49 protein-coding genes and 1 pseudogene (2 of these 50 only partly in view) are annotated in these 57,671 nt (G+C 71.6%); 30 read left to right on the top strand and 20 right to left on the bottom strand.

Annotation, left to right across the window (positions count from 1 at the left end; translation table 11 throughout):
- The 3 genes from ACN9M0_RS28030 to ACN9M0_RS28020 form a co-directional block, all read right to left on the bottom strand.
- Positions 1-734, bottom strand: the 5' portion of a protein-coding gene (locus tag ACN9M0_RS28030) for a hypothetical protein (protein ID WP_426404392.1). It extends 1 nt beyond the left edge of the window; 734 of the gene's 735 nt are visible here — the first part of the coding sequence; its start codon is at positions 732-734; its stop codon straddles the left edge of the window (only 2 of its three bases are visible, at positions 1-2).
- A 3-nt stretch (positions 735-737) separates the two neighbouring features.
- On the bottom strand, positions 738-1,310 hold the full coding sequence (locus tag ACN9M0_RS28025; protein WP_366041449.1) for an RNA polymerase sigma factor: 573 nt from the start codon (positions 1,308-1,310) through the stop codon (positions 738-740).
- A gap of 110 nt (positions 1,311-1,420) precedes the next feature.
- Positions 1,421-1,861: a hypothetical protein gene (locus ACN9M0_RS28020; RefSeq protein WP_399698945.1), complete on the bottom strand. Its 441-nt coding sequence runs from the start codon at positions 1,859-1,861 to the stop codon at positions 1,421-1,423.
- 219 nt (positions 1,862-2,080) lie between these two features.
- On the opposite strand from ACN9M0_RS28020, the gene ACN9M0_RS28015 reads away from it, so the two are divergent.
- From ACN9M0_RS28015 to ACN9M0_RS27910, 22 genes are all read left to right on the top strand, one after another.
- Positions 2,081-3,568: an NAD(P)/FAD-dependent oxidoreductase gene (locus ACN9M0_RS28015; RefSeq protein ID WP_426404391.1), complete on the top strand. Its 1,488-nt coding sequence runs from the start codon at positions 2,081-2,083 to the stop codon at positions 3,566-3,568.
- A gap of 449 nt (positions 3,569-4,017) precedes the next feature.
- Entirely contained in the window at positions 4,018-5,496 is a 1,479-nt protein-coding gene (locus tag ACN9M0_RS28010) for a sugar transferase (protein ID WP_366041453.1), read from the top strand.
- 73 nt (positions 5,497-5,569) lie between these two features.
- Entirely contained in the window at positions 5,570-6,886 is a 1,317-nt protein-coding gene (locus ACN9M0_RS28005; protein ID WP_426404390.1) for a nucleotide sugar dehydrogenase, read from the top strand.
- On the top strand, positions 6,876-8,141 hold the full coding sequence (locus ACN9M0_RS28000) for a glycosyltransferase family 4 protein (protein ID WP_366041455.1): 1,266 nt from the start codon (positions 6,876-6,878) through the stop codon (positions 8,139-8,141). The genes ACN9M0_RS28005 and ACN9M0_RS28000 overlap by 11 nt, the downstream gene beginning before the upstream one ends.
- Positions 8,138-9,502: a polysaccharide biosynthesis protein gene (locus ACN9M0_RS27995; protein WP_399698938.1), complete on the top strand. Its 1,365-nt coding sequence runs from the start codon at positions 8,138-8,140 to the stop codon at positions 9,500-9,502. Before ACN9M0_RS28000 ends, ACN9M0_RS27995 begins: the two co-directional genes overlap by 4 nt.
- Positions 9,499-11,016, top strand: a complete 1,518-nt coding sequence (locus tag ACN9M0_RS27990; RefSeq protein WP_399698936.1) for a Wzz/FepE/Etk N-terminal domain-containing protein — start codon at positions 9,499-9,501, stop codon at positions 11,014-11,016. Before ACN9M0_RS27995 ends, ACN9M0_RS27990 begins: the two co-directional genes overlap by 4 nt.
- Before the next feature lie 3 nt (positions 11,017-11,019).
- Complete coding sequence (asnB, locus tag ACN9M0_RS27985; protein WP_366041458.1) at positions 11,020-12,954, top strand: asparagine synthase (glutamine-hydrolyzing); 1,935 nt, start codon at positions 11,020-11,022, stop codon at positions 12,952-12,954.
- A gap of 17 nt (positions 12,955-12,971) precedes the next feature.
- Positions 12,972-15,167 carry a bi-domain-containing oxidoreductase gene (locus ACN9M0_RS27980; protein WP_366041459.1) on the top strand — a complete coding sequence of 732 codons (2,196 nt, stop codon included), beginning with the start codon at positions 12,972-12,974 and terminating at the stop codon, positions 15,165-15,167.
- On the top strand, positions 15,164-17,107 hold the full coding sequence (locus ACN9M0_RS27975) for an alginate lyase family protein (protein ID WP_366041460.1): 1,944 nt from the start codon (positions 15,164-15,166) through the stop codon (positions 17,105-17,107). Before ACN9M0_RS27980 ends, ACN9M0_RS27975 begins: the two co-directional genes overlap by 4 nt.
- 11 nt (positions 17,108-17,118) lie before the next feature.
- Entirely contained in the window at positions 17,119-18,660 is a 1,542-nt protein-coding gene (locus tag ACN9M0_RS27970; RefSeq protein ID WP_426404389.1) for a right-handed parallel beta-helix repeat-containing protein, read from the top strand.
- Position 18,661: 1 nt separating this feature from the next.
- Complete coding sequence (locus tag ACN9M0_RS27965; RefSeq protein ID WP_366041461.1) at positions 18,662-19,912, top strand: O-antigen ligase domain-containing protein; 1,251 nt, start codon at positions 18,662-18,664, stop codon at positions 19,910-19,912.
- Between the two features lie 7 nt (positions 19,913-19,919).
- Complete coding sequence (locus ACN9M0_RS27960) at positions 19,920-21,131, top strand: glycosyltransferase (protein ID WP_366041462.1); 1,212 nt, start codon at positions 19,920-19,922, stop codon at positions 21,129-21,131.
- The gene (locus ACN9M0_RS27955; protein ID WP_426404388.1) at positions 21,128-22,363 is read left to right on the top strand and encodes a methyltransferase domain-containing protein; all 1,236 of its coding nucleotides are present in this window, start codon (positions 21,128-21,130) and stop codon (positions 22,361-22,363) included. Before ACN9M0_RS27960 ends, ACN9M0_RS27955 begins: the two co-directional genes overlap by 4 nt.
- Positions 22,360-23,157 (top strand): glucose-1-phosphate cytidylyltransferase, encoded by a 798-nt coding sequence (locus ACN9M0_RS27950; RefSeq protein ID WP_426404387.1) that lies wholly within the window; start codon positions 22,360-22,362, stop codon positions 23,155-23,157. The genes ACN9M0_RS27955 and ACN9M0_RS27950 overlap by 4 nt, the downstream gene beginning before the upstream one ends.
- Positions 23,154-23,801 (top strand): PIG-L deacetylase family protein, encoded by a 648-nt coding sequence (locus ACN9M0_RS27945; protein WP_366041465.1) that lies wholly within the window; start codon positions 23,154-23,156, stop codon positions 23,799-23,801. Before ACN9M0_RS27950 ends, ACN9M0_RS27945 begins: the two co-directional genes overlap by 4 nt.
- 3 nt (positions 23,802-23,804) lie before the next feature.
- Positions 23,805-24,830: an NAD-dependent epimerase/dehydratase family protein gene (locus tag ACN9M0_RS27940; RefSeq protein ID WP_366041466.1), complete on the top strand. Its 1,026-nt coding sequence runs from the start codon at positions 23,805-23,807 to the stop codon at positions 24,828-24,830.
- Positions 24,818-26,101 carry a DUF4910 domain-containing protein gene (locus ACN9M0_RS27935; protein ID WP_426404386.1) on the top strand — a complete coding sequence of 428 codons (1,284 nt, stop codon included), beginning with the start codon at positions 24,818-24,820 and terminating at the stop codon, positions 26,099-26,101. The genes ACN9M0_RS27940 and ACN9M0_RS27935 overlap by 13 nt, the downstream gene beginning before the upstream one ends.
- A gap of 5 nt (positions 26,102-26,106) precedes the next feature.
- Positions 26,107-27,402 carry a hypothetical protein gene (locus ACN9M0_RS27930; RefSeq protein ID WP_399698923.1) on the top strand — a complete coding sequence of 432 codons (1,296 nt, stop codon included), beginning with the start codon at positions 26,107-26,109 and terminating at the stop codon, positions 27,400-27,402.
- Positions 27,399-28,346: a glycosyltransferase family 2 protein gene (locus ACN9M0_RS27925; protein WP_399698921.1), complete on the top strand. Its 948-nt coding sequence runs from the start codon at positions 27,399-27,401 to the stop codon at positions 28,344-28,346. Before ACN9M0_RS27930 ends, ACN9M0_RS27925 begins: the two co-directional genes overlap by 4 nt.
- Positions 28,343-29,542, top strand: coding sequence for a polysaccharide pyruvyl transferase family protein (locus tag ACN9M0_RS27920; protein WP_426404385.1), 1,200 nt, complete (start codon positions 28,343-28,345; stop codon positions 29,540-29,542). Before ACN9M0_RS27925 ends, ACN9M0_RS27920 begins: the two co-directional genes overlap by 4 nt.
- Entirely contained in the window at positions 29,539-30,090 is a 552-nt protein-coding gene (rfbC, locus tag ACN9M0_RS27915; protein WP_366039210.1) for a dTDP-4-dehydrorhamnose 3,5-epimerase, read from the top strand. Before ACN9M0_RS27920 ends, rfbC begins: the two co-directional genes overlap by 4 nt.
- A gap of 7 nt (positions 30,091-30,097) precedes the next feature.
- Positions 30,098-31,417, top strand: a complete 1,320-nt coding sequence (locus tag ACN9M0_RS27910; RefSeq protein WP_426404384.1) for a glutamate-1-semialdehyde 2,1-aminomutase — start codon at positions 30,098-30,100, stop codon at positions 31,415-31,417.
- A gap of 7 nt (positions 31,418-31,424) precedes the next feature.
- Here the strand turns inward: ACN9M0_RS27910 and ACN9M0_RS27905 are convergent, their stop codons facing one another.
- The gene (locus tag ACN9M0_RS27905; RefSeq protein WP_399698915.1) at positions 31,425-32,072 is read right to left on the bottom strand and encodes a phosphatase PAP2 family protein; all 648 of its coding nucleotides are present in this window, start codon (positions 32,070-32,072) and stop codon (positions 31,425-31,427) included.
- A gap of 412 nt (positions 32,073-32,484) precedes the next feature.
- Here ACN9M0_RS27905 and ACN9M0_RS27900 point away from each other — a divergent pair, with 412 nt between their 5' ends.
- The gene (locus tag ACN9M0_RS27900; protein WP_426404383.1) at positions 32,485-33,042 is read left to right on the top strand and encodes a hypothetical protein; all 558 of its coding nucleotides are present in this window, start codon (positions 32,485-32,487) and stop codon (positions 33,040-33,042) included.
- A 56-nt stretch (positions 33,043-33,098) separates the two neighbouring features.
- Here ACN9M0_RS27900 and ACN9M0_RS27895 read toward each other — a convergent pair whose 3' ends face one another.
- Complete coding sequence (locus ACN9M0_RS27895; protein ID WP_426404382.1) at positions 33,099-33,425, bottom strand: hypothetical protein; 327 nt, start codon at positions 33,423-33,425, stop codon at positions 33,099-33,101.
- Between the two features lie 502 nt (positions 33,426-33,927).
- Here ACN9M0_RS27895 and ACN9M0_RS27890 point away from each other — a divergent pair.
- The 3 genes from ACN9M0_RS27890 to ACN9M0_RS27880 all read left to right on the top strand — a co-directional run bounded on the left by ACN9M0_RS27890 (position 33,928) and on the right by ACN9M0_RS27880 (position 38,318).
- The gene (locus ACN9M0_RS27890) at positions 33,928-35,610 is read left to right on the top strand and encodes an SWIM zinc finger family protein (protein ID WP_426404381.1); all 1,683 of its coding nucleotides are present in this window, start codon (positions 33,928-33,930) and stop codon (positions 35,608-35,610) included.
- A gap of 519 nt (positions 35,611-36,129) precedes the next feature.
- Positions 36,130-37,992 (top strand): DNA/RNA helicase domain-containing protein, encoded by a 1,863-nt coding sequence (locus tag ACN9M0_RS27885; RefSeq protein WP_426404380.1) that lies wholly within the window; start codon positions 36,130-36,132, stop codon positions 37,990-37,992.
- A gap of 197 nt (positions 37,993-38,189) precedes the next feature.
- Complete coding sequence (locus ACN9M0_RS27880; RefSeq protein ID WP_426404379.1) at positions 38,190-38,318, top strand: DUF6408 family protein; 129 nt, start codon at positions 38,190-38,192, stop codon at positions 38,316-38,318.
- 54 nt (positions 38,319-38,372) lie between these two features.
- On the opposite strand, the gene ACN9M0_RS27875 is transcribed toward ACN9M0_RS27880, so the two are convergent.
- A complete protein-coding gene (locus ACN9M0_RS27875; RefSeq protein ID WP_426405331.1) occupies positions 38,373-40,511 on the bottom strand; it encodes a DUF2075 domain-containing protein in 2,139 nt (712 codons plus the stop codon).
- A 246-nt stretch (positions 40,512-40,757) separates the two neighbouring features.
- Between ACN9M0_RS27875 and ACN9M0_RS27870 the strand changes: the two are divergent.
- Positions 40,758-40,952: pseudogene (locus ACN9M0_RS27870) on the top strand (transposase); the annotation flags it as partial.
- A 271-nt stretch (positions 40,953-41,223) separates the two neighbouring features.
- On the opposite strand, the gene ACN9M0_RS27865 reads toward ACN9M0_RS27870, so the two are convergent.
- Both ACN9M0_RS27865 and ACN9M0_RS27860 read right to left on the bottom strand, forming a co-directional pair.
- Positions 41,224-42,543 carry a class I SAM-dependent RNA methyltransferase gene (locus tag ACN9M0_RS27865; RefSeq protein ID WP_426404378.1) on the bottom strand — a complete coding sequence of 440 codons (1,320 nt, stop codon included), beginning with the start codon at positions 42,541-42,543 and terminating at the stop codon, positions 41,224-41,226.
- An 85-nt stretch (positions 42,544-42,628) separates the two neighbouring features.
- A complete protein-coding gene (locus tag ACN9M0_RS27860) occupies positions 42,629-44,680 on the bottom strand; it encodes an APC family permease (RefSeq protein ID WP_366039246.1) in 2,052 nt (683 codons plus the stop codon).
- Between the two features lie 235 nt (positions 44,681-44,915).
- Here ACN9M0_RS27860 and ACN9M0_RS27855 point away from each other — a divergent pair, with 235 nt between their 5' ends.
- The gene (locus ACN9M0_RS27855) at positions 44,916-45,584 is read left to right on the top strand and encodes a potassium channel family protein (RefSeq protein ID WP_041131658.1); all 669 of its coding nucleotides are present in this window, start codon (positions 44,916-44,918) and stop codon (positions 45,582-45,584) included.
- On the top strand, positions 45,584-46,264 hold the full coding sequence (locus ACN9M0_RS27850; RefSeq protein ID WP_366039247.1) for a potassium channel family protein: 681 nt from the start codon (positions 45,584-45,586) through the stop codon (positions 46,262-46,264). The genes ACN9M0_RS27855 and ACN9M0_RS27850 overlap by 1 nt, the downstream gene beginning before the upstream one ends.
- Positions 46,265-46,364: 100 nt before the next feature.
- Here ACN9M0_RS27850 and ACN9M0_RS27845 read toward each other — a convergent pair whose 3' ends face one another.
- From ACN9M0_RS27845 to ACN9M0_RS27810, 8 genes are all read right to left on the bottom strand, one after another.
- A complete protein-coding gene (locus ACN9M0_RS27845) occupies positions 46,365-47,114 on the bottom strand; it encodes a DUF3159 domain-containing protein (protein WP_399698898.1) in 750 nt (249 codons plus the stop codon).
- A 3-nt stretch (positions 47,115-47,117) separates the two neighbouring features.
- Positions 47,118-47,516 carry an OB-fold nucleic acid binding domain-containing protein gene (locus tag ACN9M0_RS27840; protein ID WP_073906407.1) on the bottom strand — a complete coding sequence of 133 codons (399 nt, stop codon included), beginning with the start codon at positions 47,514-47,516 and terminating at the stop codon, positions 47,118-47,120.
- A gap of 69 nt (positions 47,517-47,585) precedes the next feature.
- Positions 47,586-48,272, bottom strand: coding sequence for a response regulator (locus ACN9M0_RS27835; protein WP_366039249.1), 687 nt, complete (start codon positions 48,270-48,272; stop codon positions 47,586-47,588).
- Between the two features lie 91 nt (positions 48,273-48,363).
- Positions 48,364-50,910 carry a sensor histidine kinase KdpD gene (locus tag ACN9M0_RS27830; protein WP_366039250.1) on the bottom strand — a complete coding sequence of 849 codons (2,547 nt, stop codon included), beginning with the start codon at positions 50,908-50,910 and terminating at the stop codon, positions 48,364-48,366.
- Positions 50,911-51,075: 165 nt separating this feature from the next.
- Positions 51,076-51,744, bottom strand: a complete 669-nt coding sequence (locus ACN9M0_RS27825) for an ABC transporter ATP-binding protein (RefSeq protein WP_366039281.1) — start codon at positions 51,742-51,744, stop codon at positions 51,076-51,078.
- A gap of 334 nt (positions 51,745-52,078) precedes the next feature.
- Positions 52,079-52,840: a DUF3710 domain-containing protein gene (locus ACN9M0_RS27820; RefSeq protein ID WP_366039251.1), complete on the bottom strand. Its 762-nt coding sequence runs from the start codon at positions 52,838-52,840 to the stop codon at positions 52,079-52,081.
- Position 52,841: 1 nt separating this feature from the next.
- Complete coding sequence (gene dut, locus ACN9M0_RS27815; RefSeq protein WP_426404377.1) at positions 52,842-53,354, bottom strand: dUTP diphosphatase; 513 nt, start codon at positions 53,352-53,354, stop codon at positions 52,842-52,844.
- Positions 53,354-53,938: a PaaI family thioesterase gene (locus ACN9M0_RS27810; RefSeq protein WP_041131652.1), complete on the bottom strand. Its 585-nt coding sequence runs from the start codon at positions 53,936-53,938 to the stop codon at positions 53,354-53,356. The genes dut and ACN9M0_RS27810 overlap by 1 nt, the downstream gene beginning before the upstream one ends.
- Positions 53,939-53,996: 58 nt before the next feature.
- Here ACN9M0_RS27810 and ACN9M0_RS27805 point away from each other — a divergent pair, with 58 nt between their 5' ends.
- Entirely contained in the window at positions 53,997-54,488 is a 492-nt protein-coding gene (locus ACN9M0_RS27805; RefSeq protein ID WP_366039252.1) for a DUF3093 domain-containing protein, read from the top strand.
- Positions 54,489-54,518: 30 nt separating this feature from the next.
- On the opposite strand, the gene ACN9M0_RS27800 is transcribed toward ACN9M0_RS27805, so the two are convergent.
- The 4 genes from ACN9M0_RS27800 to ACN9M0_RS27785 all read right to left on the bottom strand — a co-directional run.
- Positions 54,519-55,568 carry a hypothetical protein gene (locus tag ACN9M0_RS27800; RefSeq protein ID WP_426404376.1) on the bottom strand — a complete coding sequence of 350 codons (1,050 nt, stop codon included), beginning with the start codon at positions 55,566-55,568 and terminating at the stop codon, positions 54,519-54,521.
- A 12-nt stretch (positions 55,569-55,580) separates the two neighbouring features.
- Positions 55,581-55,877: a DUF4193 domain-containing protein gene (locus tag ACN9M0_RS27795; RefSeq protein WP_003955561.1), complete on the bottom strand. Its 297-nt coding sequence runs from the start codon at positions 55,875-55,877 to the stop codon at positions 55,581-55,583.
- A gap of 395 nt (positions 55,878-56,272) precedes the next feature.
- Entirely contained in the window at positions 56,273-57,511 is a 1,239-nt protein-coding gene (locus tag ACN9M0_RS27790; RefSeq protein ID WP_366039255.1) for a sensor histidine kinase, read from the bottom strand.
- 4 nt (positions 57,512-57,515) lie between these two features.
- Positions 57,516-57,671, bottom strand: partial view of a response regulator transcription factor gene (locus tag ACN9M0_RS27785; protein WP_017237674.1) — the final stretch only. Its footprint extends 498 nt past the window's final position; the window shows 156 of its 654 coding nt (coding positions 499-654); its start codon lies off the right edge, out of view; it ends in the stop codon at positions 57,516-57,518.

Genomic DNA, 57,671 nt, shown 5'->3' with positions numbered 1-57,671 from the left:
CAGGGCCTGTCGGCGCGCGACCGTTCGGCCCCTCGGCCGGGACTGTCCGACAAGTCGCCCCATCCACCGTTGTTGCCGTTCGGGCGGGGTTCGGCGGACGAGGTACGAGCGGCACGGGGGTCGTAGCCGCAGTACCCGGGCACGAACTCCTCACCGCCCGCGGCGGTCACGAGCCGCTGCCACGCGGCGGACGTCGACGCCTTGCCCCGCCCCTCGTCCTTCTCGAAGGCGTGGCAGAGGGCTTCCCGGCTCTTGCCCGGCAACTCCACGGGGTCCTTCTCGGGACGCTGGGGGGCGGTCGTGCCCGGGGTCGCGGTTCGTGTCGCGGCACCCGTCGTGCCGGCCACCAGGCCCGAGTGCGCGGGGCTGGGAGCCGGGTCGGTCGCGGAGCGGGTGGGCCGCAGCTCGGGGGACGGGGTGGGGGTGCCGAGGAAGTGCTCGGGTAGCTCGCCGGTGGCGACGGCCACGCCGCCCAGCGTCGCGCTCGCGACCAGCGCGGCCACGAGCGTCTTCAGATGGCGCCGGGGGCGCCGCCGCTCGGTGACCGGTGTCCAGTCGTCGAGGTCGCGGGTGGGCGGCGACGCGTGCAGTCCGGCGTCGCGGGCGGCCCGGAAGGCGGCGAGAGCGGCCGCCTCGCCCTCGTGTTCGGCCCGTTCGCCCGCGGCCGCCCGCTCGCCGCTCAAGGCGACCCGCAACAACTCTCCGAATTCCGTGTCCCGCCGCTCGTCACGCATCCGTCACCTCCCCATCCCCTTGAGTTGCTTCGCAAGTCGCCTCAATCCCCTATGTGCGGCGGACCGTACCGCACCGGGACGCTTCCCCAGCACCCGGGCGGCCGACGGCCCGTCGAGACCGACGACGACCCGGAGCAGCACGGCCTCGGCCTGGTCCTGCGGCAGTCCCGCGATGAGGGCGAGCGCACGCTCCGTCGACAGCGCGTCCAGGGCCTCGCCGGCCGCGTCCCCGGCGGCCGGGAGCTCGAACAGATCCTGGTCGAACCGGCTGGGGCGGGGCCGGGCCCGTACGCGTCTCAGATGGTCCAGGGCCCGGTGGCGGGCGATGGTCGCGGTCCAGCCGCGGAAGCCGGCGCCGTCGCCGCGGAACCGGCCGAGGTCCCGGGCGATCTCCAGCCAGGCGTCGGAGGCGACGTCCTCGGCGTCGTCGCCGACGATGCCCCGCAGATAGCCGAGCAGCCCGGGCTGAACGATCCGGTAGGCCTCCGCGAAGGCCGCTTCGTCCCCCTGGCGGGCCCGTTCGACGGCGGCGGAGAGCCGGGCATCACGTGCGGGGCCGTGTGCCGCGGCGGGCACGTGCCCCGTTACCTCGCCCACCCGACCCGACCCTCTTCACACCCCGTACACCCACGAACTCCGACCCTCACCCGAACGAAGAACCGGAGGACGTACATCCTGTCAGACGGTCAACAGGCCTTTCCCGACACATTGTCGGGGAAACGGGACAGACCGCGGCGCGACCGGGCGGACCGCCGCCCGTGCAAGATGAGGAAATAGGTGTGGAGGGACTCCTTCGACCCGATCTCGAACCGGTTGACCGTCCGGCCGAGCGGATTCCACACCCGCCCGTCCGGCATCCGGACCGCGACGGGGTGCCCGAGGACGGACCGCAGCAGATGCCCGTCCGGCAGGTCCACCCACACGGCCCCGGCCTCCCGCACCAGCACCTCCCCCACATAGGCCCCCAGCCCGAGCAGGGTCTCGGCCACGTCCTCCCGGCCGGCACCCCCCTGTCTGAGTCCGTCGATGAGCCGGTCGACCACCCGTAGGCTCCCCACGGAGTAGTCCAGCGGCAGCCGCACCCGCGCCCCCACCCGCTCCACGAACTCCGCCGCACACCCCGCCATACCCTCCGCGCACAACGTCAGACTCTCGCAGTCCACCGCTGACCACACCCTTCCCCGTAGGAGTGGCGGAATCCGCCGAGTGACCCAGCGCACCGGCCCCACGGGACATCACGGGGCGGCCGCGTGACCTTGATCACAGACGCCCCGGCGGAGCTCCCTGCGGCATGACCGGGCATGCCGGGGGAAGCCTGGGAGGCGACGCGTACGGGAGGGGACTCTGTGGCGGACGTCGACGTGGTGGTCGTGGGCGCGGGGGTGCTGGGGAGGTCGATCGCGTACGCGCTGGCCCGCGCCGAGCCCGCGCTGCGGATCGTGGTGTCGGGACGGGACGGCCCCGGGGCCTCGCGGGCTGCCGGTGCGATGCTCGGGGTACTGGGCGAGGTGACGGCGGCCGGTCTGCGGACCCGGCACGGCGGACTGCGCCTGGGGATGGCCGTGGAGGCCGCCGCGCGCTGGCCGGCCTGGCGCGCGGGCGTACGGGAACGGGCCGGGGCGGCGGCGCCCGCCGACGGGTACGGGGCGGGGACGTACGTCCTGCTGAACGCGGCGTCCGGACCGCTGGACGAGTCGGCACTCGACGCCATGCGTGCGGCCGGCGCCCGCCACGGACTGCCGGTCGAGGACAGTGCCGTCGCGGACGTCCCCGCGTACCGGCCACTGGACAACGACCGGGCGCTGCGGGCCGTCTTCCTTCCGCAGGAGCACTTCCTGGACGCACGCCGCTGGCTGGGGACCCTGGACGCGGCGCTCAGGGCACTGCCGAACGTGCGCCGCGCGGGGGCCGGCCGGCTGCGCGTCCACGGCGACGCGTACGAACTCACCACCGGGGAGGGACGGTTCACGGCCGGTCGGGTCGTCGTGGCGGCCGGCGCGTGGTCCAGTGCGCTCCTCGACGGTGTCGACCCGGAGCTGCCCGTCCTGCCGGTGGTCCCGGCCGAGGGCACCGCCGTCACCCTGCGCCCGGACATCCCCGCGCCCCCTGTGGTGTTACGCACGCCCAACCGGGCGTACGCGTGCGGGCTCCACGCCGTGCCGCAGGCCGACGGCTCCTGGTATCTCGGCGCCTCCGCCGCACCGGCCCTCCGCCCCGGGGACGCCCCCACCGCCGGCGCCCTCCGCTTCCTCCTGGAGGCGGGTCTCGGCCAACTTCACCACGGCCTGGCGGGCGCCAGGGTCGAAGGGGTCCACCACGGCAACCGCCCGGTGGGGCTCGACGGACACCCGCTCCTCGGGAACGCCGGACGCCCCGGCCTGTGGGTGGCGACCGGTACGCACCGCGACGGTCTGCACGCCTCGCCGCTGATCGCCGAGGAGCTCGCCGCCGAGATCCTGGGCGGCTCCCCGAGCCCCTGGCTGGCCCCGTGGCGGCCGGACCGGAAGCCGATCGCCGACTGGACGGCCGCCGCCGCCGTCGAGGAGGCGGTGGCGCATCACACGGCCCTCGCCGCCGAGTCCCGCATGCGCCCGCCGCTGACCGGCGACTGGCCCGGTCTGCTCACCGACGCCTACCGGCAGCTCATGGAGCAGACGTACGCGCGGATGCCCGACGGCTACGTCCTGCCTCCGGAGCTCGCGCCGCTCGGCTACGAACACGGACCCGCGCTCGCGAAACTCGTCCAGGGCCACCTCGACCGACTGGCGGCCCGGCCTTCCCTGACCGGGCACGGGCCTGCCGGTCAGGTGGCGACCCCACCCCGAGCGCCATGAGCGGCGTGCCAACTCGACTGCCGCTCCGACTGATTGGGTGCCTCGTGGATCAAGTCTCAAAGCTTACGCACAATTTCCACACACCCCCTCTCCAACCCGGCGCCCATGGTCTAGATTGACCGTGCTTCAGCTGATCGGGCACGACGCGACCATGAATGATCTTTAAGTCCGGCGCCACGGAGGGCAGTTGGCGTCCCGACGCCGGACGTGGGGGTGATCGGTTCTCGGAGCACGGGAGGGGGGGACCTTGGGTGCGGGGAGCACCCGGGGTCTCGATGGTTTCCCGTGCGCCTGGGAGTTCGGCAGGACGGTCAAGTCTGCCGATTCCAGGCTGAGTTGTTCAAGACTCAGGGGATGGCCGGGATGTCGTGCGCGGGGGAATGGGGGTCTCCCGCGCGGAGGAACAGTGCCGGACGAACACGTCGACCACTGGGGACCTGGGGGGTTCTGTGCGGCAAGGGGGACTAGTCAGCCCGTTTCCGTCGGCGCGCGAGCGTCTGGCGAGCGGGACCATCAGCCGGCCCGCCTCCGATTGGGAGCAGCGGTACCGCCGTACCGTGATCGCCAGCGACACCGCGGCCACCGCCTTCGTGGTGGCGGCGATAGGTGACTTCTTCGGCGAGCGGGACGCGGCCAACTGGCACGAGAAGTGGGGGATCCTCGCCTTCGGCACCGAGCTCCTGGTGCTGGCGGCGCTCGCGGTGAACCGTTCGTGGGCTCCGGCCGTGCTCGGCCAGGGCGCCGAGGAGTTCCGCCGGCTCGGACGCTCGCTGTTCGCGGCGACCGTCGTCCTGGCGCTCGGCGGGATAGCCCTCACCTCGCGCAACATCAAGCTGTGGATCTTCGTCGCGATCCCCGCGATCGCGCTCGTCACCATGACCGCGCGGTATCTGCTGCGCCTCTGGCTGCACAAGCAGCGGAACGAGGGACGGTGCCTGCGGCCGGTGCTCGCCGCCGGGAGCCCGGCGACCGTGCGCGACCTGATCTCCCGGACCCGCAAGTTCCCGCACATCGGCTGGCGGGTGGAGGCGGTGTGCACGACGGACGGGCTCGGGCCCGACGGTGACCAGGTGGACGGAGTGCCGGTCGTCGGCCCGCTCGCGGACGTCGCCAACCACGTCCGCCGCGACGGCTACCGCGTCGTCGCGGTCACACCGGACCCGCACTGGTCACCCGACCGGCTGCGGCGGCTGGCCTGGAACCTCGAGGGCAGCGACGCCGAGATGGTCGTGGCGCCCGTGCTGATGGAGGTGGCCGGCCCGCGGCTGCACGTCGACGCGGTGCTCGGGATCCCGCTGCTGCGGGTCAGCATGCCGGCCTTCACCGGTGGCCGCCGGGCGATCAAGGGGGTCGTCGACCGGATGGGCGCGGCGGTCCTGCTGATGCTGTTCGCGCCGCTGCTGGCGTTCGTCGGGCTGCTCGTGCTGCTCGACAGCCGGGGCGGGGCGTTCTACCGGCAGCGCAGGGTCGGCAAGGACGGCCGCGAGTTCACCATCCTCAAGTTCCGCACCATGGTCACCGGGGCGCACGGGGCACGTGCCGAGCTGGCCGCCCGCAACGAGGGCGCCGGGCCGCTGTTCAAGCTCCGCCGGGACCCGCGGGTCACCCGGGTGGGAGCGGTGCTGCGCCGGTACTCGATCGACGAGCTCCCGCAGCTCTTCAACGTACTGACCGGATCGATGTCGCTGGTCGGTCCGCGGCCTCCGCTGCCGGAGGAGACCGCCGCGTACGGCCCGGACATCCGGCGGCGGCTGCTGGTCAAGCCCGGGCTCACCGGCCTGTGGCAGATCAGCGGACGCAGCGACCTGCCGTGGGAGGAGGCGGTCCGCCTCGACCTGCGGTACGTGGAGGACTGGTCGCTCGCCCTGGACACGGTGATCTTGTGGAAGACGCTCCGTGCGGTACTGCACGGGCAGGGGGCCTACTGATGCGCGGGGGGCGCCGTCGGGACGGCGCGCGGACCGCAGGCCGCAAGGGCCTGCCTGGGGGGAGGAACGGGTCATGAGAGTCAGCGTTTTCGGCCTCGGCTACGTGGGCTGCGTGTCTGCCGCGTGCCTGGCCAGCATGGGTCACGAGGTCATCGGGGTCGACGTGAACCAGGTGAAGGTCGACCTGGTCAACGACGGCAGGGCACCGGTGGTCGAGGAGGGGATCGGCGAGCTCCTCGCCGAGGTCGTGCGGAGCGGAGCGCTCCGCGCGACCGCCGACGTCCGTGAGGCGATCACGGGGAGCGAGGTGTCGCTGGTCTGCGTGGGCACGCCGTCGGAGCCCAACGGCAGCCTGTGCACCACCTACTTGGAGCGGGTCACCGAGGAGATCGGCGTCGCGCTGGCCGAGCGGGGCGGGCGGCACACCGTCGTGTTCCGCAGCACCATGCTCCCGGGCACCTGCCTGAACCTGCTGGTGCCGATCCTGGAGAAGTACGTCGGCGGCACGGCCGGCGTGGACGTCGGGGTCGCGGTCAACCCGGAGTTCCTGCGCGAGGGCACGAGCGTCCGGGACTTCTTCGACCCGCCCAAGACCGTCGTCGGCGAACTCGACCCGGCGAGCGGCGACGTGGTGGCGGCGCTGTACGAGGGCCTGCCCGGCGAGGTGTTCCGGGTGCCCGTCCCGGTGGCCGAGGCCATCAAGTACGCGGACAACGCCTTCCACGGCCTCAAGATCGGCTTCGCGAACGAGCTGGGCGCGGTGTGCCAGGCGCTCGGCGTGGACTCGCACCAGGTGATCGACGTGTTCCTGGCCGACCGCAAGCTGAACATCAGCCCCGCCTACCTGCGGCCCGGCTTCGCCTTCGGCGGCTCCTGCCTGCCCAAGGACCTGCGCAGCCTGGTCCACGCGGCGCAGCGGGCCGACGTCTCGGTGCCCATACTCGCCCACGTACTGCCCTCCAACGCCGACCACCTGCAGCGCGCGGTGGAACTGGTCGAGCGGACCGGCAAGCGCCGGGTGGGCCTGTTCGGGCTGTCCTTCAAACCCGGCACCGACGACCTCCGCGAGAGCCCGCTCGTCGAGCTGGCGGAGCGGCTCTTCGGCAAGGGGTACGACATCCGGATCCACGACGCCAACGTGAGCCTCTCCCGGCTGCTCGGCGCGAACCGCGAGTACATCGAGAACCGGCTGCCGCACCTCGCGCAGCTGCTCGCGGACTCCGTCGACGAGGTGCTCGAACACGCCGAGGTGTGCCTCGTCGGGACCAGGGATCCGGCCGTCCTCGCGGCGCTGCCCCATGGCGACGGCCCGTTGATCATCGACCTCATCCACCTTCCCGACGCCGACGCGCGGCGGGCCGAACCTGGGTACGTGGGCCTTGCTTGGTGACAAGACCAGCGGCGACCGGCCACGCCGGCGCGCGCTGATCCTGGTGGAGAACCTCTCGGTGCCGTTCGACCGGCGCGTGTGGCAGGAGTGCACGACGCTGCGCGACGCGGGCTGGGAGGTGCACGTCATCTGTCCCCAGGGGAACAAGCGGGACACGGAACCGGAGACGGAGATCGACGGGGTACGGATCCACCGCTACCCGCTGCGCGCGGCCACCGGCGGGCCGGCCGGCTACCTGCGGGAGTACGGATCGGCGTTGTGGCACACGGCCCGGCTGGCCCGGAAGGTCGGCCCGGTCCACGTGGTCCACGCCTGCAACCCGCCCGACCTGCTGTTCCTGACGGCACGGCGGCTGCAGCGGCGCGGCGCGCGGTTCGTGTTCGACCAGCACGACCTGGTGCCCGAGCTGTACCTCTCCCGGTTCGACCGCGGCGAGGACCTGCTCTACCGCGCCGTGTGCGCGCTGGAACGGCTGACCTACCGGGCCGCGGACGTCGTGATCGCCACGAACGAGAGCTACCGGGACGTCGCGGTGCGCCGCGGCGGCCGGCGGCCGGAGGACGTGTTCGTCGTGCGCAGCGCGCCCGACACCGACCGGTTCCACCCCGTGCCGCCCGAGCCCGAGCTGAAGCGCGGCAAGTCCCATCTGCTGTGCTACCTCGGCGTCATGGGCCCGCAGGACGGCGTCGACTACGCCTTGCGGGCCCTGGCGAAGCTGCGCGACGAGCACGGGCGGACCGACTGGCACGCGGTGTTCGTCGGCGGCGGCGACACCTTCGACGCGATGGTGGAGCTGTCCCGGCGGCTCGGGCTCTCGGACCAGGTGCAGTTCACCGGGCGCGTTCCGGACGCCGATCTGGCGCGCTACCTGTCCACCGCGGACGTGTGCCTCTCCCCCGACCCGCGCAATCCGCTCAACGACGTGTCGACGATGAACAAGGTCCTCGAGTACATGGTGATGGGCCGGCCGATCGTCTCGTTCGACCTCCGGGAGGCGCGCGTCTCCGCCGGTGACGCCGCCGTCTACGCGCCGGCCGACGACGAGGGCGAGTTCGCCCGGCTCATCGCGCTGCTGCTCGACGATCCGGAGAAGCGGGCCCTGATGGGCAAGATCGGCCAGGAGCGGATCGGCGGGCCGCTCTCCTGGCGGAACTCCCAGCGCTCGCTGCTCGCCGCCTACGCCGCCGCCTGCGGTGACGCCGTCCCGGCGTCGGCGGTCGACCCGGACAGCTCAGGGACGAGGCCGCACAGTTGAGCGACGACACGATACGCCTGGTGACGATCGGGCGGATTCTCCGTCGGCGCGGGCGGTTCCTCACCATCCTCGCCCTGGTGGGTGCGCTCGTCGGCTACGGCACCTCTCTGCTGTTCCCGCCGCGCTACACGACGTCGGCGTCGGTCCTGCTGCCGGGGGCGTGGGAGGAGCGCGAGCTGCGGACCCAGGCGGAGGTCGCCACGAGCTCGGTGGTGATCGACCGCGTGGCGTCCGCGCTCCACTGGACCGGGGTCGGCACCACCGAGCTGAAGGACCGGGTGACCGCCAAGGCCGCCGACGGCAACATCATCGAGATCTCGGGCACCGCCGACACGCCCGAGCGCGCTCAGCAGCTCTCCGACCGGGTGGCCGAGCAGTTCGTCGCCTTCGCCGCGCGGATCGTGGGCGACAACGCCGACCCCGAGGCGGCGGCACGCCTTGAGACCCTGCGACAGTCGGTCGCGCAGGCCGGCCGCCGCATCACCGAACTGGCCGACGCTTCCGGTACGGGACGGAGCGTGGAGAGCGTGCAGACCCGTACCGAGCTCGAAGGGCTGCGCACCTCGCTGCAGTCGGCCATCGAGAAGCTGAGCCAGGCCGACCCCACGTCGAGCAAGGCCCACATGGTCGTCATGGGCCCGGCGGCCCGGCCCACCGGCGAGGCCCCGCCGACGAGGCCGCAGCTCGTCGCCGCCGGGGCGTTGCTGTTCTTCCTGGTCACGGTCATCGGCCATCTCACCGCCGCGCGGATGAGCCGACGGCTGCGCACCGACCGGGAGATCACCGGGGCGCTCGGAGTGGCGCTCCTGGGAACCGTCGACGTGCCCGGTGAGCGGCACGCGCACCGACCGGAGGCCCGCGGCCCCCGGACCTGGTTCCGCCGGCTCCTCGGCATCGACGTCCGGTGGGACGTCCCTCCCCCGCGCTCGGGCGACGAGGCCGGCCGGCAGATCCGCTACCGGCGGGTGTGCGCCCGCCTCCGGGACCGGCTGCCGGACCACGGGCGGCTGCTCGTCGTCGTCCCGGACGGCGACCCGATCGCCCGCCGGGCCGCCGGGGAGCTCGTCACCGAGGCCGGAGACGACCCCGCGCTGCGGATGGTGGGCGTCTCGGTGTCCCAGCCGATGGTGCCGGACCGCGACGACGCGTCCGGCGCCCTCGTCGTGCTCAGCGCAGGCCAGTGGACGGCCGCCGAGCTCGCCGGGATCGCCGAGGCGTGCGCGGACGCCGGGCACGAGGTCGTCGGCGTCGTCCTCGCCGGCACGGTCCGCACCCGTACGAAGCGGTCTGCCGTCCGGCCCCGGGAGGACGCGACGCCGACGGTGGCCGTGGGCGCCGACGCGACGGGAGGTTCGGCGTGACGACACGTACGACAGCGGAGTCGCCGGCCGCCGCTCCGCTGCTTGACCTGCATGCACTGGTCGTGGCGGTACGCATGCGCCGCCGGCTCTGGGGTTCGCTCGCGCTGCTCGGGCTGGTCCTCGGCGCGGCGGTGGCGGTCCTGCTGCCGGTGCCGCCGACGGCGATGACGAAGGTGCTCGTCGCCCGTCAGGAGGATCAGCCGAACGACCCCGGGACGCTGATCCGCACCGATGTCGCGCTGCTGCAGACCACGCGGATCGCCGGTGACGCGCTGAAGGCCCTCAAGTCCTCGGAGAAGCCGGAGGACTTCATGAAGGACTACGAGGGGCTCGGCCTCACCAACAACCTGCTGCAGATCAACGCGAAGGGTGACAGCGAGCCGGAGGCGGTGGCCCGCGCCCATGCGCTGGCCGACGCGTTCGTCGCGGACCACGTGCGGCGGATCCAGCAGGCCGCGAACGCCGACGCCAAGGCCCTGCTCGACCAGCGGGACCGGTTGAAGGACGAACTCGCCCAGGTCAACAAGGAGATCGGGGACGAGTCACCGGACGCGCCGAAGGCCTCCGCGAACACGGAGTCGCTCTTCTCCCGCCGGGCCGAACTCACCTCGCGGATCTCCGACTTCAGCCAGCGTGCCGAGCAGGCCCGCATCGGCACGCCCCGGCTGATCTCCGGCACGCAGATCGTGGACGACGCGCGCCCGGTCAAGCGCTCCCTGCTCAAGACCCTCGCCAAGGACGCCGGGATCGGTCTCGTCCTCGGGCTCGCCCTGGGGCTCGCGGTGGCGGCCGTGGGCACGGTGGTGGCGGACCGTCCGGTGCTGCGCCGGGAGATCGCGGCGGACCTCGGCGTCTCGGTGATCGCGGAGCTGCCCGGGCGGCCGGGCAGACGGTGGCAGCGCCGCCGGACCCGGGCGGCCCGGACGCGGCTCACCGCGTCCCTGGCCCGCACCGCGCGCGGCTCCGCGGAGCCCATGTCCCTCCTCGAACTGGGCTGCGCGCGCGGCGCGAGCGTGATCGCCCTCGACCTCGCCGGGGCCCTGGGCGCGGAGGGGCCGGTGGTCGTCGTCGACGGTCTGCCGGGCCCGGAGCTCGCCGACCGCCGCCCGCGGCCCGGGGACCCGACCGTGGTCGGCCTGGAGCGTGCCGCGGCCGTGGCGCACCACGAGCGCCGGCTCGGCGTCGGCTCGGTGGCGCCCGGCGCGGCGTGGAACGACCTGCCATACCTCGGCACGCGGACCGTGCTCGTCGTGCGGGCCGGGCACGAGAGTGCCGCCTGGCTGCACACCGTGGCGCGGCAACTCGCCGACCAGCGCATTCTCGTGCTCGGTGTGGTGCTGATCGACCCCGATCCGCGTGACCGGACCGACGGCACGCTGTGGGACGGGGGGCCACAGGCCGCGCCACGCGGCCGGGACGAGGGGCCGGCCCGGCCGAACGGCACGGGCAGGCGGCACGGGGATCGGCTGCCCGCGTGGGCGACGGTCCCGGACAGCGACCAGGAGGCGCGGTAGCACATGTGTGGCATCGCAGGCACGTACCGATGGCCTGACGGGAAGGAAGTGACCGACCGGCTCACCGATGTCCTCGCCCATCGCGGTCCGGACGGGGCCGGCCGGTACGGCCACCCCGTCGGTGACGGCGAAGTGCACCTGGGGCACCGCCGGTTGTCCATCGTCGACCTGTCCGAGACCGGCGCCCAGCCGATGGTCTCGGACGGCCTCGTCCTGACGTACAACGGCGAGCTGTACAACGCGCCCGAGCTGCGGGCCGAGCTGGCGGCGGCCGGTGTGCGCTTCCGGGGTACGTCGGACACCGAGGTGCTCCTGGAGGCCTGGCGGCGCTGGGGCACGGACTGTCTGCCCCGGCTGCGCGGCATGTTCGCGTTCGGGATCTTCGACGAGCGGACCGGTGAACTGGTGCTGGCCCGCGACCAGCTGGGCATCAAGCCGCTGTTCCTGCTGCGGCGCGGCGAGGGCCTGGTGTTCGCCTCCGAGCTGAAGGCGCTCGCCGCCGTGACCGGCGGCTCGTTGGAGGTGGACCACGCGGCCCTGGTGGCCTCGCTGCTCTACTACTGGGTGCCGGACTCGCGGTGCGCGTTCCGTGAGGCGGAGAAGCTGCCGCCGGGGAGCTGGCTGCGGTGCCGGCCCGACGGGCGGGTGGAGCGCGGCCGGTTCTGGCACCTGAAGGACGTCGCCGCCGAGGGCCGGGAGCGGGCCCTGGCCGGCGAGCTGCCGGATCTCGCCGCGATCGTCGAGGAGTCGACCCGGCGTCATCTGCTGTCCGACGTGCCCGTGGCGACGTTCCTGTCGGGCGGGCTCGACTCCAGCTATCTGACCGCGCTCGCGTCCCGTGAGCAGCCGGGGATCTCGGCCTACACGATCGGGTTCCGTGCCGAGGACGCGAAGTTCGAGGCGATGCCGGACGATCTGCGCTACGCCCGGCAGGTGGCCGAGCGGTTCGGCGTCGACCTGCGGGAGATCGAGATCGCTCCGGACGTCCTCGACCTGCTGCCGCGGATGACGTACCACCTGGACGAGCCGATCGGTGACCCCGCCGCGATCAACACCTTCCTGATCTGCTCGGCCGCCCGGGAGGCCGGGGTCAAGGTGATGCTCTCGGGGATGGGCGCCGACGAGCTGTTCGCCGGGTACCGCAAGCACCTGGCCAATCTGCTGGCGCTGCGCTACCAGCGCGTCCCGCGGCCCCTGCGGCGGGGCCTGTCCGCGGCCGTGGACCGGCTGCCGGTCGCCTCGGCCCGGCGGGGGTACCGGTCGGTGCGGTTCGCGAAGCGGTTCCTGTCCTTCGCCGATCTGCCGGAGGAGACCGCGTTCCGGCGGAGCTACACCATGTACGACCGGGACGAGCTGCTCGACCTGATCGATCCGGACCTGGCCGGGACGGTCGACGACGTGCTGACCGAGCACGCCGACGTGTACGAGGACAACGAGCTCGACGACTTCGTCAACCGCATGTGCCTGGGCGACTCCCGGATGTTCCTGCCGGGCCTGAACCTCGCTTACACGGACCGGTCGAGCATGGCCGCGTCGACCGAGGTGCGGGTGCCGTACGTGGACGTCGAGGTGGTCAAGGCGGCGTTCACCGTGCCCGGCGACCGCAAGATCGTGGGACGGCAGGGCAAGGCCGTCCTCAAGGAGGCGGCGACCTCGGTCCTGCCCCGGGAGATCGTGTACCGGCCCAAGGGCCTGTTCAGCGCCCCGCTGCGCGCCTGGATGAGCCGGGACCTGGCCCCGCTGGTACGCGAGGTCATCCACGACGGCGAGCTCGTCCGCTCCGGGTTCCTGCGCCGCGACGCCCTGGCGCGCCTCGCCGCCGAGGACGCGGCCGGGCACCGGGACCATTCCAAGCATCTGTGGCATGTGCTGACCCTCGAGTACTGGTATCGCGGCGCGACCTCCACGGCCGGCCAGAGCCCTTCCTTCACGGCGTAGAGAACAAGAGGACTTCGGTGAAACAGGTCGTACAGAACTACAAGAGCGGTGAGCTGGCGCTGCTCGACGTGCCGGTGCCCGGCTGCAAGCCGGGCGGAGTGCTGGTCCGGACCGCCTTCTCGCTGATCTCCACCGGGACCGAGCTCATGAAGGTCTCCGAGGCCGGCATGTCGATGGTGGGCAAGGCCCGCTCCCGGCCGGACCAGGTCGCCAAGGTCGTGCAGAGCGTGGCCACCAACGGGGTGCCCGCCACCTACCGCAAGGTGATGGGCAAGCTGGACTCGTACACGCCGCTCGGCTACTCGCTGTGCGGGGTGGTCGAGCAGGTCGGCGCCGGGGTCGACGACGTGAAGGTCGGCGACCTCGTGGCCTGCGCCGGCAACGAGCACGCGCTGCACGCCGAGCTGAACTGGGTGCCGAAGAACCTGTACACCCCGGTGCCGGACGGCCTCGCGCCGCGGCACGCGGCCTTCGGCACCGTCGGGTCCATCGCGCTCCAGGGCATCCGGCAGGGCGAGCCGCAGCTCGGCGAGGTGGCGCTCGTCATCGGCCTCGGTCTCATCGGGCAGCTGGTGGTGCAGCTCCTCGCCGCCGCGGGCGTCCGCGTCGTCGGCGCCGATCCCGACCCGGCACGCTGCGAGCTCGCCGAGCGCCTGGGCGCCGAGGCCTGCGGCGATCCCGGTTCGGCCTCCGTGGAGGCCGCCGTCGCCGAACTCTCCGGCGGTCACGGCGTGGACCAGGTGTATCTGGCGGCCGGTGGCGGCAGCAACCAGCCCGTCGAGCTGGCCGCCCGGCTGTGCCGGGACCGCGGCCGGGTCGTCGACATCGGCAAGTGCCGTCTGGACCTGCCGTGGAACGCGTACTACGAGAAGGAGCTCGATGTCCGCTTCTCCCGCAGTTACGGCCCCGGGCGCTACGACCCGGAGTACGAGCTGGAGGGGCGGGACTACCCGATCGGCTACGTGCGCTGGACCGAGCGCCGCAACCTGGCGTGCTTCCTCGATCTGATGGCCCGCGGCCGCGTCGACGTGGAGCCCCTGGTCTCCCATGTGGCCGACTTCGACGAGGCCGTCGAGACGTACCGGTCGCTGAAGGACGGCGAGCTGAAGGCCGTGGCCGTGCTGTTCCGGTACCCCGAGCAGGCGGAGGAGGCCGGGGCGGAGGCGCCGGCGGTGGCCGTGCCCGCGGTGAACGTGAAGCCGGCGAAGGCCCGGCGCGCCGGGTCGCCGGTACGGCTCGCGTTCGTCGGCGCGGGGAACTACGCGACGTCGATGCTGCTGCCGCACCTGGCGCAGCGCGAGGGCGTCGAGCTGTCCACGGTCGTCACCACTACGGCCCTGTCCGCGGCCAACGCGCAGCGGAAGTTCGGCTTCGCCCGGGCGACCACCGATCTCGACGCCGTGCTCGGCGACCCGTCCGTCGACGCGGTGTTCGTGGTCACCCGGCACAGCTCGCACGCCGAACTGACCCGGAAGGCGCTGCTCGCCGGCAAGGCCGTGTTCGTGGAGAAGCCGCTGGCGCTCGGCGAGGACGAGCTGGCCGGTGTGCTCGCGACGGTGGAGGAGTCCGGCAACGACCGGCTGCAGGTGGGCTTCAACCGCCGGTTCGCACCGCTGCTCCAGGAAGCAAAGAAGCGGTTCGGTGCCCGGACCGGTCCGGCGAACCTCCGCTACCTGGTCAACGCGGGCCGTCTGGAGCACGGCAGTTGGTACCTCCGGCAGGGCAGCGAGGGCTCGCGGTTCGCCGGCGAGGGCGGGCACTTCATCGACACGGCGAGCTGGCTGCTCGACGCCGACCCGGTCTCCGTGTACGCGGTGGCCACGCCCGGCAACGAGGACCTCCAGGTCGTGCTGCGCTACCCGGACGGCTCCACCGCCACCATCAGCTACGTCACCACCGGCGCCTCCGCCTTCCCCAAGGAGACCCTCGACCTGGTCGCCGACGGCAAGGTGCTGCGGCTCGACGACTTCGTCCGCGCCTCCGTGTATTTCGAGAAGAGCACAGCCGGACCCAAGCGGTGGGTCAGTTCGCGGCTGCCCAAGGCCCGCGACAAGGGCCAGAACGCCGAGCTGGCCGCGTTCGTCCGGGCCGTGCGGACCGGCGGGCCGATGCCGGTGCCGCTGGAGTCCCTCGTCGCCACCACGGCGGCCACCCTCGCCGTGCCGGCCGGCCTGGCGGCCGGCGCGCCGGTGACGCTGGAGAAGCGGCGATGACGATGAGCGCAGGCTGGTACCTGCGCCGACTGTCCGCGATGGGGCCGCAGGAGGTCGGCGGCCGGGCGGTCGACACGGTACGCAGACGGCGGTGGCGCTCGGCACGTCCGGAATGCCCGGCCGTGACCGGCGCACGGTTCACCGCCGCACTCCCCACCGGGGCACTCGACGCGGTGGCTCCGGACGCCGCGAAGCGTCTCGTCGCCGAGGCGGACCGGCTGATGGCCGGCTACGCCGAGTACTTCGGGGTGGAGCGCGACGACCTGGCCGACCCGGACTGGTGGTTCGACCCGAAGACCGGGCGCCGGGCGCCGTCGGGGTACGCGTTCGACGTGCCGTACCGGGACGAGGAGACGGTCGGGGACATCAAGCAGATCTGGGAGCTGTCCCGGCACCAGTACCTCACCGTGCTCGCCGCCGCCTACGCGATCACCGGGGACGAGCGGTACGCCGAGCGCGTGGCCGAGCACCTGCGGTCGTGGTGGGCGGTCAACGCGCCGCTGCGCGGCGTGCACTGGACCAGCGGCATCGAGCTGGGGATCCGGCTCCTTTCCTGGGTGTGGATCCGGCGGCTGCTCGACGGCTGGCCGGGCACGGCCGGCCTCTTCGAGGACAACCCGGTGGCGCTCCGGCAGATCTGGCACCACCAGCGCTGGCTGGCCGCGTTCCCCAGCCGGGGGTCCTCGGCGAACAACCACGTCATCGCCGAGGCCGCCGGGCAGTTCGCCGCGGCCTGCGCGTTCGACTGGTTCCCCTCCTCGGCGCGCTGGCGGGACGACGCGCTGCGCTCCCTCGACCGCCACCTGCGGAGCAACACCTTCCTGTCCGGCCTCAACCGCGAGCTGGCGTCCGAGTACCACGGCCTCGTTCTCGAACTCGGTCTGGCCGCGCTGGCCGAGGCGGACGCCGCCGGCGTGCCGGTGCCCGCGACGGTCCGGCTCGTGCTGCTGCGGATGACCGACGCGCTCGCGGCCGTCGTGGACAACCGGCTGCGGCCGCCGCGCCAGGGGGACGCGGACGACGGGCACGGTCTGGTCGTGGACGGCGCGGGCACCGACCGCTGGGGCTCGCTCCTCGCCACCGGCGACGCGGTGTTCGGCCGGCTCGCCTGGTGGCCCGAGGTCACTGGTTCCGATGTGCGCACCTCGCTGCTCGCTGCGCTGATCAAGCCCGGCGTCAGGAATGGGACCCGCCCGGCGAGCCGGCCGGTCCACTTCCCCGACGCCGGCACGACGATCCTGAGGGGTCCGGAAGAGATCTGGGTCCGCTGCGACGGCGGTCCGCACGGGTTCCTGTCCATCGCCGCGCACGGGCACGCGGACGCCCTGTCCGTGGAGGTCCGGCACGACGGGGTCGAGGTGCTCGCCGACCCGGGGACGTACTGCTACCACGGGCAGCCCGAGTGGCGGCAGTACTTCCGGTCGACCCTCGGCCACAACACCCTGCGGCTCGACGGCCGTGACCAGTCCGTCTCCGGCGGCCCGTTCCTGTGGACCCGGCACGCCGAGAGCCGCGTCCTGGTCGCGGACACCTCCAACCCGGAGGTGTCCCGCTGGTGCGCCGAGCACGACGGCTACCAGCCCTCGACACACCGCCGCCGGGTGGAGCTGACGTCGACGAGCCGGGAGCTGCGGGTCGTCGACGAGGTGCGGGGCGGCCCGCGCGCGGCCGTGGAGCTGGTGTTCCACCTCGGCCCGACGGTCGCCGCGGAGCTGGTGGGGAGCCGGGCGGTGCTCACCTGGACCGTGGACGGCGAGGACCGCTCCGCGGTGCTCGACCTGCCCGCGCAGCTGTCCTGGCGGTCGCACCGCGGCGAGAGCGACCCGCCGCTGGGCTGGTACTCCGCGGGCTTCGGGCGCAAGGAGCCCGCCACCACGCTGGTCGGCACGGGCGTCGCCGACGGCGCGGAGTACGTGACCGTACTCGGGTTCCACGGCTAGGGAGGAGGACCTTGGGGATCATGTGGCGGCACCGGGCGGTGCCGGCGGCACTGCTTGCGCTGCTCGTGGCGACCGGCTGCGAGGGCGGCACGCCGGACGCGGGGTCGAAGCCGGACGCACGGCCGAAGGCCACCGCCGCTCCGACCACGTCCGCGGCCGTGGCCCGGGTGTGCGCCAAGCCCGCGGCCGGTCCGGCGAAGGCTCCTGCGGGCGCGGTGACGGTCGACCCCGGGGTCGTCGGTGACCTGGCCGCGAAGACCGAGGACAGCCCGCCGCACACCACGTTCTGGCTGCGGCCGGGCCGGCACAGGCTGGACCCGGGCGAGTACGACCAGGTCCTCCCCAAGGAGGGGAACACGTACCTCGGGGCGCCGGGCGCGGTGCTCGACGGCGCGAAGACCAACCACTACGCGTTCGGCGGCACCGCCCGCGACGTCACCATCCGGTACCTGACCGTGCAGGGTTTCAACGCGCCGCAGGACGAGGGCGTGGTCAACCACGACTCGGCCGACGGGTGGGTGATCGAGCACGCGACGATCCGGAACAACTCCGGCGCCGGGCTGATGGCCGGTGCCCGCCAGCAGGTCCGCGCCAGCTGCCTGCGGGACAACGGGCAGTACGCGATGAACGCCTACAAGGCCGGTGACTCGATCAAGGGCCTGGTCGTCGAGGGCAACGAGATCACGGGCAACAACACCGACGACTGGGAGCGGCGGCAGCCGGGCTGCGGCTGCACCGGGGGCATGAAGTTCTGGGCGGTCGACGGCGCCGACATCCGCGGCAACTGGGTGCACGACAACCGCGGAGCCGGACTGTGGGCGGACAACAACAACAACGACTTCCTCTTCGAGGGCAACGTCCTCGACGCCAACGACGGTGCCGCGCTGATGTACGAGACCAGCTACAACGCGGTCATCCGGAACAACACGATCCGACGGAACAACTGGGTCGAGGGCCGCGCGGCCGCCAAGGACGGCGACGACTTCCCGTACGGGACCGTCTACGTGTCCGAGGCGGGCGGCGAGCCGCGGATCCCCGCCCGCACCGACAGGATCGAGATCTACGGGAACGTGCTTGAGGACAACTGGTCGGGAATCACCCTGTGGGAGAACGCCGACCGGTTCTGCAACAGCCCGGCCAACACCTCGACCGGCTACTGCACCCTGCTGGTGAAGGACACCAAGCGCTGTGCGCAGCCCGGGATCGCGACCGCGCCGCTCTACGGGGACTGCCGGTGGAAGACCCAGCGGGTGGACATCCACGGCAACCGCTTCGTCCTCGACAAGTCCGTCCTCGACTGCACGGTCCTGTGCGACCGCATGGCGGTGCTGTCCAACGAGGGCACCTCTCCGGACTGGTCGCCGTACAAGGGCGACCGGGTGGCGCAGGCGATCACCCTCCGGCAGGACAACCGCTGGCACGACAACGTCTACGTCGGGCCGTGGACGTTCGTCGCCCACGACGCGGGCCGGACGCTCGGCTCCGGGCAGTGGCAGGGCACGCCGTACGGGCAGGACGCGGGCAGCACCTTCCGCGCGCAGGACGGTGGTTGAGATGCGTACCGCCGAGAGGCACACGGACGGGCCGCCGAAGTCGGTCGGGACTGCCTGGGCGCTCCTCGCCCTCAACGTGCTCGGCTCCGCCGGGGCGAAGACCGTCGTCACGATCCCCCGCTCCCTCATCCAGATGGTCACCATGGGAGCGCTGGTCGGCGCGTTCACGCTGGCGCTCACCGCCAACCTCCGGCTGCGGATCCGGCCCAGCGCCTACGTGTTCCTTCTGACCCTGCTGCTCGTGCCGAGCCTGATCTCCAGCGTGGACGTCGGGGCCGGCGCGCTGTTCCGCTGCGCGCGCCTGGCGCTGTTCGTCGGCACGCTGTGGCTGCTCAGCCGCTGGTGGGACGGCAGCCTGACGTTCATCCGGTACCACATCCGGTGGTACTTCGCGGTGCTCGTCCTGGTGGCCGCCGGCCTGGTCGTCTCACCGGGCACGGCCATGCCCGAGTACTACGGCGGGCGGCTCGTCGGCGCGTTGTGGCCGCTCACCCCGCCGCAGATCGGGCAGTACGCAGCGGTGGTCATCGGGCTCACCGTGCTGCTCCTCCTCGGCCGCCGGACCACCGGGGCGAGCTCGGCGGTGGTCATCGTGCCGTCGCTCGTGCTGCTCGCGATGACCCACACCCGGACGGCGACGCTCGGCATGATCATCGGCCTGGTCCTGGCGATCGGCTCCCTCATCCTGACCAGCGCCGCGGCCCGCCGGTTCTTCGCCTGGGCGGTGGTGTGCGCCACGGTGGCCGCGGTGGTGTTCAGCTCCGCGCTGCAGGCGTGGTTCCTGCGCGGGCAGAGCCAGGAGAACTTCTCCAACCTCACCGGCCGGGCCAAGGTCTGGGACTCCCTCCTCTCGGCGCCCCGGACGACCGGGGACACGATCTTCGGCCTCGGCCTGGGCGACAAGTCGTGGGACGGGCTGCCGATCGACAACAGCTGGCTGGCGATCTACAACGAGCAGGGGCTGCTCGGGGCCGCCATCGTGGCGGCGTTCCTCCTCGCGCTCGGCGGCATCGCGCTGCTGCGGCCGCCGTCGCTGTCGCGGGCCTGCGCGATCTTCCTGATCAGCTACTGCGCGATCTCCTCGTACACCGAGGTCGGTCTCGGCGACGCCTCGGCGTATCTGCTGCATCTGGCGCTGGCCGCCTCGCTGCTCGCGGCACCCGCCCCGGCCGAGCCGCTCCCGACGCCCGGGATTCCTCGGCAGAGGTCCGACATTCCCCGCATACGTGTTCCGCGATGGGCCCGGAGGTGACCTGACCATGCATGTCCTTGTGGTGCACAACCGCTACTCCTCGGCGCAGCCGAGCGGGGAGAACAGAGTCGTCGACGAGGAGGTGGGACTGCTGCGGGCCGGCGGCCACCGGGTCGAGGTGTTCGAGCGGCGCAGCGACGACATCGCCGCCCGGTCGCTCCTCGGGAAGGCCGCGGTGCCGCTGCTGGTGCCGTGGAACCCGGCGGTCCGCACGGAACTCGCGGCCCGGCTCCGTACCGACCGGCCGGACGTGGTGCACGTCCACAACGTGTTCCCGCTCCTGTCGCCCGCGGTCCTCGCCGCCTGCGCGGACGTCGGCGTGCCCGTCGTCGCCACGCTGCACAACTACACCCAGGTGTGCCCGCCCGGCACGCTGCACCGGGACGGCCGGCCGTGCACCGAGTGCGTCGGGTCGGCGGCCTCGCTGCCCGCCGTCCGGCACGGCTGCTACCGGAACTCCCGGCTCGCGACGGTCCCCCTCGCGGTCAGCCTGTCGGTCAACCGGCGGCGGTGGTGGTCCGGCGTGGAGCGGTTCTTCTGCATCTCCGCGGCGCAGCGCGACATCCTGGTGCGGTCCGGCATGCCGGCCGAGCGGCTCGTGGTGAAGCACAACTTCGTGCCCGATCCGGGCGCCGGCCGGACGGGCGCCGGCGAGCACCTGCTCTTCCTGGGCCGGCTCGCGGAGACCAAGGGCGTACGGCTCCTCATGGCCGCGTGGGACGAGATCGCGGCGGACGGCGGTGTGGGCGTGCCGCTCGTGATCGCCGGCGCGGGGCCGCTGGAGCCCGAGGTGACCGCCTGGGCGGCGGGCCGGGACGACGTGCGGTACGTCGGCCTGTACGACCCGGACCAGTGCAGGGAGGCCGTCGCGCGGTCGGTCGCGGTGGTGGCTCCCTCGATGGCGAGGGAGACCTTCGGCCTGGTGGTCGCGGAGGCGATGGCGGCGGGGGTCCCGGCCGTCGCCGCCGGTCACGGCGCCTTCGTCGAACTCGTCGAGGACGGGGTGACCGGGCTGTTGCACGAGCCCGGCGTTCCCGCCTCGCTCGCGTCCCGTATGCGCGGGATCGCGACGGAACCGGCTCGCAACCAGGAGATGGGCCGGGCGGCCCGGCGCCGGTACGAGCAGAGCTTCAGCCCGGCCGTCGGTCTGGAGCGTCTGGTGGAGGAGTACCGCTCCGCGATCGCGGGGCGGACGGAATCGATGGGGGGCAGTAGATGACACGATGCCGACTCTGCGGCTCGGCGGCGCTGGGGAGCGTCGTCGATCTCGGGGCGACACCGCCGTGCGAGAGCTTTCTCGCCGCGGACCAGCTGGACCTGCCGGAGCCTGCGTACCCGCTGCACCTGCGGGTCTGCACCGACTGCTGGCTGGCCCAGATCCCGCCGCTGATCACGCCGGAGGAGACGTTCGAGGAGTACGCGTACTTCTCCTCGTTCTCGACCTCCTGGGTGGAGCACGCGCGGACGTTCGTCGCGGGCGCCGTGCGGCGGCTCGGTCTCGGCGCGGACTCCTTCGTGGTCGAGGTCGCGAGCAACGACGGCTATCTGCTGCGGCATGTGGTGGACCGGGGGATCCGCTGCCTGGGCGTCGAGCCCTCGGTGAACGTCGGTGCCGCGGCACGCGACGCGGGGGTGCCCACGGTCACCGAGTTCCTGTCCCCGGACACCGGCTCGGCGGTCCGCGCCGAGCACGGCCCGGCGGACCTGGTCGTGGCCAACAACGTGTACGCGCACATCCCCGACGTGGTCGGGTTCACCCAGGGGCTGCGCGCCCTGGTCGCCGACGACGGCTGGGTCTCCATCGAGGTGCAGCACCTGCTGACCCTGATCGAGGAGAACCAGTACGACACGATCTACCACGAGCACTTCCAGTACTACACGGTCGCGTCCGCGATCCGGGCCCTGGCGAGCGGCGGACTCACGCTCGTGGACGTCGAGCTGCTGCCGACGCACGGCGGCTCGATCCGGCTGTGGGCCCGGCCGGCCGAGGTGGCGGGCGAGCCGAGCGGCCGGGTGGCGGAGGTGCTCGACCGGGAGAAGGCCGCCGGGCTCCAGGAGCTTTCCGGGTACGCGGAGTTCTCCTCCCGGGTGGCCAAGGTGCGCCGGGACCTGCTGCGGTTCCTCATCGAGGCGGCCGAGCGCGGCGAGACGGTCGTCGGCTACGGCGCCCCGGGCAAGGGCAACACGCTGCTGAACCACTGCGGCATCCGGCCCGACCTGCTCGCGTACACGGTCGACCGCAACCCGTACAAGCACGGCAGGTTCACGCCGGGCACCCGCATCCCGATCCTGCCGCCCGAGCAGATCGCCGCCGACAGGCCGGACTACGTCCTCGTCCTCCCGTGGAACCTGCGGGCGGAACTGGTCGAGCAGCTGTCCTTCGTGCACGACTGGGGCGGCCGCCTCGTCTTTCCCATCCCGGAGCTGAGCATCGTCGAGGTGAACCGATGAAGGTCGTCCTGTTCTGCGGCGGTTACGGGATGCGGATGCGCAACGGCACCTCCGACGACGTGCCCAAGCCGATGGCGATGGTCGGCCCGCGCCCGCTGATCTGGCACGTCATGCGCTACTACGCGCACTTCGGGCACACGGAGTTCATCCTGTGCCTCGGGTACGGCGCGCACCACATCAAGGACTTCTTCCTCAACTACGAGGAGACGACGTCCAACGACTTCGTGCTGCGGGGCGGGCGGACCGAGCTGCTGTCCACCGACATATCCGACTGGACGATCACCTTCGCGCAGACCGGCATCGAGTCGCCGATCGGGGAGCGGCTTCGCCGGGTGCGGCACCACCTGGACGGCGACGAGATGTTCCTCGCCAACTACGCCGACGTGCTCACCGACGCCCCGCTGCCGGAGATGATCGACCGGTTCTCCCGGCGCGACGCCGGTGCGTCGATGATGGTGGTGCCGCCGCAGTCCTCCTTCCACTGCGTGGAGTTGGGCGAGGACGGCCTGGTGGGGGGCATCACCGCGGTCAGCGAGCTGCCGCTGTGGGAGAACGGCGGCTACTTCGTGCTCCGCCAGGAGGTCTTCGACCACATCCCGGAGAACGGGGACCTGGTCGCCGACGGATGCGCCGGACTGGCCAAGGAGGGCCGTCTGGTGGCGCACCAGCACCGCGGCTTCTGGAAGCCGACCGACACCGTGAAGGAGCGGGCCGCGCTCGACGAGTCCTACGCCCGGGGCGAGCGGCCGTGGGCCGTGTGGGAGCGGGACGGCGCCGCCGTGGGGACCGCGTGATCCGGCTCGGGGCCGGGCCCCTGGGCCGGATCGTCGCGGTGGGCGCGCACTGCGACGACATCGCCATCGGCGCCGGCGGCACGCTCCTCACGATGTGCCTGGCGCGGCCGGGCGTCCGTGTCGACGCGCTGGTGCTCTCGGGCGGTGGCGGCGAGCGGGAGCAGGAGGAGCGGGCCGCGCTCGCCGCCTTCTGCCCCGGTGCCGACCTGCGGCTGACCGTGCTCAAGCTGCCGGACGGACGGCTGCCGGCGCACTGGGAGGAGGCCAAGGCCGCGGTCGAGGAGCTGCGCGCGGGGACGGAGCCGGACGTCGTGCTGGCCCCGCGCACCGAGGACGCGCACCAGGACCACCGCGGTCTGGCGCGGCTGATACCCACGGCGTTCCGCGACCACCTCGTGCTCGGGTACGAGATCGTCAAGTGGGACGGCGATCTCGGCCGTCCCACGGCGTACCAGCCGCTGTCGCCGGAGATCGCCGAAGAGAAGGTGCGGCTGCTGCAGGAGCACTACCCCTCGCAGCGGCACCGGCCCTGGTACGACCGGGAGGCCTTCCTCGGCCTCGCCCGGATCCGGGGCATCGAATGCCACGAGCGATACGCCGAGGCGTTCGCCGTCACCAAACTCACGCTCAACCTGGGGGGTTGAACCATGCGCGTACTGCTGACCGGACACCAGGGATACCTGGGAACCGTCATGGCCCCGGTCCTCGCGGCCGCCGGGCACGAGGTCGTCGGTCTCGACGCCGGCCTGTTCGCCGACTGCGTCCTCGGCCCGCAGCCCGCGGATCCCGCGGGGCATCGGGTGGACCTGCGCGACCTCACGGCCGAGCACGTGGCCGGGGTGGACGCCGTGATCCACCTGGCCGCGCTGTCCAACGACCCGCTGGGCTCGCTGGCGCCGGACCTCACCTACGACATCAACCACCACGCCTCCGTACGGCTGGCCCGGCTGGCCCGCGACGCGGGCGTGCGGCGCTTCCTGTACGCGTCGACCTGCTCCGTCTACGGCGCCTCCGGCGGCGACGACCTGGTGGCCGAGGACGCCCCGCTGCGGCCGGTGACGCCGTACGCGGAGTCCAAGGTGCGGGTGGAGGACGACCTGCACGCGCTCTCCGACGGCGACTTCAGCCCGGTGTACATGCGCAACGCCACCGCCTTCGGCTACTCCCCCCGGCTGCGCGCCGACATCGTGCTGAACAACCTGGTGGGCCACGCACTGCTGTCCGGCGAGGTGCTCGTGCTCTCCGACGGCACGCCGTGGCGCCCGCTCGTGCACGCCGCCGACATCGCGCGGGCCTTCGCCGCCGCGCTGGTCGCGCCGCGGGAGGCGGTGCACGACCGGGCGTTCAACATCGGCAGCGAGGTCAACAACGTCACGGTCGCCGAGATCGCCGGGCAGGTCGCGGAGGCCGTGGACGGCTCGCGGGTCAGGATCACCGGGGAGAACGGCGCCGACCCCCGGTCGTACCGGGTGGACTTCTCCCGGTTCCGCGCCGCGATCCCCGGCTTCGACTGCGAGTGGACGGTGAAGCAGGGCGCGCTCGAACTCGCCGACGCCTACCGGAAGCACGGGCTCACCGGCGAGGACTTCGAGCGGCGCTTCACCCGCCTCGCCGTGCTGCGCGCGGCGTCCGAGGCCGGCACCGTCGACGAGACCCTGCGGTGGCGCCGATGACCACGGCCGGCGAGGAGATGTACGCGCTGGTGGAGCGGTTGTACCCGCTGTGCCGGAGCATCACCGGCGACGGGGTGCGCGCCACCCTGGACATCGTCGGCGAGTACATCCCGCTCCAGGTGCACGAGGTGCCGACCGGGACGCAGGTGCTCGACTGGACGGTGCCGCAGGAGTGGAACATCCGGGACGCGTACGTCGCCGACGCCGCCGGCCACCGGGTCGTCGACTTCGCCGCGTCCAGCCTGCACGTGCTCGGCTACAGCGTGCCGGTGGCGGCGACCATGCCGCTGTCCGAACTGCGCGAGCACCTGCACACCCTGCCGGACCGGCCGAACTGGGTTCCGTACCGCACCAGTTACTACAAGCCGGACTGGGGTTTCTGCCTGGCGCAGGAGACCCTGGACGCGATGCCGGACGGCGAGTACGAGGTGCGGATCGACTCCACGCTCGCCGACGGCCACCTCACCTACGCCGAGCACGTGGTCCCCGGGCAGGTCGCCGACGAGGTGATCGTCTCCTGCCACGTCTGCCACCCGTCGCTGGCCAACGACAACATGGCCGGCGTCGCGGTGGCGGTGTTCCTGGCGCGAGCCCTCGCGGAGCGGACGCCGTACTACACCTACCGGTTCGTCTTCGCGCCCGGCACCATCGGGGCGATCACCTGGCTGGCCCGCAACAAGGAGCGGGTGGATCAGGTGAAGCACGGGCTCGTACTGGCCTGTGCGGGCGACCCGGGCGGGCTGACGTACAAGCGGAGCAGGCGCGGCGACGCGGAGATCGACCGGGTGATGCAGCACGTCCTCGCCGCCTCCGAACGCCCGCACCGGGTCAACGAGTTCACTCCGTACGGCTACGACGAGCGGCAGTACTGCTCGCCCGGGTTCGACCTCGGCGTGGGCTCGCTCACCCGTACCCCGTACGCCGGCTACCCCGAGTACCACACCTCTGCGGACGACCTGGACTTCGTCTCCCCGGAGGCGATGGCGGACACGCTCGCCGTCTGCCGCGAGGCGTTCGGCGTGCTCGACCGCAACCGGCGGTACCTCAACCTCAGCCCGTACGGCGAACCGCAGCTGGGACGACGAGGGCTGTACGACGCGGTCGGCGGCCGCAGCGACACCAAGCAGGCCCAGATGGCCATGCTCTGGGTGCTCAACCTCTCCGACGGCGAGCACAGTCTGCTGGACGTCGCCGAGCGGTCCGGGCTGCCGTTCGACACGGTCACCGCCGCGGCCGACGCCCTGGGCGCCGCCGGGCTGATCAAGGCGTGACGCCGATGACCACCGAGGGGGAGAAGACGAGGGCACCGGCGGACCGGCGGTCCGGCAGACGGGCCATGGCCGGCCGGCTGTCCTGGGGGCTGGCCGACCAGGCGGCCTCCAGCATGACCAACTTCGCGGTGGGCATCTACGTGGCCCGCTCGCTGGGGCTGGCCGCGTTCGGTGTGTTCAGCCTGGCCTGGGTGACGTACGGCGTGGTGCTCAACGTCTCCCGCGGCCTCGCCACCGACCCGCTGGTGGTGCGTTTCAGCGCCGTGCCGACCGCGACCTGGCGCACGGCGGTGGCCCGGTCGTCGGGCGCCGCGCTCGGCGTCGGTACCGTCATCGGCGCGGTGTGCCTGCTGGTCGGTCTCGCCCTCGGCGGCAGCGTGGGGCCCGCGTTCGCCTGCCTCGGCATCGCCCTTCCGGCGCTGTTGCTGCAGGATGCCTGGCGGTTCGCGTTCTTCGCCGCCGGCAGCGGGCAGAAGGCGTTCGCCAACGACCTCGTGTGGGGCGTCGCGCTCGTCCCCGCCATGGTCGTGGCGGCCCGCGTGGGCAGCGTGGCCGCCTTCCTGCTCGCCTGGGGGGCGTCCGCCGCGGTGGCGGCGGGATACGGCTTCCTCCAGTCCGGCATCCGGCCCCGGATGGGCACGGCTCCCGGCTGGCTCCGCGAGCAGCGCGACCTCGGTTCCCGGTACCTCGTCGAGAACGTCAGCCTCAGCGGCGCGGGCCAGCTGCGGGCCTACGGGCTCGGCGCGCTCGCCGGGGTCGGCGCGGTGGGTGCGGTCCGGGGCGCCGAGCTCCTCCTCGGACCGTTCCTCGCGCTGCTCATGGGCCTTTCGCTCGTCACCGTCGCGGAGGCGGCCCGGGTCCTCAAGCAGGCCCCGCACCGGCTCGGCACGTTCTGCCTCGCGCTGGGCGGCGGGCAGGCCGCCGCCGCGGTGCTCTGGGGCGCGGCGCTGCTCCTCGTACCGGACCGGCTGGGCGAGTTCGTGCTCGGCGGCGTCTGGCACTCCGCCGCGCAGCTCATCGTGCCGGCGACGCTCGGCGTCGCGGGCGCCGGCCTCGGCACCGGTGCGGCGGCCGGGCTGCGCGCGCTCGGCGCGGCCCGGCGCAGCCTGCGCGCCCAGCTGTTCGCCTCCGTCTGCTACGCCGGCGGCGGGCTCGGCGGTGCGGCCGCGGCCGGCGCGGTCGGCTCCGCCTGGGGCGTCGCCGCCGCGACGCTGGGCAGCTCGACCGTGTGGTGGCTGCAGCTGCGGTCCGCCCTGCGCGAGCGCCACCGGAACTCCATCCCCGAAGTGAGGACCTCATGACCGCCCGACCCAGGCTGACCATCGGCCTGCCCGTGTACAACGGCGAGGAGTACCTCGCCGAATCGCTCGACGCCCTGCTCGGCCAGACCTACGGGGACTTCGAGCTGGTCATCTCCGACAACGCCTCGACCGACGGGACCCAGGACATCTCCCGCGAGTACGCCGCGAAGGACGCGCGCGTCCGCTACCTCCGGCTGACCAGGAACGTCGGCGCCACGCCGAACCACAACCGGGTGTTCGCCGAATGCCGCACCGAGCTGTTCAAGTGGGCCTCGCACGACGACCTGTACGCCCGGGACCTGCTGCGGCGCTGCGTGGAGGCGCTCGACGAGCGGCCGGACGTGATCCTCGCCCATGCCGACCAGGCGGTCATCGACGCCGACGGCCAGGTGAAGGTGCCGTACGAGTACGCGCTCGCCACCGCCTCTCCGCGCCCGCCGGTCCGCTTCCGCAGCATGCTGTTCGAGCCCGGCGGCGACGACTTCTACGGCGTGATACGGGCCGACGTGCTGCGGCGGGTGAAGCCGATGGACAGCTACCACCACGCGGACCGCACGTTCGTCTCCGAGATCGGCCTGCACGGGCCCTTCCACCAGGTGCCGGAGCTGCTGTACTTCCGCCGCGACCACCCGACCCGCGCCGAGCGGGCGAACCCGTCCAAGCGCTCCCGGTGCGTCAACCTGGACCCGCGCCGGGCGGGCCGCCTGCACCCGACGCCCCGGCTGCTCGCCGAGTACGTCTGGGGCTTCGTCGACGCGATCCGGCGGGCGCCGCTGTCCGCGGCCGACCGCCGCGCCTGCTACCGCCACCTGGTCGAGTGGGCGGCCAGCCGGGCCCGGCCGAGCGCCGGCGAGCGGGTCGAGGACCGCGCGCCGGTCGACCCGGCCAAGCTCACCGTCTCCGTCGACGAGCTGGTGGCGGGACGCGAAGGACGGCGGCCATGACGTCCGTGCGAGTCGGGGTCTTCGGCCTGCTCGGCTCCGGCAACCTCGGCAACGACGGATCGCTCGAAGCCGTCCTCGGGTACCTGCGCGCCGAACACCCGGAGGCGGTCGTCGACGCGCTGTGCGGCGGACCCGAGGCCGTCACGTCCCGGTTCGGGATCCCCGCGACGCGGCTGCACTGGTACCGCGGGGAGTACCGGACCGCCTCGCGCGCGGGCGCGGTCGCGGGCAAGGGTCTGGGCAAGCTCGTCGACGTCGTCCGCACCGCCGCCTGGGTGCGCCGGCACGACGTGGTGATCGTGCCGGGCATGGGCGTCCTGGAGGCCACCCTGCCGCTGCGGCCCTGGGGCTTCCCGTACGCGCTGTTCCTGCTCTGCGCGGGCGGCCGGCTGACCGGCACCCCGGTCGCGCTGGTCGGCGTCGGCGCCGCCCCGATCCGCAACCGGCCGACCCGGGCCCTGGTGCGCTGGTCGGCGCGGCTCGCCGCGTACCGCTCGTACCGGGACGGCCAGTCCCGCGACGCGATGCGGGCGATGGGCGTGGACACCGCGCGCGACGCGGTCCACCCGGACCTCGCGTTCGCCCTGCCGGCGCCGCCGTCGAGCGTGCCCTCGCGCGCGCCGGGCCCGGTCTGCGTCGGCGTCATGGCCTTCCACGGAGGCAACGACGACCGCGCCCGGGCCGAGGAGATCCACCGGCGCTACCTCGACGGGACGATCCGTTTCGTCCGCGCGCTGGTCGAGGAGGGCAGGCCGGTCCGGCTGCTCACCGGCGACGACGTCGACGCGCCGGTCGTCGCCGCGATCCTCGACGCGGTGGACTCGCCGCTGGTCACCGCCGCGGAGACGTCCTCGCTCGCCGACCTGATGAAGGAGATGGCGGCCGCCGACACCGCGGTGGCGATCCGGTATCACAACCTGATCTGCGCGCTGAAGACCGGAACTCCGGTGCTCGCGGTCACCTACGCGGCGAAGAGCGACGCGCTCATGGCCGGGATGGGCCTCGGCGAGTACTGCCACCCGGCACGCGAGCTGGACGCGGACCGGCTGCTGGAACAGTTCCGAACCCTGGAGAAGCGATCGCCCGAACTGCGCCAGACCCTCACCGAGCGGAACCGGGCAGCGGCACACCAACTGACCGACCACCTGACCACCTTGACGACGACCCTGTTCCCCGCCCACCGGAAGGCCACATGAAAGCGACCGAAGTCCCGGAGATCGCCGGCGCGTACCTGTTCGCGCCGACGCCGTACGCCGACGAGCGCGGCTTCTTCAGCCGCACCTTCGACGCGGACGTGGTCCGCTCGGTGGGCCTCGACCCGTACGCCTTCGTCCAGGACAGCCTGTCCCGCTCGGTCCGCGGGGTCCTGCGCGGCCTGCACCTGCGCTCCGGCGAGGGCGAGGCGAAGCTGGTGCGCTGCTCGTACGGTCGCATCTTCGACGTCGTGGTGGACCTGCGCCCGGACTCCCCGACGTACCGCAACGTGGCCACCTTCCACCTCTCCGACGAGACGCAGGCGACCCTGTACATCCCGGCGGGCTGCGCGCACGGCTTCCAGGCGCTCACCGAGACCGCGGACACCTCGTACCGGATCGACCGCCCGCACGATCCGGCCGAGGACGTGACGATCGCCTTCGACGACCCGGAGCTCGCCATCCCCTGGCCGCTGCCGGTCACGTCGATGTCCCAGCGGGACCGGGAGGCGCCGAGCCTCGCCGAGGTCCTGAAGCGCGAAGCGAAGTGAGGTCGGCGTGAACACCGAAGAGTTCGAACTCCCCAGGTCCCGGGAGGCGAACGAGCGCCTCCACACCCTGATCCCCGGGGGCGCGCACACCTACGCCAAGGGCGACGACCAGTATCCCGAGCACCTGGCCCCGGTCATCAGCCACGGCCGGGGCGCCCATGTGTGGGACGTCGACGGCAACCGGTACGTCGAGTACGGCTCCGGCCTGCGGTCGGTCAGTCTCGGCCACGCACACCCGCGCGTCGTCGAGGCGGTGCGGCGGGAGATCGACCGCGGCGGCAACTTCGTCCGGCCGTCCATCGTGGAGGTCGAGGCGGCGGAACGCTTCCTGGCCACGGTGCCGACCGCCGAGATGGTGAAGTTCGCGAAGAACGGATCCGACGCCACCACCGCCGCGGTACGCCTCGCCCGCGCCGTCACCGGGCGCCCGCGGGTGGCGCTCTGCGCCGACCATCCCTTCTTCTCCACCGACGACTGGTTCATCGGCACCACGCCGATGTCCGCGGGAATCCCGGCCACCGACCTCACGGTGACGTTCCCCTACGGAGACCTGCCCGCCACGGAGGAACTCCTCTCGCGGTACGAGGGCGAGATCGCCTGTCTGATCCTCGAACCGGCCACCCACACCGAGCCCGCGCCCGGCTACCTCGCGGGCCTCCGTGAACTCGCGGACCGGCACGGTTGCGTCCTGGTCTTCGACGAGATGATCACCGGTTTCCGCTGGTCCGAGGCGGGCGCCCAGGGTCTGTACGGGGTCGTCCCCGACCTCTCCACGTTCGGCAAGGCGCTGGGCAACGGCTTCGCCGTCTCGGCTCTGGCCGGGCGCCGGGAGCTGATGGAGCGGGGCGGGCTGCGTCACTCCGGCGACAGGGTGTTCCTCCTCTCCACCACACACGGCGCGGAGACGCACTCCCTGGCGGCCGCGATGGCCGTACAGACCACCTACACCGAGGAGGGCGTCACCGCGCGCCTCCACGCCCTCGGCGAGCGCCTGGCCGCCGGCGTCCGCGACGCCGCGGCCTCCATGGGCGTCGCCGAGCACCTCGTCGTCCGCGGCCGCCCCAGCAACCTGGTCTTCGCCACCCTCGACGAGAACGGGCAGCCGTCGCAGGAGTACCGCACGCTGTTCCTGCGCCGGCTCCTCGCGGGCGGGGTGCTGGCCCCGTCGTTCGTGGTGAGCAGCGCGCTCGACGACGCCGACATCGACCACACCGTCGACGTGGTGGCGGAGGCGTGCGCCGTGTACCGGAAGGCGCTGGACGCGACCGACCCCACGCCGTGGCTTGCGGGCCGGCCGGTGAAGCCCGTGTTCCGGCGCCTGGCCTGACAGGGCCTCACCGACGGGAGTCGGCGACCCGATCGACGAGCCACGCGGTCGCCGGCACCACCGCCAACGCGGTGCACCAGCCGCCGAGGACGTCGGTCGGGTAGTGCGCACTCAGAAGGACCTGCGCCCAGCCCATGACGCCACCGGCGACCAGGGCGGCGACCAGCACGAACAACGTCCCGGCCGCCCGGCCGAAGCCGAACCGGCCGGTCAGGACGAGGGTCACCACGAGGGCGAACGCGGTGAGGAAGGCGGTGTGCCCGCTGGGGAAGGACAGGTTGTCGGCGCCGTGGATGGTGCGCCCCACCACGGACTTGAGCAACGTCGTCGCCCCCACGGCCACGCCGACCCCGACAGGGACGAGCACCGCGGCCCGGGGACGCCGCAGCAACAGACAACCGACCACGGCGACGGCGACCAGCGCCGTCGCCCCCACGGGCTCCCCCAAGAAGTCCATGGCCAGGGCGATATCGCGCCACGACGCACTCGCACCGTCCACGGCCGCCCCGACGCGCGTGTCCACCATGCCGGGCTCGCCGTCACCGGCGTAGCGAACCCCGAGCACGCCGACCGCCGACGCGGCGAGGACGGCGATCACCCCGAACCACAGGCGCAGCACCGAAGGCAGCACCCCGGACACCGACGGCCCGGTCACCCACCCACCGCGCCCGGCCGACCTACAGGGTGGCGCCACGCCACGCGCCACACCCCCTCAGAGACCACCCGACAGATGCGACCCACCTCCCCCTCCAAGCCCCCGCCACAAGGCTAGCTCGCCACCCAGGCCCCCTGATCCGAATGGCGGGAACACATAAGCCAGTTCGGGAAGCAGGCGCCCCACCGAACGCACATGCCGGACGGCACATCACCCCAGGGCGGCATCGAGCAGCGTTTCGCGAGGAGGCCGAGGGCGCGTTCGGCCGTCGCCGGAGCCATGCTCGTGGTGGTATGCGGCGGGGGCCGCCTTCGCCGGCCCAGGGCGCGGCGACGGGAAGCAGCTCCTCGCCCTGGCCGCTCCGGCGAAGGCCGACAGATGAGGGGCACCCCGTGTCGGAAGGAGGTACTCGATGACGCACGACACCAACGACATCCGGACCACCTTCGTGTTCTACGCCCCGGAACGGGAGCCGCACGCCTGGGCCCTCGACCTCACCGGATTGGGCGAAGCCCTGAGGGAACCCTTCCCGGAAGTCCGCCACAAGGTCCGCCAGGACCGCACGCACCAGGGCGAGCCGTACCTCTCCTTCTGGGCGGGCACCGAGTACGACGGCACCGCCACCGTGACCGGCAGGGACTGCGTGATGCTGACCGACACCACGGCGGGCGAGGCAGCCACATTCCTGCTCTGGCTACGTGACAGCTACCTGCCCGCACCCGACCTCATCCGCTTCAGCAGCGAGCCGGCGGTGGAACGGGGCATCGAGACGGACTGGCACCTGCCTGCAGACGGCGACGCCTGGCGATTGGCCGACGAACTCCGCCACCACCTGGCCGTCGTGCACGGTGAGGGCGAGCCCGCAAGCGTCGAGGTACTCACGGACCACGGCCCGGGATTGGAGGCGCGCACGACCGACAGCGCCGGCTGCGCGCCGGCACGGCGGCCCCGACCGGCCACACGAACCTGACCGGACACGAGGGGAGCGCACCAGCCGCGCTTGGACAGGGGCCCGCCTCCTCGGCGTCAGTCGTCCGGGTTGCTGAAATCAGGGTCGAGCGCCGGGCCCGTCGGCGGCGGACCGGCGTTGGCGAGTTCCTGGCTCATGTACTCGGTCCGAATCTGGTTCGTCGACATCTTCTCCCAGCCCTCGGGAAGCTTGAGGCCGGCATCGGCAAGGGACCTCTCCCACTTGGCGACCAACGCCTGCCGCGTACGAGGGATCTCATCAGCCGGCGGCCTGCCGCTGACCGTCACCCCCGACGACGGCTCGATCAGCTCGAGCCCCGTCACCGCGGTCCCCACACCGAGCAGGAAGGCTGCTGCTACGGACAACCACGCCTTTCGCCCCACCCCACTTCCCTCCTCCATACCGATCCGGCTGTGACGAAGGAGCGTACCGACACCGCCCAGTTGACTTCCGAGCACGTCAGCGCCGCGCGGAAGTGACGTTGCTGACGAAGGATTCAAACGAAGAAGCAGCCCCGCGTCGCCACCGCCACGCCGCCCGCGAGACCGAGGTCAGCTCTCAAAACACCAGCTCAGGCGTCCCTCTTCACTGGCTCAAGGATCGCCACGCACTCCACGTGGTGCGTCATCGTTTACACGTCGCAAGGGTGCCTCTGCGATAAGGGAGCTGGCCAGAGGCTGTTTACCAGCTCCCACGTGGCCTCCTTGGGGCCCCGAGCGTTAAACGAGCGTCACGAACTCACCACCATTTCTCGATGTCGGCCACAGCACTCGCCGTCAACTGAGTCTGCTGCCGAACGGAGGGCCGACAGTCTCCGTTCGGCAGGCGACTGATGCTCTTCTCGACCTGTCTGCGCAAGGTCCCCGATCCCGTTGAATGGGAGCCATGAGCAACACCCTGGGATTCGGAAGGGACGATCTGCGCCGACTGGCTGGGGCCCGGTCGTTCGATCGCGGCATCGGATACCTGTCGTGCGTGTCCGCCCTGGAGATCGGAGAGAGGACGATCACCGCAACAGTCGACGGCACCGACGTCTACGAGGTCGAGCTGACGGAGCACGAGGACGGCCTCACCGGATGCTGTGACTGCCCCTACGGGCAGGAAGGCAACTTCTGCAAGCATTGTGTGGCAGTGGGCCTGGCCGTCCTACAGCAATCGGAGTCGGTACCGAAGCACCGTGCTGCCGCCGCATCCCGCGGCCGGCAGCTGAGCACCTGGCTGGAGACCCGCAGCCGGGACGAACTCCTGGCCTTGGTGAAGGAGCACATTGCGGCCGACCGCGATCTGCGCCATCGGCTGGAGCTCCGGGCGTCCGCCGCTGGCGGCGATCCCAGTGCTCTACGGGAGCGCATCCTGGCTCTGCTCGACACACGGCCCTTCGCTCGGTACGGCTACGTCGAGTATGCGGACGCCCGCGCCTACGGACTCCAGGCCGCGGAGGCGGTATCCGCTCTGCGCACGCTGACGGAGACCGGGAGGGCGACGGAGGCCGTGGAAGTGGCACGGGACGCAATCGAAGCCCTCGCCCTGGCGTACGGCGAGATCGACGATTCGGACGGCGCCATTGGCGACGTGGCCAGCGGACTGGCCGCAGCCCATCTGGAGGCCTGTCTGGTGTCCCACCCCGATCCGGAGCAGACCGCCGACTGGCTGGTGGATCACCACCTGAGTGACCTGAGCCACGCCACGGACATCCGCTTGTCCGAATACGCGGACGTCCTGAACGCTGCGGGCCTGGCACGAGCACACGATCGGGCCGCGGGGGCCCTGCGCGAGAACCCCAAGGACTGGACCGCGAAAGACCTCATGGAACAACTCCTGCGCATGGAGGGCAGTGTGGACGCGCTGATCGCCCTCCACGCAGCGGACCTGGCCCCGTCGGGCGCCACTCAGCTGCTGATCGCCCAGGAGCTGGAACGGGCGGGCCGCCCGGCCGAAGCCCTGGAGTGGGCGGAGCGCGGCCTGCGTGAGGCCGACCCGGACCACGGCCCGGAGACCCGCCTGGTGGACTTCGCATGCGAACGCTACATCCGGGCCGGACACCTGACCGATGTGGTGCGGATCCGTCGTGAGGTACTGCTCCACCACCGATCCCTGGCCGCCTACCAGCACCTGCGTACGGCAGCCCGCGCAGCCAGCTGCTGGGACGAGACCGAGCGAACCCGGGCACTGGACGCGCTCCGCGCAGATACCCGGCCCCGCGAGAGCCTCGGACGCCCAGGCTCTGCCCTGGTCGACGCCTTGCTGGACGACGGCGACCACGACGCGGCCTGGGATGCGGCCACCGAAGGCTACGCCGACGGCGGACAATGGCTCGCCCTCGCCGACCGCAGCCGGGAACACCGCCCCGCCGAGGCCTTGGCCGTCTACCTGCGCCTGATCAACCCGCTCCTCACCCGCACCGGCGACGCCACGTACGAGCGTTTGATCGAACTCCTGATCAGCGTTCGTACCTGCCACCGCGCCCTCGGCACGGAGGACACGTTCACCACTTACATGACCGCCCTGCGCACCGACCAGAAACGCAAACGAAAGCTGGCGGCGCTGCTCGACCACCACGGGCTATAGCTCTCGCCTGCGGATACCGCAACCACGTCCTTCCGGACCTCGGCGGTGAGCTCGGCCGGTGGGAGTCCGGGGCGTGGCGGTAGATTCCAGACCGGCGTCAATGCGTTCTGGGCTTCCGGCCAAAGCCGAGAGTAGGCGCCCACCGCGTGCGGCCGGGTCTGCAGGACAGGTATGTACAGCGGTCCAGCCATGGCGGCTCCCCCTTCGGCGCTACCCTCGACCTACCTCTCCGGGCTCCGGACTGAGCTCGTCACGCACTGGGAAAAGAGCTCTGTTTCAGCCATCTGCCGAGCCGCCACAGAAGTACCTGATCCAGTGCGCCACCCTTCCGGAATGCCGTGAGCAACCTTGAGCCCTCGGTCCGGATCGTGACTTTCGGCCTGGCTGCTTGATCACGCACTGTCATAAGATGGCAAGAACAATCTCAGCGGCCCGCCGGGCTTCCGCTCCACCTCACGTGGAACCGAAGGACATGCCCCCACCCGCACGAGCTACTCCGTGCTGCCTGGGGGCGATTCCTTGCTGTTCCGTGAGTCCGCGGCGTCCTTGGCCAACCGCACCCGCCTCGAAGGCCGGCTAGCGGAACTCCTGAGCGAGAACTTCCTGCACAGGCACGGCCACAAGCCGCACGCTGCGGAGGTTCGCTCCTGGGAGCGGAGCATCCCCGCACTCACCCACGCTCTGGTCGAAGCAGGTCTCGGTGAGGTCGAGATGCTGCTGGAGTACGGGCTGCCGCTGACGAGCAAGCGCGCGGACGTGATATTGGCCGGCGTCCATCCGGTGTCCGGCGAGCCGTCGTACGTCATCGTGGAACTCAAGCAGTGGAGCGAGGCCCACCCGGTGGATGAAGATCCACTGCGGTGCAGTGTGCCCTCCTACCGCGAGCCCGTACTGAACCCCATCGAGCAGGTTCGCGGTTACTGCGACTACCTTGTCTCATTCAACGGGGCTCTCGAACAGAATCCCGACTCCGTCACTGGAGTGGCCTTCCTGCACAACGCGACCGAGTTCGGGGTCGCCGGGCTGCGTGAGGTCGAGGAGGACCGCCGCGGTCGCATGTTCACCGGCGATCAGCGTGGCGCGTTCCTCGACTACCTGCGTTCGAGGCTGGCCGCGAAGCCTGGCGCTGCCGCCGCCGACGACCTCCTGCAGGCCAGGGTCCGGCCGTCCAGGCAGCTGATGGCCGTGGCCGCCGACGAGGTCCGCGACCGGGAGCAGTTCGTGCTGCTGGACGAGCAGCGGCTCGCCTACGAGACGGTGATGGCGGCGGTCCGCAAGGCGCGCCGCTCCAACCGCAAGCAGGTGGTTGTCGTGACGGGCGGGCCCGGATCCGGCAAGAGCGTGATCGCCCTGTCCGTGCTCGGCGACCTGTACCGGCGCGGCGTGCCTGCCCTCCACGCCACCGGTTCGCAGTCGTTCACGAAGACCATGCGCAAAGTAGCGGGCGCCCGCAAGCCCGAGGTCCAGCGCCTGTTCCGCTACTTCAACAGCTTCATGGAGGCCGAGCCCAACGACATCGACGTGCTCGTCTGCGACGAGGCCCACCGGCTCCGCAAGACCTCCGCCAACCGCTACACCAAGGCCGCCCTGCGTACCGGACGTCCGCAGGTGGCAGAACTGATCGACGCGGCCCGGGTGCCGGTGTTCCTCCTCGACCAGCACCAGGTGGTGCGTCCCGGCGAGATGGGTACCGTCGAACAGATCAGGCAGGCCGCGGCCGACCAGGAAGTGGATTTCACGCTGGTAGAGCTGGACAGCCAGTTCCGGTGCGGAGGCAGCGACGCCTACTTGCTTTGGGTGACCAGTCTCCTGGGCCTGGAGGGCGAGGGACCGATCGAGTGGGAGCCGGACGGCAAGGTGCAGTTGCTGACGGTGGACAGCCCACAGGAATTGGAGGACTTCCTCGGCGAGAAGCGTGCCCAGGGGTACGGCGCCCGGCTTTCCGCCGGCTACTGCTGGAAGTGGACCACTAAGATCACTCCGGCGATGACGAGGCTACCCACGGACGTGGTCATCGGCGACTGGTCAAAGCCGTGGAACCTGTACGGGGACCGATCACTGCTGGGCGCACCGCCGGCTCCGCTCTGGGCCACTGATCCCGCGGGCTTCGGCCAGGTCGGCTGTGTCTACACCGCCCAGGGCTTCGAGTACGACTGGTCGGGCGTGATCATGGGCCCGGACCTGGTCTGGCGGACAGACCGCTGGGTGATCGACCGCACCGCCTCGAAGGACCCCTCCTTCACGAAGGCGACGCCTGACGAGGACATCGACCGCCTGATCCGCAACACGTACAAGGTGCTCCTGACCCGCGGCATGATCGGAACAGTCGTCTACTCGACGGACCGGGAGACCCGCATGAAACTCCGCTCACTGATTCCCTGAGCCACGGGCGCGGTCGACGGATAGCATGATCTCGCTGCGCACCTTCCCGGAGGGTACGAGGCTGCGGTTCATGTACGAGGCCGAACAGGCTGTGAATGAAGGATGGTTGTGCCCGTCGTGTGGCAACACACGACGTGAGCGTGGCTGCCCGGTAGGGTGCCCCCTGCCATTCCTCACTCACACCCTGGAGTGGTCGAATGAACCCCGTCGAGTGCAAGCCTGCGCGTCGTGAATGGATTCGCGAAATCCTGATCGACATCGCGGTCGGAATCGTCTCCAGTCTTCTGGTGACGATGCTGACCGCGGTGGCAGACCTGTTCTTCTGAGCAGGTACGTGGCGGGCCCGGAGAGCCCGCCACTCCACTGTCCGACGGCCGGTGTCAGAAGAGTCGGGGCTCGGAGCCCAACGACTTCCGCCGCTTCCGGTTGCGTCTCCCGTTGGCCCGCGGCAAGTGCGCTGCGCGAGCCTCCTTCGGCAGGTTCAACCAGGTGGGCCGAAGCTCGTGGATCTCCACCGACCCCACCAGCTTCTTCAGATAGGCGCGGGTCTCCTCGTCCGTGGAGTACAGCACCGTTGCGCGGCTCGCGCGGGTCAACAGCACGTGGTACGCCTGCCGGACCAGTCGCGCGAAGTCGTCGTCGTCCACACTGGACGCGCTGACCTTCGGATCGAGCGAACCGGGCAGATCTACGCGCCTGATGTCCGAATCCGGGGCTTCCTTGCGTTCCTTGCCGCGCTGGAACACCCACTGATCGCCACGGCGCACCATGTCGTCGCCCATGATCACCCCGCACCAGTCCCATTCCAGGCCTTGTGCCGTGTAAACGCACCCGATCTGCCCCAGGCCGTTGGGGTGGACGGACCAGATGTCCGACGGCGGCACCCCGTGAGCACAGTAGCTCTCGCTCTTCGCGTTCCAGGGCCTGTGCCAATCTCCGATGCGGACATCGGCTTCCAGGTACTTCTCCTCGCCCGCGGGTTCCGTCCAGGGCCAGCAGTACCCCGCGACCATGCGTGCGGACGCGCCGGCCGAGGCCTCCGTCCGGATGATCCGTTCGAGCTCCTCCGGGGTCTCCGCCACCTCGACGTGCATCAGTCCGTCCGCCCTCCAGGTCTGCGGCTCCTCCTCCGACCTCCAAGGCTTCGCCTCCTCGTCCGTCACGCCCAGGAGGGCACGTACCCAACGGATGTACGAGCCGCTGCCTCCACAGCGGAACTGCTCGCGCAGGCCGTACTCAAGAACGTCGGCGCCGCGGCGTTCGGCCGCATCCTTGATCAACTCAACGGTGCCGACCTCCTTCGGCCGCACGGACTGGCCTTCGTCCAGGAAGAACACCGTCAGGCGTGACGCGTCGAGAAGCTCGTCCACTTGCGGCCCCTTCCCCCACTTCGCCCGCTCCTCCTGCGACCAGAACCGGTTCGTCGAGCGATCGCGCAGACGATGCGCCTCATCGCAGATCAGAACGTCCACCGGTGGCACCGGGGTGTCGACGAAGTTGCTGAAGTAGGTGAAGGTCTCCCTGAACCGCTTGTCCCCGTAGCCGACATGCTCCTGAATGGCCGAATTGAAGGCCCTGCTCCCACTGGCGTACTTCACGGTTCGCCCCTGCGCCTCGAGCTGTGCCTTGATCTGCAGGCCGATCGCACTCTTGCCGGTGCCGGCGCCACCTGTGACCAGGAAGATCACGCGCCTCTCGTCCGGAATCAGCGCGGGGTGCTCCGGGTCGGGAAGGACCTTGGAGGCCGCTTCGAGGATCTGTTCCGCGACCACCTTCTGGCGCCCACGGAGGACGAAAACGGTGTCGTCGCCTCGGGACCAGTTCATGGCGTCGAGTAGCGGTGTATTGCTCAGTCCCATCGTCCGCAACATGGTCGCGGCCTCAGAAGCACCACCCTCGGGCGCGAAGTTTCCCCTGAGAGCATCGAGAAACTGGGCACGTCTGTCGGCCGTGTAGACGTGCGCGTACGCGCCCGTGGGCGCATCCACACCGATCAGCGGACGTACGGAGTCGTCCGTGGCGTTGTGGAGGTAGGCGAACCCGCCGCACTCGAATTCTTCGTTCTCGAAGGGCCCCCGCTCACTCGTGAACGCCTCGTAGTACTCACGCAACTGCAGCGCAGGATGCTTCTTGACACCCAATCCCGGCACATCGACGAGTTCCGCGGTTGCTCGCTCGATCCTGGTCACCGTGGACCATCGCTTCATTTCGACGAGCTGAACGGACGGCCGGTTCTCGTGCGGATGCCTGCCGACCAGCACGACGTCGATGAGCCGGGGTTCCGGACGGTTGGACTCGTCGATGGTGGCAGCACACTCGACGACCATCTCCACGTTCCCGCGGTCTGCGGCTACCAGATCGTTGGCAAGACTGATCAAGCTCTCCGCCCATGCGGAGCGCTCTGTGGCTGAGGCGTCCGCACCTCGGAAACGCTTCCAGCGAGCAGCGAGGTGCGGGACCATATGGCGGCGCGCATGCAAGGTGAGCAGATCTTGCGCCGAGAGCTTCAGCAGGAGCATGGACACGAGGTGGTTCCCCCAAGGCACGAGTAGCTCGTGCGGGTGGGGGCATGTCCTCGCGGGGAAGCCCGTCGGGCCGCAATCGGTTCGGTGATCTTAGAGAAGGCTGCTGCTGCCTGGAAACGCCGCCACGGCCGGCGGCCAGAACCATGGCCATTGTGGCCGGATCGCACCTGCCTGTGCCCCGGGAGCTCCCTGCCCAGTTCGTCTCAGCTGCCGGTCGGCGGGTTCGGTGCTGTCCGGACCATGGGGGCTTCGCCGTGGATCGTGTCGGATGACTTGTGGGAGCGGATCGAGCCGCTTTTGCCGAAGCGGGAGAGGCGGTTCAGGTACCCGGGTCGCAAGCCGGTCCCGGACCGGCAGGTGCAATCCGGGATCCCGCTCGTGCTGCACCCCGGCGTCCAGTGGGAACACCTTCCCCAGGAGCTCGGCTTCGGGTCGGCGTCGGACACCCGGCAAACACGGGCCCCATCAGCCGAGCCAGAGGGTGACGTCGAACCCCGCCCGCCCAATGTGATGGGATTTCAGAACGAGCGTCACACGAGCGTCAAGAACCTGAGGGGCGTGCAGCCACGGCTTGCGCCACCGCTGGCCCCCTTTAAGGAATCCGCCGGTCAGGGCGTGTAGTCGACCAGTCTCGCGCTTCACCCGTTGGAAGGGCGGAAACAGGTGAAGCGGTCAGCGACCAGCACAACATCCCAGGCCAGCCGCCCTACTTAATCGGCTCCAGGATCGCCACACACTCCACGTGGTGCGTCATCGGGAACAGGTCGAACGCGCGCAGGGTGCGGACCTTGTATCCCCGCTCGGCGAAGTACGCGAGGTCTCGGGCCAGGGCGGCCGGGTCGCAGGCCACGTAGGCGATGCGGCGGGCGCCCAGGCCGGCCAGGTGGTGGACCGTCTGCTTGCCGGCGCCCGCGCGGGGCGGGTCCAGGACGATGAGGTCGACCTCGGTGATGCCGGTGCGCGGGAGGACCGACTCGACCTTGCCCTGTTCGATGCGGACGCGCGGGAAGTCCGCCAGGTTGTGGCGGGCGTCCTCCACCGCGCGCTTGCCGGACTCGATGCCGAGGACCGCGCCCTGGTCGCCGACGCGGTCGGCGAGGGCCCCGGCGAAGAGGCCGACGCCGCAGTAGAGGTCGAGGGCCGTCTCGCCCTTGCGGGGGGTCAGGCCCTGCATGACGGCGAGCATGAGGGTCTGCGCGGCCTTCGGGTGGACCTGCCAGAAGCCGCCGCTGCCGACGCGGTAGGTGCGCTCGTCGGCGCGCTCGCGGACGAAGGCGCGGCCGTGGACGCGGTGGACCCCGCCGTCCTTCTCGTCGACGCGCATCACGGAGACCGGCTTGTCCAGTTCCACCAGGGGGAGGCGGGCGCCCGGGCGGGGGGTGAGGATGACCTGGCGGTCGTTCGAGCCCGAGGCGGCGATGGCCTCGATGGAGGCCATGCCCGGCCAGTCGCGCTTCTCGATGCCCAGTTCCGAGACGCCCGCGGCGGCGATCATGCAGTGGTCGATGATCTCGACCTCGTGGGAGCGGTGCTTGCGCAGGCCCGCGTGGCCCTCGGCGTCGACGGCGTACTGGACGCGGGTGCGCCACTGCGGGACCTCGCCCGGGGGGAGCTTGTCGCCCTCGGCCGGCATGACCGTGCCGTCCCAGCCGGCCTCCTCCGGGGTGAGGCCGGCCAGGCGCTGGAGCTGTTCCGCGATGACCTCGCCCTTCAGGCGGCGCTGGGCTCCCGGCTTGGCGTGCTGCCAGTCGCAGCCGCCGCACTTGCCGGGTCCGGCGAAGGGGCAGGGGGCTTCGACGCGGTCCTTGGAGGCGTCCAGGATCTCGATCGCGTCGGCGCGCAGGAAGCGGGAGGTCTCCTCGCCCTCGGTGACGCGCACGCGGACCCGCTCGCCGGGCAGCGCGTGGCGGACGAAGAGGACCCGGCCGGCGTCGGTACGGGCGATGCAGTGGCCGCCGTGGGCCACCGGGCCGACCTCTACCTCGTACTCCGCCCCGACCAGCGACGTAACAGGGGTGTTCTGCATGACCGGGGACTCCAGAGGAAGAAGAGAGTGGGCTGCCGCGCGGACCACGAGTCCGACGGCAGCCCACCAGTCTAGTTGCTGTTTCTCAGTTGTTCTTTGCGGCCGGTTCCTTCTGCCGCTTCTCCACGGGTCCGCGGCGGACCGAGCCCGGCGCGTTCCATTCCTGGCGCTTCCGGGCCCGCTTCTTCGCGGCCTCGGAGGACTGGAGCTGGTACGGGACCGAGGTGACCATGACGCCGGGGGTGAAGAGCAGTCGGCCCTTGAGGCGGAGCGCGGACTGGTTGTGCAGCAGGTGCTCGTACCAGTGGCCGACGACGTACTCCGGGATGTAGACGGAGACGGCGTCGCGCGGGCTCTCGCGGCGGATGTTCTTCACGTACTCGATGACCGGCCGGGTGATCTCGCGGTACGGCGAGTCGAGGATCTTGAGCGGTACGTTGATGCCGCGCCGCTCCCACTCCTCCTTGAGCGCCTTGGTCTCCACGGGGTCGACGTTCACCGTGAGCGCTTCCAGCTCGTTGGCGTGCAGCAGCTTGGCGTAGGCCAGGGCGCGCAGGGTCGGCTTGTGGAGCTTGGAGACGAGGACGAGCGAGCGGACGCGGGAGGGGCGCACGTACTCGTCGGGGCGTTCCTCGGCGGCGGCGATCTCGCCGGCCACGGAGTCGTAGTGCCTGCGGATCGCGGTCATCGTCCCGTAGAAGATCACCATGCCGAGCAGGGCGACCCAGGCGCCGTGCGTGAACTTGGTGGCGAGGACGACGACGAGGACGAGGCCGGTGAAGAAGGCACCGAAGGTGTTGATCGCGCGGGAGCGGATCATGTGGCGGCGCTTGGACGTGTCGCGCTCCGACGCCAGGTGCCGGTTCCAGTGCCGGACCATGCCGATCTGGCTGAGCGTGAAGGAGACGAAGACGCCGACGATGTAGAGCTGGATCAGCCGGGTGGAGTCGGCTCCGTAGACCCAGACGAGGAGGGCGGCGGCGCCGGCGAGGAGCACGATGCCGTTGGAGAAGGCGAGACGGTCGCCGCGGGTGTGCAGCTGGCGCGGCAGGTACCGGTCCTGGGCGAGGATCGAGCCGAGGAGCGGGAAGCCGTTGTACGCGGTGTTGGCGGCCAGGAAGAGGACGAGCGCGGTGGCGGCGGCGAGCACGACGAAGAAGAACGTTCCGTCGCCGAAGACGGCGGCCGCGACCTGGGAGATCACCGGGTCCTGGACGTAGCCCGCGCCGAGCGGGACGCCGTTGTGCAGCAGGTCCTCGCCGGGGTTCTCGGCCATCCGGACGTCGGTGGCCATGGCCAGGAAGATGATGCCGCAGAACATGGTGACGGCCAGCCCGCCCATGAGCGCGAGCGTGGTGGCGGCGTTCTTCGACTTCGGCTTGCGGAAGGCGGGGACGCCGTTGGAGATGGCCTCGACGCCGGTGAGGGCCGCGCAGCCGGAGGAGAACGCCCGCAGCAGCAGGAAGACCAGCGCGAAGCCGGCCAGACCCTGGTGCTCGGCCTTGATCTCGAAATCGGCGGTGGGGGCCTTCATGGTCTCGTCGAGGACGATCCCCTTGTACGCGCCCCAGATGATCATGATGAAGACGCCGGCGACGAAGACGTACGTCGGGATGGCGAAGAGGCTGCCCGACTCCTTCACCCCGCGCAGGTTCATCAGGGTGAGCAGCACGATGACGCCGACCGCGCAGGGCACCTTGTGCTCGACGACGAAGGGGATCGCCGAACCGAGGTTCTCGATGCCCGAGGCGATCGACACCGCGACGGTCAGGACGTAGTCGACGAGCAGGGCGCTCGCGACGGTGAGTCCGGCCTTCGGCCCGAGGTTGGTGGTGGCGACCTCGTAGTCGCCGCCGCCGCTCGGGTACGCGTGCACGTTCTGCCGGTACGACGCGACCACCGTGAACATCAGGACCACGACCGCGAGCGCGATCCACGGGCTGAAGTGGTAGGCCGACAGGCCGGCGACAGAGAGGACGAGCAGCACCTCGCCGGGTGCGTACGCCACCGAGGACAGCGGGTCGGAGGCGAAGACGGGGAGGGCGATCCGCTTCGGGAGAAGGGTTTCTCCCAGCTTGTCGCTGCGCAGGGCCCGCCCGATCAGGATCCGTTTGGGCACGTCGGTCAGTTTGGACACGGAGAGGATCGTAAGCGTTCGAAAAGAGCCACGCGCACCGGCACCCCCGATCCGCACCGAATCTCCCTGAGTACCACCTCCGGTGCGGTCCCCGCCAGCGTTGCCGCTTAAGCTCGGACCGGGCGACCCTGCAGGGCGTCGTCCGCCACGGCCCGGGCCGATCGGGCGAGGAAAGTTGTGAGCAGGGTGTATTCGCAGGTCAGCAAGGCGATCAGGAGTGCGGGGTAGCGGGGACGTGCACATCGTCATCATGGGCTGCGGGCGAGTGGGAGCCGCTCTCGCGCAGACCCTCGAACAGCAGGGGCACACCGTCGCGGTCGTGGACCAGGACCCGACGGCTTTCCGCCGTCTGGGCTCGGGCTTCGGCGGCCGACGGGTCACGGGCGTGGGCTTCGACCAGGACACGCTGCGTGAGGCCGGGATCGAGGAGGCCGGTGCCTTCGCCGCGGTGAGCAGCGGCGACAACTCCAACATCATCGCGGCGCGTGTCGCGCGCGAGATGTTCGGCATCGAGAACGTGGCGGCGCGGATCTACGACCCGCGGCGCGCCGAGGTCTACCAGCGCCTCGGGATCCCGACGGTCGCGACGGTCCGCTGGACCGCCGACCAGATGCTCCGCCGGCTGCTGCCCTCGGGGGCGGAGCCGCTGTGGCGTGACCCGAGCGGTGGCGTGCAGCTCGCCGAGGTGCACACCTCCCCTGCGTGGATCGGCCACAAGGTGAGCCGGCTCCAGGAGGAGACCGGCGTCCGCGTCGCCTTCCTCACCCGACTGGGCGAAGCGATTCTGCCGACCTCGCAGACGGTGCTCCAGGAAGGTGACCTGGTGCACGTGATGATGCGTACGGACGAGATCGCGAAGGTCGAGGCGGCCTTCGCCGAAGGTCCCGAGGAGGGCGGTCACTGATGCGTGTCGCTATTGCGGGCGCGGGCGCGGTGGGCCGGTCCATCGCGGGCGAGCTCCTGGAGAACGGGCACGAGGTCCTGCTGGTCGACAAGGCGCCGACCGCCATCTCGGTGGAGCGGGTGCCGCAGGCGGAGTGGCTGCTGGCCGACGCCTGCGAGATCACCTCGCTCGACGAGGCGGCGCTGCAGCGCTGCAACGTGGTGATCGCGGCGACCGGTGACGACAAGGTGAACCTGGTCGTCTCGCTGCTCGCGAAGACCGAGTACGGCGTGCCGCGCGTGGTCGCCCGGGTGAACAACCCGAAGAACGAGTGGCTGTTCAACGAGGCCTGGGGCGTGGACGTGGCCGTCTCGACGCCGCGCCTGATGTCGGCCCTGGTCGAGGAGGCGGTGAGCGTCGGCGACCTGGTCCGGCTGCTCCGCTTCAGCCACGGCGACGCGAACCTGGTGGAGCTGACGCTCCCGCCGGAGTCGGCGGTCGCCGGCACCGCGGTCGGGGACGTGGCCTGGCCGCAGGACACCTCGCTGGTGACGATCATCCGCGGTTCGCGGGTGCTGACGCCGAGCCCCGAGGAGACCCTGGAGGCCGGCGACGAGCTGCTGTTCGTGGCCGCGCAGGCCCGCGAGGAGCAGCTGGAGGACCTCCTGCAGGTCCGCCGCGAGGCCGGCTCGGAGGGCTGACGCTCCGGAGTGTGTACGGGAAGGGCCCGGGACCATCGAGGTCCCGGGCCCTTCCGCGTACCGTCTCAAGCCCTCCAGGCGGCGAAGGGCTCCGGACGGCTCAGGCTTCCGGCCCGCTCTGCGGGGCGGCGGCCGCCTTGCGCTCCTTCTCGGCGCGCTCCTCGGCCTCCATCTCGGCGAAGACGTCGATCGGCGCCGGGGCCTTCGCGAGGAACACCCAGGTGAGGTAGACCGCGAGCAGGAACGGCGGGATCTTCAGCGCGACGAGCACCCAGCCGAACTTGGTGGTGTCGGCCCACCAGTACATGGGGAAGAGGATCGCGCACTTGCCCAGCAGGATCAGGCCCCAGGCCCAGCTGGCCTTCGTGTAGGCCTTCTTGCGGCCGGGGTTGCGGGTGCGCCAGGAGAGGTTCTCCTTGAAGACCGGGCCGAGGATCAGGCCGATCAGGGGCACTCCGGCGAGCGCGGTGATGATGTACGCCAGGGCGAGGCCCAGGGTGTACAGCATGCCCGGCAGGTAGAAGTCCTTGGCGTTGCCCGTCATCATCGCGAAGACCACGCCGAAGGCGACGCCGAAGACGCCGCTGAAGGCGTGCTTGACGGTGTCCCGGCGGATCAGCCGGACGGCGACCAGCACCAGCGAGACCGCGAGCGCGGCGATCGCCGAGACGTGCAGGTTCTTGTTGATCGTGAAGATCGTGACGAACAGCAGGCCGGGCACGACCGTCTCGATCATGCCCCGCAGACCACCGAAGGCCTCGAAGAGCGCGGCCTCGGTCACGGCCTTGTCCGCCTGGGCGTCCTGGTCCGGGGTCGAGCGGTCCGCGGTCGGCTTGTCGAGGGACGTCACCGGCTACTCCTGTCCGAGCGGTCGGAGCTCGTATTTGGGGTTGAAGAGGACCCGCCGGCCGTGGCTCATGGAGATCCGGCCGGAGGCGATCAGCTTGCGGCCGGGCTCGATGCCCACGATGGAGCGCCGGCCGAGCCACACGACGTCGAGCGGTGCCGTGCCGTCGAAGAGTTCGGCCTCCAGCGCGGGCACACCGGCCCGGGGACGCAGCGTGACCGTGCGCAAGGTACCAGTCACCTTGACTATCTGGCGGTCGGAGCAGTCGCAGATGCGCGTGCACCCCGAGGCCTCGGCGTCCTCCTGGAGCTCCTCCGACTCCAGGTCCTCGGGAGAGGAGGAGAGCCGGTCGAGCATCCGGCGGAACCTTCCGGCCGGCTTCTCTGTACGCGGTGCAGCACTCATACAGAAAGCGTACCGGCCACCGCTGTCACCCGAAGCGGCCCCGGACCACCCTCCCGAACGGTTCCCGTCTCAGCGTTCGAAGCGGTACCCCATGCCCGGTTCGGTGACGAAATGGCGGGGATGGGAGGGGTCGGTCTCCAGCTTGCGGCGGAGCTGCGCCATGTACACCCGGAGGTAGTTGGTCTCCGTGCCGTACGAGGGGCCCCAGACCTCCTGGAGCAGCTGCTTCTGACTCACGAGCCGGCCGCTGTTGCGGACGAGGACCTCCAGGAGGTGCCACTCGGTGGGGGTGAGCCGGACGTCGCGCCCGTCGCGGTGGACCTTCTTCGCGGCCAGGTCGACGGTGAAGTTCTCCGTCTCGACCACGACGACCCCGTCCTCGGCGCCGCCGACCGGTTCGGCGCGGCGCACGGCCGCGCGCAGCCGGGCCAGCAGCTCGTCCATGCCGAAGGGCTTGGTGACGTAGTCGTCGGCGCCCGCGTCGAGCGCCTCGACCTTCTCGTCGGAGGTCTGCCGGGCGGACAGGACCAGGATCGGCACCCTCGTCCAGCCGCGCAGGCCCTTGATGACCTCGACGCCGTCCATGTCGGGCAGTCCGAGGTCGAGGACGACGACGTCGGGGTGGCGCTCGGCGGCGAGCCGGAGGGCGGTGGCACCGTCGGGCGCGGCGTCGACCTCGTACTTCCGCGCCTTGAGGTTGATCACCAGGGCGCGGACGATCTGCGGCTCGTCGTCGACCACGAGGACCCGGGTCATGGAGGGGGCCTACCTTCTTCGTCGTGTGTGGGTACGGAGGGGAGTTCGGGCGTACGGAGGTGAGTACGGGCAGCGGGTACGGGCGCGGCCGTCAGGTCACGGCGTGGGCCGGGAGGTCGCCGGCCCGGGGCTGGGGCCCGCCCGGTGCGGCCCGCAGGGTGAGGACCATGGTCAGGCCGCCGCCGGGGGTGTCCTCGGCGCCCAGCGTCCCGCCCATGGCCTCCACGAAGCCGCGGGCGACCGCGAGGCCGAGTCCGACGCCGGAGCCGCGCGGGGCGTCGCCGAAGCGCTGGAAGGGCTCGAAGATGCCGTCCTTGGCCTCGTCGGGCACACCGGGGCCACGGTCCACGACCCGCAGCTCGACCCGGTCCCCCAGGGCGCTGGCGGCGACGGCGACGGGCACGCCCTCGGGGCTGTACTTCACGGCGTTCTCCACGATGTTGGCGACGGCCCGCTCCAGGAGGCCCTTGTCGACCTCGACCATGGGCAGTGTCTCGGGGATGTCGAGCTCGGCGCTGCCGTCCGGTACGCCTCCGAGGGCCATGGGGACGACCTCGTCGAGGTCGACGGCCCGGATCAGCGGGGTGACGGTGCCGGTCTGGAGGCGGGACATGTCGAGGAGGTTGCCCACGAGGTGGTCGAGGCGGTCGGCGCCGGCCTCGATGCCCTCCAGGAGCTCGGCCCGGTCCTGCTCGGACCATTCGACGTCGTCGGAGCGGAGGGAGGAGACGGAGGCCTTGATGCTCGCGAGGGGCGTCCGGAGGTCGTGGCTGACGGCGGCCAGCAGGGAGGTGCGGATCTTGTTGCCCTCGGCCAGCTTCCGCGCCTCCTCCGCCTCGCCGACGAGCCGCTGCCGGTCGAGGACGACCGCGGCCTGGGCGGCGAAGGCGCCGAGCACCCGCCGGTCCTCGGCGGGCAGCACCCGGCCCGTCAGGGCGAGGGCCAGATGGTCGCCGACCGGGGCGTCCACGTCCGCGTCCTCCGGCCGTGCCGCCGGATGGGGGCCGACGCTGGCCGCGCGCGTCCACGGCCCGACCTCGTCCGCGCGCTCCAGGAGGGCCACCGACTCCATGGAGAAGGTCTCGCGGACGCGTTCCAGGAGGGCGTCCAGGCTGGTCTCGCCGCGCAGCACGCTGCCGGCGAGGTAGGAGAGCACCTCGGACTCGGCGCGCAGCCTGGCGGCCTGGTGGGTGCGCCGGGCGGCGAGGTCCACCACGGAGGCGACCGACATCGCGACGCCGAAGAAGACGGCGATGGCGACGATGTTCAGGGGGTCGGCGATGGTCAGCCGGTGGAGGGGCGGGGTGAAGAACCAGTTGAGGAGGAGGGAGCCGACGGCCGCCGAGGCGAGCGCCGGGAGGAAGCCCCCGAGGAGGGCCGCCCCGACGGTCAGGGCGAGGAAGAGCAGCATGTCGTTGGCGAGACCGAGGTCGGCGTCGACGTGCGTGAGGAGCAGGGCGAGCGCGACCGGGCCAGCGACGCCGACCAGCCAGCCGCCGAGGATCCGGGAGCGGCCGAGGCGGGCCCCGCGCGCGACCGGCAGGCCCCGGCCCTTGGCGACCTCGCCGTGGGTGACGATGTGGACGTCGAGGTCGGGCCCGGAGTCGCGGGCCACGGTCTGGCCGACGCCCGGGCCGAGCACGTACTGCCAGGTCCGGCGGCGGCTGGAGCCGAGGACGATCTGGGTGGCGTTGACCCCGCGGGCGAACTCCAGGAGCGCGGAGGGGATGTCGTCGCCGATGACGTGGTGGAACGTTCCGCCGAGGTCCTCGACGAGGGTGCGCTGGACGGCCAGTTCCTTCGGGGAGGCCGCGGTGAGGCCGTCGCTGCGGGCGATGTAGACGGCGAGGACCTCGCCCCCGGCGCCCTTCTCGGCGAGCCGGGTGGCGCGGCGTATGAGCGTGCGGCCCTCGGGACCGCCGGTCAGACCGACGACGATCCGCTCCCGGGCCTGCCAGGTGGAGCGGATGTCATGCTCGCCCCGGTACTGCCGGAGGTACTCGTCGACCCGGTCCGCGGTCCAGAGCAGGGCCAGCTCGCGCAGGGCCGTGAGGTTGCCGGGGCGGAAGTAGTTCGACAGGGACGCGTCGATCCTGTCCGGCTGGTAGATGTTGCCGTGGGCCATCCGTCGCCGAAGGGCCTCCGGGGACATGTCGACCAGCTCGATCTGGTCGGCCCGGCGCACCACCTCGTCGGGGACGGTCTCCCGCTGCCGTACCCCGGTGATCGCCTCGACGACGTCGCCGAGGGACTCCAGGTGCTGGATGTTGACGGTCGACACGACGTCGATGCCGGCCGCGAGGAGCTCGGCGACGTCCTGCCACCGCTTGGGGTTCCGGGAGCCCGGCACGTTCGTGTGGGCGAGCTCGTCGACGAGGGCGACCGCGGGGCGGCGGGCGAGGACCGCGTCGACGTCCATCTCGGTGAAGGTCGTCCCCTGGTACTCCAGGGTGCGGCGCGGGACCTCCTCCAGGCCGTGCAGCATGACCTCCGTACGCGGCCGTCCGTGGTGCTCCACGAAGGCCACCACGCAGTCCGTGCCCCGCTCCACGCGCCGGTGGCCCTCGGAGAGCATCGCGTAGGTCTTGCCCACGCCCGGCGCAGCGCCGAGGTAGATCCGAAGCTTGCCGCGTCCCATGGCTCGACCATACGTCCAGCCAATAGGACATTCCGTACGCGGGGAGAGGCCGGGGGCGGTATTGACGTGATCCTGATGTCGCCCCGCGGCCGCCCCGCTGCCTCCTGGACGGTCGCCTCGGCGCTCGCCTCGGTGCTCGCCTCGGTGCTCGCCTCAGTGCTCGCCTCAGTGCTCGATGATCTCGCCGTCGCTCAGCTCCAGGACCCGGTCCGCCAGGCCCAGGAGCTGGGGGTCGTGGGTGGCGACCAGGGCCGTGCAGCCCTCGCTGCGCACCACCGCGCGCAGCAGCTGCATGACGGCGAGCCCCGTCTCCGCGTCCAGCTGGCCCGTCGGCTCGTCGGCTATGAGCAGCGCCGGCTTGTTGGCGAGGGCGCGGGCGATGGCGACGCGCTGCTGCTGGCCGCCGGAGAGCTCGCCGGGCCGCTGGTTCGCGTGGTCGGCGAGGCCGACGAGCCCGAGCATCAGGGCGACCCGCTCCTCGCGCTCCTTGGGGTCCGCCTTGCGCAGCCGCAGGGGTACGCCCACGTTCTCGGCGGCGGAGAGGATCGGGAGCAGCCCGAAGGACTGGAAGATGAAGCCGATCCGGTCGCGGCGCAGCTCCAGGAGCCCGCTCTCGCCGAGCGTGGAGAGGTCGGTGCCGTCGATGACGATCCGGCCCCCGTCGGCGCTGTCGAGGCCGCCCACGAGGTTGAGCAGGGTCGTCTTGCCGGAGCCCGAGCGGCCCTTGAGCGCGACGAGCTCGCCGCGCGGGATGTCGAAGGAGACCCCGCGCAGGGCGTGGACGGCGGCCTCGCCCGTGCCGTACGAGCGGCGCAGGTCCTCGACGCGGACCATCGGCGGTCCGGCCGGGTCCTCGATGACGGCCGCGGCGGACCTGGTGCTGCTCTCACTCACCCTGAGCTCCCCCTCCTGGAACATCTGCGCCGCCAGTATGGTCCGCGGCCGGGCCGGAGGACCAGAGCTGTGCCCTGGACCTGTGGAAAACCGGCCGAGGACCGGAGCCGGGCCCGGGCCTGTGGAAAACGGCCGGTGGGCCGCTTCCCGTACGAGAGGTACGGGGAGCGGCCCACCGGCCGTGTCTGGCTCACGCCGGACCGCCGAAGCGGCCCGACGGGGTTCAGCGGATCCCTGAGATCAGCGGATCTCGGGATTCAGCGGATCCCGGAGATCAGCGGATCTCGGAGATCTCCGGACCGCGCTGGAGCTGGCCCATGCCGCCGGAGAAGCGGGAGTTCTCCTGCTCCTCCTGCTGCACGCCGTCCGGCACCATCTGCGCGTCGTTCGGCAGCTTGAGGACGATCGGGTCGCGCGGGGCCATCGGGCCCTCGCCGCGGACGACCACGGTGTCCCGGACGATCTGCTCCAGGAGGCCGGCGGCCTCGGGCTGGACCGCGCCCTGCCCGGAGATCACTCCGCGCAGGAACCAGCGGGGTCCGTCGACGCCCACGAAGCGGACCAGCTGCACGCCGCGGTTGCCGTCCGGCAGCTGCACCGGGACCTGGGCCCGCAGCTCCCAGCCGAGCGGGCCCTCGACCTCGTCGATGACACCGCCCTGCTGGACGATGCCGGTGGCGATCTCGTCGCGGACCTCGCCCCAGATGCCCTCGTTCTTGGGGGCGGCGAAGGCCTGCAGCTGGACCGCGCTGTCGCGCAGGACGACGGTGGCCGCGACGATCGCGTCGCCCGCCACCTCCACCCGCAGCTCCATGCCCTCGACTCCGGGCACGAAGATCCCGCCGAGGTCCACGCGGCCCTCGTCGGGCTTGGCGACCTCGGAAATGTCCCAGGGCCCGTCGGGCCGGGGCGCCGGCGGAAGGTTCACACGGCGCGGCGCCTCGGCCGCGTCCTCGCCCTCCACCGCGTCGACGACCTGCTCGGCCTCGCCCGCCGCGTCCTCGGCGGCACCGCTCTTCTTGCGACGTCCGAACACGTCACTGTCCTTCCCGGTCGGATACGACCGAAGCGTATCGATTCCCACCCGTTGTGCCGTCCACGGCGGCGTGACCGCCGGTGGACCCGAAGCCCCCCTCGGCCCGCGCCGAACCGGGAAGCTCCGCCACCTCGTGGAAGCGCACCTTCTCGACCTGCTGGACGACAAGTTGGGCAATCCGATCGAATCGTTCGAACCGCACGTCCTCGCGCGGGTCGAGATTGACCACGATCACCTTGATCTCTCCACGGTACCCGGCATCCACCGTCCCCGGGGCATTCACGAGCGCCACTCCACAGCGGGCGGCGAGGCCGGAGCGCGGGTGCACGAAGGCCGCGTACCCGTCCGGCAGGGCGATGGAGACCCCGGTGGGCAGCACGGCGCGCTCCCCGGGGGCCAGCACGACGGCCTCGGTGGTCACGAGGTCGGCCCCGGCGTCGCCGGGATGCCCGGAGGCCGGGATCGGCACGTCCGGGTCCACTCGCCGGATCAGTACGTCGACAGGGTTGCGCATCAGGGGTTCACCTCGAAGGCGCGGGCGCGCCGGACCTGGTCGGGGTCGGACATGGCGGCCTGGATCTCCTCCGGGCGGCCGTTGTCGATGAAGTGGTCGACCTTGACCTCGATGAAGAGGGCGTCGGCGCGGACGGCGACGGGGCCCTCGGGCCCGCCGATCCGGCCGACGGCGGTCGAGTAGATCTTGCGGCCGTGCACGGCGGTGACGGCGGCCTCCAGGTGGAGGACGGTGCCGACCGGGACGGGCCGGGCGAAGTCGGTCTCCAGGCGTCCGGTCACGGCGATGACCCGCAGCAGCCAGTTCAGGGAGCCGAGGGTCTCGTCGAGCGCGGTGGCGAGCACGCCGCCGTGCGCGAGACCGGGGGCGCCCTGGTGGTCGGGGGTCACCGTGAACTCGGCGGTGACGGTCACGCCCTCGCCCGCGCGCGCTTCCAGGTGGAGGCCGTGGGGCTGCCCGCCGCCGCACCCGAAGCAGTACTCGTAGTGCGCACCGAGCAGCTCGCCGGGGGCCGGCGCGTCGGGGTGGCGTACCGGCGGTATGGCGTCGGCCGGCGGGGTGAGGGCGGCAGATGTTGCAGTCACAGCCGCAGACCTTACCCGCGCGGATGGTCGCAGGTCGCGCCGTGCCAAGCTTGGACGCATGCAGCCTTCCGCACCGTCCCCGGCCCCCTCCCCCGAGTCCTCCGCCGCGCCGCGCTTCGACGAGCGGCTGACGGCGCCCCGCTCGTGGTGGGTGATCACGGGTCTGCTCGGTCTCTCGGGCGGCCTGATCATGTTCCCGCTGGGCACGGTCCCGATGCTGGGCGGCCTGATCGTGGCGGCGGTGCTCGCCGGGGTGGCGGTCTCCTCGTACGGCTCCGCCCGGATCCGGGTGGTGGCCGGTTCCCTGGTGGCGGGCGACGCGCGGATCCCGGTCTCGGCGCTCGGCGCGGCCGAGGTGCTCGACGCGGAGGAGGCGCGCGCCTGGCGCACCCACAAGGCGGACCCGCGCGCCTTCATGCTGATGCGCAGCTATGTGCCGGGGGCGGTACGGGTCGTGGTGACGGACGCGGCGGACCCCACGCCGTATGTGTACCTGTCCAGCCGTGAGCCGGAGGCGCTGGTCGCGGCCCTGGAGGCGGAGCGCGCCTGACCGACCGGCGCGTCCGCCGGTCCGCCCGGGCTAGAAGCCCAGCTCCTTGGGGTTCTCGGGCTGTTCCAGCGGGGGCAGCTCCGGAAGGGAATCCCAGGGGACCTGGCGGTTGCGGAGGTCCTTGCGGAGGTGTGCGGCGAGCTTCTTGGTGTCGCGCCGGTTCATGACGGCGCCGACGGCGGCGCCCACCATGAAGGGCATGAGGTTCGGCACGTTGCGCACCATGCGTTTCATGATCTGCTGGCGCAGTTCGCGCTTGAGCTGACCGCCGAGTGCCGCGTTGACCGTGGTGGGCTTGGTGGGGTCGATACCCCGCTCCTCGGCCCAGGAGGTCAGATAGGCCGTCGAGCGCTGGGTGAGCCGGCCGGGGGGCCGCAGCCCGTAGACCTCGTGCAGTTCGGCGATGAGTTTGAGTTCCACGGCGGCGACGCCGGTGATCTCGGCCGCCAGCTCGGCGGGCATCGCCGGGGGCATCGGAAGCATGGCGGCGGCGCCGACGCCCGCGCCGACGGTCGAGCTCGCGTTCGCCGCTCCCGTGACGAGTTTGTCGGCGAGCTCCTCGGGGCCGAGCCCGGGGAACTGCCTGCGCAGGGTCGCCAGGTCGCGGACGGGAATCCGCGGGGCGAGGTCGATCAGCCGGTCGGCGAGGTAGCCGAGGCCGGCCTTCGCGCTGTGTCCGCCGCGCTTCACGCCCTTCTGGACGCTCTGCGTGACGCCGCGCCGGACGACGTCGATCCGGTCTGAGTCGATCTTGATCCGGTCGAGCTGGGCCCGTGCCGGGTTGGCAAGGCGCCTGACGGCGCCGAAGCGCCCGCCCTGCCGCGCTGCGACCTGCTCGTCGCCCTGCCCCGGCCGCACCGGCAGACGTGCCGGATCCGTCTCGGCGACCTCGATGACCGCTTCGAGCGAGGCCGGGAGGCCTCGCTCGTCGTAACGTGCACCGAGGGAGGGCAGGGAGGCGGCGTGCTCGGCTTCAGGGGCCTCCTGGGCACCCTCTGCCGGGCCTGAGCCGCCCTTGTGCGTCTCCGGGCTCCTGGGGAGCCGCAGACGCCGCTTCCGGGACGGTGTGTCGCCTGCCACGACCGAGCGGTCTCAGTCGCAGTCGCGGCAGATCGGCTGGCCGTTCTTCTCCCGGGCCAGCTGGCTGCGGTGGTGCACGAGGAAGCAGCTCATGCAGGTGAACTCGTCGGCCTGCTTGGGCAGGACCCGGACGGCCAGCTCCTCGTTCGAAAGGTCGGCGCCGGGAAGCTCCAGGCCTTCGGCGGCCTCGAACTCGTCGACGTCGACGGTCGAGGTCGACTTGTCGTTCCGGCGGGCCTTCAGTTCTTCAAGGCTGTCCGAGTCGACGTCGTCGTCGGTCTTGCGTGGGGTGTCGTAATCCGTTGCCATGTCGCTCTCCCCCTCTGGGTGGTTGCGGTGTCTCCAGCGCACGTAACGCGTGAGAGGTCGGACTTGTGCCCGACCTGAGGCGGAGATTTTGCCTCACATCAAGGTCTGTTACTCAATCGACACCCGTCGCGCGCTCTCACGAGTGATCGGCTTCGGGTGGCGAACCGGACCGTACACGGTCCTCGGGGTGACCCTCACAGGCGCCACCCCGTGTACTTCCCGTCATTCCGGGCCCCGGAAACCCGGACTTTTCCTGGTTTTCCGAGGGATTTCTCGGTCACGGAGAGTGGAGGTCCGAACACCCTCTCCTGTGATCGATCACACATGAGCGTCTCAGAATCGGGGCCCCGGAATTCCGCGCAAAGCGAACGGAACGGGTCGGCTCGTGCAGTGTGTCAGATCGGCAGAGTGACGCGCATCACGAGACCGCCGCCCTCGCGCGGCTCCGCGATGATACGGCCGCCGTGGGCGCGGGCCACGGACCGCGCGATCGACAGGCCGAGACCGACCCCCTTGTCGCTGCCGGTCCGCTCCTGCCGGAGCCGCCGGAACGGCTCGAAGAGGTTGTCGATCTCGTACGCGGGGACCACCGGTCCCGTGTTCGAGACGACCAGAACCGCCTGGCCGTCCTTGGCCTCGGTGGTGACCTCCACCCAGCCTCCCTCCGGCACGTTGTACCGCACGGCGTTCTGGAGCAGGTTCAAGGCGATCCGTTCGAGGAGGACGCCGTTGCCCTGGACCACGGCGGGCTCTCGCTCGCCGCGGATCTCCACACCCTTGGCCTGGGCCTCGGCGTGCACCTGGTCGACACCCCGCTCGGCGACCTCGGCCAGGTCGACGGGTTTGCGCTCGATGATCTGGTTGTCGCTCCGGGCGAGCAGCAGCAGGCCCTCGACGAGCTGCTCGCTGCGCTCGTTGGTGGCGAGCAGGGTCTTGCCGAGCTGATGGAGCTCCACCGGCGCCCCGGGGTCCGAGAGGTGGACCTCCAGGAGGGTGCGGTTGATCGCGAGCGGGGTCCGCAGCTCGTGCGAGGCGTTCGCGACGAACCGCTGCTGAGCCGTGAAGGCCCGCTCCAGGCGGTCCAGCATCTCGTCGAAGGTGTCGGCGAGCTCCTTGAGCTCGTCGTCGGGGCCGTCCAGCTCGATCCGCCGGGACAGGTCGGAGCCGGCCACCTGGCGGGCGGTCCGGGTGATCCGGCCGAGCGGGGAGAGCACCCGCCCCGCCATGGCGTAGCCGAAGGCGAAGGCGATGATGCTCAGGCCGAGCAGGGCGAAGAGGGACCGGCGCAGGAGGTCGTTCAGAGCGATGTCGCTCTGGTGCCGCAGGCAGAGCGCCACGGCGTCGTTGAGCTGGTCGCCGGTGGGCGACTCGGGCAGCCGGCACCAGGAGGTGGTGGGCTGGACCGTGCCGTTGACGACCTTGAAGGGCAGCTGGGAGGTGCTGTCGCTGAGCGCCTGGGCGGTGAAGAGGTAGATGATCGAGAGCAGCAGGATGCCGGCGATCAGGAACATCCCGCCGTACAGCAGCGTGAGCCGTATCCGGATGGTCGGGCGCAGCAGCGGCCGGACGGGGTCCCGGGGGTCCCAGGTCGGTTTCGGAGGCGCCTGTGGGTGCGGCGCGGGGGTCGTGGCCATCAGGTCAGATCCGGTACCCGGAGCCGGGGACCGTGACGATGACGGGCGGTTCCCCGAGCTTGCGCCGCAGGGTCATGACGGTGACGCGGACGACGTTGGTGAACGGGTCGGTGTTCTCGTCCCAGGCCTTCTCCAGGAGCTGCTCGGCCGAGACCACGGC

Origin of the sequence: Streptomyces sp. R-07, assembly GCF_049913175.1 — a bacterium.
In the GTDB taxonomy this organism is placed as follows: Bacteria; Actinomycetota; Actinomycetes; order Streptomycetales; family Streptomycetaceae; genus Streptomyces.
This window is presented reverse-complemented; position numbering and strand designations above follow the sequence as displayed.

Bases quoted from the DNA above. Each gene is read 5' to 3' on its own strand.
- ACN9M0_RS28020 (WP_399698945.1), bottom strand. From the start codon at position 1,861: ATGGCGGGGTGTGCGGCGGAGTTCGTGGAGCGGGTGGGGGCGCGGGTG.
- ACN9M0_RS28005 (WP_426404390.1), top strand. From the start codon at position 5,570: ATGAGAGTCAGCGTTTTCGGCCTCGGCTACGTGGGCTGCGTGTCTGCC.
- asnB (WP_366041458.1), top strand. From the start codon at position 11,020: ATGTGTGGCATCGCAGGCACGTACCGATGGCCTGACGGGAAGGAAGTG.
- ACN9M0_RS27975 (WP_366041460.1), top strand. From the start codon at position 15,164: ATGACGATGAGCGCAGGCTGGTACCTGCGCCGACTGTCCGCGATGGGG.
- ACN9M0_RS27965 (WP_366041461.1), top strand. From the start codon at position 18,662: ATGCGTACCGCCGAGAGGCACACGGACGGGCCGCCGAAGTCGGTCGGG.
- ACN9M0_RS27960 (WP_366041462.1), top strand. From the start codon at position 19,920: ATGCATGTCCTTGTGGTGCACAACCGCTACTCCTCGGCGCAGCCGAGC.
- ACN9M0_RS27955 (WP_426404388.1), top strand. From the start codon at position 21,128: ATGACACGATGCCGACTCTGCGGCTCGGCGGCGCTGGGGAGCGTCGTC.
- ACN9M0_RS27950 (WP_426404387.1), top strand. From the start codon at position 22,360: ATGAAGGTCGTCCTGTTCTGCGGCGGTTACGGGATGCGGATGCGCAAC.
- ACN9M0_RS27940 (WP_366041466.1), top strand. From the start codon at position 23,805: ATGCGCGTACTGCTGACCGGACACCAGGGATACCTGGGAACCGTCATG.
- ACN9M0_RS27930 (WP_399698923.1), top strand. From the start codon at position 26,107: ATGACCACCGAGGGGGAGAAGACGAGGGCACCGGCGGACCGGCGGTCC.
- ACN9M0_RS27925 (WP_399698921.1), top strand. From the start codon at position 27,399: ATGACCGCCCGACCCAGGCTGACCATCGGCCTGCCCGTGTACAACGGC.
- ACN9M0_RS27920 (WP_426404385.1), top strand. From the start codon at position 28,343: ATGACGTCCGTGCGAGTCGGGGTCTTCGGCCTGCTCGGCTCCGGCAAC.
- rfbC (WP_366039210.1), top strand. From the start codon at position 29,539: ATGAAAGCGACCGAAGTCCCGGAGATCGCCGGCGCGTACCTGTTCGCG.
- ACN9M0_RS27900 (WP_426404383.1), top strand. From the start codon at position 32,485: ATGACGCACGACACCAACGACATCCGGACCACCTTCGTGTTCTACGCC.
- ACN9M0_RS27890 (WP_426404381.1), top strand. From the start codon at position 33,928: ATGAGCAACACCCTGGGATTCGGAAGGGACGATCTGCGCCGACTGGCT.
- ACN9M0_RS27880 (WP_426404379.1), top strand. From the start codon at position 38,190: ATGAACCCCGTCGAGTGCAAGCCTGCGCGTCGTGAATGGATTCGCGAA.
- ACN9M0_RS27875 (WP_426405331.1), bottom strand. From the start codon at position 40,511: ATGCTCCTGCTGAAGCTCTCGGCGCAAGATCTGCTCACCTTGCATGCG.
- ACN9M0_RS27865 (WP_426404378.1), bottom strand. From the start codon at position 42,543: ATGCAGAACACCCCTGTTACGTCGCTGGTCGGGGCGGAGTACGAGGTA.
- ACN9M0_RS27850 (WP_366039247.1), top strand. From the start codon at position 45,584: ATGCGTGTCGCTATTGCGGGCGCGGGCGCGGTGGGCCGGTCCATCGCG.
- ACN9M0_RS27840 (WP_073906407.1), bottom strand. From the start codon at position 47,516: ATGAGTGCTGCACCGCGTACAGAGAAGCCGGCCGGAAGGTTCCGCCGG.
- ACN9M0_RS27835 (WP_366039249.1), bottom strand. From the start codon at position 48,272: ATGACCCGGGTCCTCGTGGTCGACGACGAGCCGCAGATCGTCCGCGCC.
- ACN9M0_RS27830 (WP_366039250.1), bottom strand. From the start codon at position 50,910: ATGGGACGCGGCAAGCTTCGGATCTACCTCGGCGCTGCGCCGGGCGTG.
- ACN9M0_RS27825 (WP_366039281.1), bottom strand. From the start codon at position 51,744: ATGGTCCGCGTCGAGGACCTGCGCCGCTCGTACGGCACGGGCGAGGCC.
- dut (WP_426404377.1), bottom strand. From the start codon at position 53,354: ATGCGCAACCCTGTCGACGTACTGATCCGGCGAGTGGACCCGGACGTG.
- ACN9M0_RS27805 (WP_366039252.1), top strand. From the start codon at position 53,997: ATGCAGCCTTCCGCACCGTCCCCGGCCCCCTCCCCCGAGTCCTCCGCC.
- ACN9M0_RS27795 (WP_003955561.1), bottom strand. From the start codon at position 55,877: ATGGCAACGGATTACGACACCCCACGCAAGACCGACGACGACGTCGAC.
- ACN9M0_RS27790 (WP_366039255.1), bottom strand. From the start codon at position 57,511: ATGGCCACGACCCCCGCGCCGCACCCACAGGCGCCTCCGAAACCGACC.